Source organism: Rhizobium sp. M10 (assembly GCF_002531955.1).
GTDB lineage: Bacteria > Pseudomonadota > Alphaproteobacteria > Rhizobiales > Rhizobiaceae > Rhizobium > Rhizobium etli_C.
Genome location: NZ_NWTA01000009.1, coordinates 110,204 through 166,613 on the forward strand (window position 1 = coordinate 110,204; position 56,410 = coordinate 166,613).

General features: G+C 62.9%; 55 protein-coding genes and 1 pseudogene (2 of these 56 cut by a window edge). 21 read left to right on the forward strand and 35 right to left on the reverse strand.

Features of this window, described 5'->3' with window-relative positions:
• Positions 1-376: the start of a nucleoside hydrolase gene (locus tag CO671_RS16615; RefSeq protein ID WP_097606963.1), read on the reverse strand. 569 nt of this gene lie to the left of the window's left edge; only the first 376 of its 945 coding nucleotides appear in the window; its start codon is at positions 374-376; the stop codon falls past the left edge of the window.
• A gap of 295 nt (positions 377-671) precedes the next feature.
• Here CO671_RS16615 and CO671_RS16620 point away from each other — a divergent pair, with 295 nt between their 5' ends.
• From CO671_RS16620 to CO671_RS33370, 3 genes are all read left to right on the forward strand, one after another.
• Complete coding sequence (locus tag CO671_RS16620; RefSeq protein ID WP_010032703.1) at positions 672-1,097, forward strand: Hsp20 family protein; 426 nt, start codon at positions 672-674, stop codon at positions 1,095-1,097.
• A 47-nt stretch (positions 1,098-1,144) separates the two neighbouring features.
• Positions 1,145-1,402: a DUF1150 family protein gene (locus tag CO671_RS16625; RefSeq protein ID WP_008524631.1), complete on the forward strand. Its 258-nt coding sequence runs from the start codon at positions 1,145-1,147 to the stop codon at positions 1,400-1,402.
• 265 nt (positions 1,403-1,667) lie between these two features.
• The gene (locus tag CO671_RS33370) at positions 1,668-2,042 is read left to right on the forward strand and encodes a hypothetical protein (protein WP_138985582.1); all 375 of its coding nucleotides are present in this window, start codon (positions 1,668-1,670) and stop codon (positions 2,040-2,042) included.
• Between the two features lie 145 nt (positions 2,043-2,187).
• Here the strand turns inward: CO671_RS33370 and CO671_RS16635 are convergent, their stop codons facing one another.
• The 16 genes from CO671_RS16635 to CO671_RS16710 form a co-directional block, all read right to left on the reverse strand.
• The gene (locus tag CO671_RS16635; RefSeq protein ID WP_097606840.1) at positions 2,188-2,889 is read right to left on the reverse strand and encodes a tRNA (guanosine(46)-N(7))-methyltransferase TrmB; all 702 of its coding nucleotides are present in this window, start codon (positions 2,887-2,889) and stop codon (positions 2,188-2,190) included.
• Entirely contained in the window at positions 2,886-4,139 is a 1,254-nt protein-coding gene (gene metK / locus CO671_RS16640; protein WP_097606841.1) for a methionine adenosyltransferase, read from the reverse strand. The genes CO671_RS16635 and metK overlap by 4 nt, the downstream gene beginning before the upstream one ends.
• Positions 4,140-4,316: 177 nt before the next feature.
• Positions 4,317-4,736 (reverse strand): helix-turn-helix domain-containing protein, encoded by a 420-nt coding sequence (locus CO671_RS16645; protein WP_004679846.1) that lies wholly within the window; start codon positions 4,734-4,736, stop codon positions 4,317-4,319.
• A 151-nt stretch (positions 4,737-4,887) separates the two neighbouring features.
• Positions 4,888-6,492, reverse strand: a complete 1,605-nt coding sequence (gene lnt, locus CO671_RS16650; protein WP_097606842.1) for an apolipoprotein N-acyltransferase — start codon at positions 6,490-6,492, stop codon at positions 4,888-4,890.
• 131 nt (positions 6,493-6,623) lie between these two features.
• Positions 6,624-7,769 (reverse strand): hemolysin family protein, encoded by a 1,146-nt coding sequence (locus tag CO671_RS16655; protein ID WP_097606843.1) that lies wholly within the window; start codon positions 7,767-7,769, stop codon positions 6,624-6,626.
• On the reverse strand, positions 7,766-8,281 hold the full coding sequence (gene ybeY, locus CO671_RS16660) for an rRNA maturation RNase YbeY (protein ID WP_097606844.1): 516 nt from the start codon (positions 8,279-8,281) through the stop codon (positions 7,766-7,768). The genes CO671_RS16655 and ybeY overlap by 4 nt, the downstream gene beginning before the upstream one ends.
• On the reverse strand, positions 8,281-9,333 hold the full coding sequence (locus tag CO671_RS16665) for a PhoH family protein (RefSeq protein WP_097606845.1): 1,053 nt from the start codon (positions 9,331-9,333) through the stop codon (positions 8,281-8,283). The genes ybeY and CO671_RS16665 overlap by 1 nt, the downstream gene beginning before the upstream one ends.
• Before the next feature lie 18 nt (positions 9,334-9,351).
• Positions 9,352-10,761, reverse strand: coding sequence for a tRNA (N6-isopentenyl adenosine(37)-C2)-methylthiotransferase MiaB (miaB, locus tag CO671_RS16670; protein ID WP_097606846.1), 1,410 nt, complete (start codon positions 10,759-10,761; stop codon positions 9,352-9,354).
• Between the two features lie 149 nt (positions 10,762-10,910).
• Entirely contained in the window at positions 10,911-11,708 is a 798-nt protein-coding gene (locus CO671_RS16675; protein WP_097606847.1) for a lysophospholipid acyltransferase family protein, read from the reverse strand.
• A gap of 27 nt (positions 11,709-11,735) precedes the next feature.
• The gene (locus CO671_RS16680) at positions 11,736-12,164 is read right to left on the reverse strand and encodes a Fur family transcriptional regulator (RefSeq protein WP_010028198.1); all 429 of its coding nucleotides are present in this window, start codon (positions 12,162-12,164) and stop codon (positions 11,736-11,738) included.
• 83 nt (positions 12,165-12,247) lie between these two features.
• Entirely contained in the window at positions 12,248-12,742 is a 495-nt protein-coding gene (locus tag CO671_RS16685) for an N-acetyltransferase (RefSeq protein WP_010028199.1), read from the reverse strand.
• 1 nt (position 12,743) lies between these two features.
• The gene (gene tsaB / locus CO671_RS16690; RefSeq protein ID WP_097606964.1) at positions 12,744-13,403 is read right to left on the reverse strand and encodes a tRNA (adenosine(37)-N6)-threonylcarbamoyltransferase complex dimerization subunit type 1 TsaB; all 660 of its coding nucleotides are present in this window, start codon (positions 13,401-13,403) and stop codon (positions 12,744-12,746) included.
• Positions 13,404-13,491: 88 nt separating this feature from the next.
• A complete protein-coding gene (locus CO671_RS16695; RefSeq protein ID WP_064707761.1) occupies positions 13,492-14,058 on the reverse strand; it encodes a NifU family protein in 567 nt (188 codons plus the stop codon).
• A gap of 110 nt (positions 14,059-14,168) precedes the next feature.
• Entirely contained in the window at positions 14,169-14,660 is a 492-nt protein-coding gene (locus CO671_RS16700) for a universal stress protein (RefSeq protein ID WP_010027937.1), read from the reverse strand.
• 86 nt (positions 14,661-14,746) lie between these two features.
• Positions 14,747-15,811: a tryptophan--tRNA ligase gene (gene trpS / locus CO671_RS16705; RefSeq protein ID WP_097606848.1), complete on the reverse strand. Its 1,065-nt coding sequence runs from the start codon at positions 15,809-15,811 to the stop codon at positions 14,747-14,749.
• Between the two features lie 192 nt (positions 15,812-16,003).
• Positions 16,004-16,402 (reverse strand): VOC family protein, encoded by a 399-nt coding sequence (locus CO671_RS16710; RefSeq protein ID WP_097606849.1) that lies wholly within the window; start codon positions 16,400-16,402, stop codon positions 16,004-16,006.
• A 188-nt stretch (positions 16,403-16,590) separates the two neighbouring features.
• On the opposite strand from CO671_RS16710, the gene CO671_RS16715 reads away from it, so the two are divergent.
• A complete protein-coding gene (locus tag CO671_RS16715) occupies positions 16,591-17,019 on the forward strand; it encodes a D-Ala-D-Ala carboxypeptidase family metallohydrolase (protein WP_097606850.1) in 429 nt (142 codons plus the stop codon).
• A 3-nt stretch (positions 17,020-17,022) separates the two neighbouring features.
• On the opposite strand, the gene murJ is transcribed toward CO671_RS16715, so the two are convergent.
• The 4 genes from murJ to mutS form a co-directional block, all read right to left on the reverse strand.
• Entirely contained in the window at positions 17,023-18,603 is a 1,581-nt protein-coding gene (murJ, locus tag CO671_RS16720; protein WP_097606851.1) for a murein biosynthesis integral membrane protein MurJ, read from the reverse strand.
• Complete coding sequence (locus CO671_RS16725; protein WP_097606852.1) at positions 18,600-21,503, reverse strand: [protein-PII] uridylyltransferase; 2,904 nt, start codon at positions 21,501-21,503, stop codon at positions 18,600-18,602. Before CO671_RS16725 ends, murJ begins: the two co-directional genes overlap by 4 nt.
• Before the next feature lie 133 nt (positions 21,504-21,636).
• Entirely contained in the window at positions 21,637-21,912 is a 276-nt protein-coding gene (locus tag CO671_RS16730) for a hypothetical protein (RefSeq protein WP_010031717.1), read from the reverse strand.
• An 11-nt stretch (positions 21,913-21,923) separates the two neighbouring features.
• A complete protein-coding gene (mutS, locus tag CO671_RS16735) occupies positions 21,924-24,650 on the reverse strand; it encodes a DNA mismatch repair protein MutS (protein ID WP_097606853.1) in 2,727 nt (908 codons plus the stop codon).
• Positions 24,651-24,763: 113 nt separating this feature from the next.
• Here mutS and CO671_RS16740 point away from each other — a divergent pair, with 113 nt between their 5' ends.
• Together CO671_RS16740 and CO671_RS16745 are read left to right on the forward strand one after the other, a co-directional pair.
• Entirely contained in the window at positions 24,764-27,049 is a 2,286-nt protein-coding gene (locus CO671_RS16740) for an NADP-dependent malic enzyme (RefSeq protein WP_097606854.1), read from the forward strand.
• A gap of 180 nt (positions 27,050-27,229) precedes the next feature.
• Positions 27,230-28,219 carry a helix-turn-helix transcriptional regulator gene (locus CO671_RS16745; protein WP_097606855.1) on the forward strand — a complete coding sequence of 330 codons (990 nt, stop codon included), beginning with the start codon at positions 27,230-27,232 and terminating at the stop codon, positions 28,217-28,219.
• A 67-nt stretch (positions 28,220-28,286) separates the two neighbouring features.
• Here CO671_RS16745 and CO671_RS16750 read toward each other — a convergent pair whose 3' ends face one another.
• The 5 genes from CO671_RS16750 to CO671_RS16770 all read right to left on the reverse strand — a co-directional run bounded on the left by CO671_RS16750 (position 28,287) and on the right by CO671_RS16770 (position 34,064).
• On the reverse strand, positions 28,287-29,165 hold the full coding sequence (locus CO671_RS16750; protein ID WP_097606856.1) for a GNAT family N-acetyltransferase: 879 nt from the start codon (positions 29,163-29,165) through the stop codon (positions 28,287-28,289).
• A 109-nt stretch (positions 29,166-29,274) separates the two neighbouring features.
• Positions 29,275-31,554 (reverse strand): ATP-binding protein, encoded by a 2,280-nt coding sequence (locus tag CO671_RS16755; RefSeq protein ID WP_097606857.1) that lies wholly within the window; start codon positions 31,552-31,554, stop codon positions 29,275-29,277.
• A 55-nt stretch (positions 31,555-31,609) separates the two neighbouring features.
• Entirely contained in the window at positions 31,610-32,113 is a 504-nt protein-coding gene (lspA, locus tag CO671_RS16760; protein WP_097579524.1) for a signal peptidase II, read from the reverse strand.
• Complete coding sequence (locus CO671_RS16765) at positions 32,110-32,970, reverse strand: RNA methyltransferase (RefSeq protein WP_097606858.1); 861 nt, start codon at positions 32,968-32,970, stop codon at positions 32,110-32,112. The genes lspA and CO671_RS16765 overlap by 4 nt, the downstream gene beginning before the upstream one ends.
• Complete coding sequence (locus CO671_RS16770; protein WP_097606859.1) at positions 32,967-34,064, reverse strand: class I SAM-dependent methyltransferase; 1,098 nt, start codon at positions 34,062-34,064, stop codon at positions 32,967-32,969. Before CO671_RS16770 ends, CO671_RS16765 begins: the two co-directional genes overlap by 4 nt.
• A gap of 426 nt (positions 34,065-34,490) precedes the next feature.
• Here CO671_RS16770 and CO671_RS16775 point away from each other — a divergent pair, with 426 nt between their 5' ends.
• Both CO671_RS16775 and CO671_RS16780 read left to right on the forward strand, forming a co-directional pair.
• Positions 34,491-34,946: a carbon monoxide dehydrogenase subunit G gene (locus CO671_RS16775; protein ID WP_097606860.1), complete on the forward strand. Its 456-nt coding sequence runs from the start codon at positions 34,491-34,493 to the stop codon at positions 34,944-34,946.
• Positions 34,947-35,005: 59 nt separating this feature from the next.
• A complete protein-coding gene (locus CO671_RS16780; RefSeq protein ID WP_097606861.1) occupies positions 35,006-35,440 on the forward strand; it encodes a GNAT family N-acetyltransferase in 435 nt (144 codons plus the stop codon).
• Between the two features lie 16 nt (positions 35,441-35,456).
• On the opposite strand, the gene CO671_RS16785 is transcribed toward CO671_RS16780, so the two are convergent.
• From CO671_RS16785 to sppA, 3 genes are all read right to left on the reverse strand, one after another.
• Positions 35,457-35,789, reverse strand: a complete 333-nt coding sequence (locus tag CO671_RS16785) for a LapA family protein (RefSeq protein ID WP_097606862.1) — start codon at positions 35,787-35,789, stop codon at positions 35,457-35,459.
• 161 nt (positions 35,790-35,950) lie between these two features.
• Positions 35,951-36,250: an integration host factor subunit beta gene (locus tag CO671_RS16790; protein ID WP_003544934.1), complete on the reverse strand. Its 300-nt coding sequence runs from the start codon at positions 36,248-36,250 to the stop codon at positions 35,951-35,953.
• 29 nt (positions 36,251-36,279) lie between these two features.
• Positions 36,280-37,230, reverse strand: coding sequence for a signal peptide peptidase SppA (gene sppA / locus CO671_RS16795; protein WP_097606965.1), 951 nt, complete (start codon positions 37,228-37,230; stop codon positions 36,280-36,282).
• A gap of 224 nt (positions 37,231-37,454) precedes the next feature.
• Between sppA and lptC the strand changes: the two genes are divergently transcribed.
• The 6 genes and pseudogenes from lptC (at position 37,455) to ptsN (ending at position 43,064) form a co-directional block, all read left to right on the forward strand.
• A complete protein-coding gene (gene lptC, locus CO671_RS16800) occupies positions 37,455-38,120 on the forward strand; it encodes an LPS export ABC transporter periplasmic protein LptC (RefSeq protein WP_097606863.1) in 666 nt (221 codons plus the stop codon).
• 15 nt (positions 38,121-38,135) lie between these two features.
• Entirely contained in the window at positions 38,136-38,777 is a 642-nt protein-coding gene (locus CO671_RS16805) for an LptA/OstA family protein (protein ID WP_097606864.1), read from the forward strand.
• Between the two features lie 85 nt (positions 38,778-38,862).
• Positions 38,863-39,594: pseudogene (gene lptB / locus CO671_RS16810) on the forward strand (LPS export ABC transporter ATP-binding protein); the annotation flags it as partial.
• Positions 39,595-39,788: 194 nt separating this feature from the next.
• Positions 39,789-41,348: an RNA polymerase factor sigma-54 gene (gene rpoN, locus CO671_RS16815; RefSeq protein WP_097606866.1), complete on the forward strand. Its 1,560-nt coding sequence runs from the start codon at positions 39,789-39,791 to the stop codon at positions 41,346-41,348.
• A gap of 601 nt (positions 41,349-41,949) precedes the next feature.
• Entirely contained in the window at positions 41,950-42,525 is a 576-nt protein-coding gene (gene raiA / locus CO671_RS16825) for a ribosome-associated translation inhibitor RaiA (RefSeq protein WP_003570772.1), read from the forward strand.
• Positions 42,526-42,599: 74 nt separating this feature from the next.
• Positions 42,600-43,064: a PTS IIA-like nitrogen regulatory protein PtsN gene (gene ptsN, locus CO671_RS16830; RefSeq protein ID WP_003570770.1), complete on the forward strand. Its 465-nt coding sequence runs from the start codon at positions 42,600-42,602 to the stop codon at positions 43,062-43,064.
• 75 nt (positions 43,065-43,139) lie between these two features.
• Here the strand turns inward: ptsN and CO671_RS16835 are convergent, their stop codons facing one another.
• The 3 genes from CO671_RS16835 to CO671_RS16845 form a co-directional block, all read right to left on the reverse strand.
• Positions 43,140-45,479 (reverse strand): methyl-accepting chemotaxis protein, encoded by a 2,340-nt coding sequence (locus CO671_RS16835; RefSeq protein WP_097606868.1) that lies wholly within the window; start codon positions 45,477-45,479, stop codon positions 43,140-43,142.
• 242 nt (positions 45,480-45,721) lie between these two features.
• Positions 45,722-46,621, reverse strand: a complete 900-nt coding sequence (locus CO671_RS16840; protein WP_097606869.1) for a ribokinase — start codon at positions 46,619-46,621, stop codon at positions 45,722-45,724.
• Positions 46,622-46,706: 85 nt separating this feature from the next.
• Positions 46,707-47,933, reverse strand: coding sequence for a DNA recombination protein RmuC (locus tag CO671_RS16845; RefSeq protein ID WP_097606870.1), 1,227 nt, complete (start codon positions 47,931-47,933; stop codon positions 46,707-46,709).
• Between the two features lie 203 nt (positions 47,934-48,136).
• Here CO671_RS16845 and CO671_RS16850 point away from each other — a divergent pair, with 203 nt between their 5' ends.
• From CO671_RS16850 to truA, 6 genes are all read left to right on the forward strand, one after another.
• Positions 48,137-49,633 carry a globin-coupled sensor protein gene (locus tag CO671_RS16850; protein WP_097606871.1) on the forward strand — a complete coding sequence of 499 codons (1,497 nt, stop codon included), beginning with the start codon at positions 48,137-48,139 and terminating at the stop codon, positions 49,631-49,633.
• A gap of 98 nt (positions 49,634-49,731) precedes the next feature.
• Positions 49,732-50,247, forward strand: coding sequence for a peptide deformylase (gene def / locus CO671_RS16855; RefSeq protein ID WP_097606966.1), 516 nt, complete (start codon positions 49,732-49,734; stop codon positions 50,245-50,247).
• 60 nt (positions 50,248-50,307) lie between these two features.
• The gene (locus tag CO671_RS16860) at positions 50,308-50,568 is read left to right on the forward strand and encodes a plasmid stabilization protein (protein WP_009991317.1); all 261 of its coding nucleotides are present in this window, start codon (positions 50,308-50,310) and stop codon (positions 50,566-50,568) included.
• Positions 50,565-50,984 carry a type II toxin-antitoxin system VapC family toxin gene (locus tag CO671_RS16865; RefSeq protein ID WP_097606872.1) on the forward strand — a complete coding sequence of 140 codons (420 nt, stop codon included), beginning with the start codon at positions 50,565-50,567 and terminating at the stop codon, positions 50,982-50,984. Before CO671_RS16860 ends, CO671_RS16865 begins: the two co-directional genes overlap by 4 nt.
• A 20-nt stretch (positions 50,985-51,004) precedes the next feature.
• Positions 51,005-51,940 carry a methionyl-tRNA formyltransferase gene (gene fmt, locus CO671_RS16870; protein ID WP_097606873.1) on the forward strand — a complete coding sequence of 312 codons (936 nt, stop codon included), beginning with the start codon at positions 51,005-51,007 and terminating at the stop codon, positions 51,938-51,940.
• A complete protein-coding gene (gene truA, locus CO671_RS16875) occupies positions 51,940-52,740 on the forward strand; it encodes a tRNA pseudouridine(38-40) synthase TruA (protein WP_097606874.1) in 801 nt (266 codons plus the stop codon). Before fmt ends, truA begins: the two co-directional genes overlap by 1 nt.
• Before the next feature lie 26 nt (positions 52,741-52,766).
• On the opposite strand, the gene CO671_RS16880 is transcribed toward truA, so the two are convergent.
• The 3 genes from CO671_RS16880 to dapD all read right to left on the reverse strand — a co-directional run bounded on the left by CO671_RS16880 (position 52,767) and on the right by dapD (position 55,504).
• Positions 52,767-53,363, reverse strand: a complete 597-nt coding sequence (locus tag CO671_RS16880) for a hypothetical protein (RefSeq protein ID WP_097606875.1) — start codon at positions 53,361-53,363, stop codon at positions 52,767-52,769.
• Complete coding sequence (dapE, locus tag CO671_RS16885; protein WP_097606876.1) at positions 53,350-54,543, reverse strand: succinyl-diaminopimelate desuccinylase; 1,194 nt, start codon at positions 54,541-54,543, stop codon at positions 53,350-53,352. Before dapE ends, CO671_RS16880 begins: the two co-directional genes overlap by 14 nt.
• A 100-nt stretch (positions 54,544-54,643) precedes the next feature.
• The gene (gene dapD / locus CO671_RS16890) at positions 54,644-55,504 is read right to left on the reverse strand and encodes a 2,3,4,5-tetrahydropyridine-2,6-dicarboxylate N-succinyltransferase (protein ID WP_097606877.1); all 861 of its coding nucleotides are present in this window, start codon (positions 55,502-55,504) and stop codon (positions 54,644-54,646) included.
• Between the two features lie 193 nt (positions 55,505-55,697).
• On the opposite strand from dapD, the gene CO671_RS16895 reads away from it, so the two are divergent.
• Positions 55,698-56,410: the 5' portion of an LOG family protein gene (locus tag CO671_RS16895; protein WP_010031366.1), read on the forward strand. The gene runs 148 nt beyond the window's last position; the window shows 713 of its 861 coding nt (coding positions 1-713); its start codon is at positions 55,698-55,700; the stop codon falls past the right edge of the window.

Here is a 56,410-nt window from a genome sequence, read left to right on the forward strand (position 1 = left end):
AGAGCGTCACCGTGCCTTCCCCCTCGCGGCGCAGCGTCTCGATGATGAAGTCGACGGAATGGGTCGACTGCAGCGCCATCGTCGGTTCGGCGAGCTCGGGGCCGTCGAGGCCGGTCTTGCCGTGCACGTGCTCCGCCGTCACCAGCTTGCGGGCGATCGGCCTGTCGGCGCCGGCGAAAACCTTCGTCTCCGGCCGGCCGCAGAGCTCGCAGACGATGCGCGCATTGCGGCTGGTCAGCGAAAGCGGCACGTTGCCGGCGACCGTGGTGATCCCCAGCACCTCCAGCTCGTCGGGGCTGCCAAAGGCCAGCATGATGGCGGCCGCGTCGTCCTGGCCGGGATCCGTGTCGATGATGATTTTTCTGACGTTTGCCATTCCGATCGTTCCATCCCTCGCCATGCCCGCTGTTTCGGCATGCAGCATTTCTTCATTTCCCGTCACAAATCAGCACAGTTCGCGCGGGCATGTTTTGATGCGAGGCAGCCGTTGCTTTGTCAAGCAAGGAGGACGGCGTCGACCGTTTTAAGTCGAGCGGATCCTAAAATCGGCGAGGCGGCGCCGAGCGCTCGCGCGCGCCTTGCAGCGCTGGGCTTCTCTCCCCATATTAGCGGCATCCGGATGCTGCGCTTGAGGTCCGGGATGGTCGCTTGCATCAAGGACTTGAAAAGAGATGAGCCGCATTACCCCTTTCGCCAGCCCGCTGCTTCTGGGCTTCGATGCCATGGAAAAGACGCTGGAGCGCATTTCCAAGGCGAGCGACGGATATCCGCCCTACAATATCGAACGCATCGCCGCCGACAGCGGCGCGCCGGAACGTCTGCGCATCACCCTTGCGGTGGCCGGCTTCAGCGAGGAGGAACTCGACGTCTCCACCGAGGAGAACCAGCTTGTGATCCGCGGCCGGCAGGTGGAGCAGGGCGAGCGGGATTATCTCTATCGCGGCATTGCCGCCCGCCAGTTCCAGCGCACCTTCGTTCTTGCCGACGGCATGCAGGTGCTCGGCGCCGGCCTGAAGAACGGCCTGCTCTCCGTCGATCTAATTCGTCCGGAACCCGCGCGCATGGTCAAGAAAATTAACATTTCGGTTTCACAGTAGCACAACGGTTTGTCGAACCGTTGGTCCCTTCTTCCGGAGGAACAGGAATGTTGATGAAAGAAGCCACGTCTCACTTGACCAAATCCGAGCTTGCCCACATCGGCAACGGCGAGGTCGCCTACATCAGAAAAATGCGCACCGAAGAGGTCGCCAAGTGTTTCCCCGAGGCGCCGGATATCGATCCGAACGTCGATCTCTGGGCACTCTTCGGCGCCGACGGCACGCCGATCCTCTTGACGGACAACCGCTCCAGCACCTTCTTCAAGGCCGCCGAGGACGAACTGAAGACGGTCAGCCTGCACTGACCGTCAAGACGGCGCCTCTCGGCGTTTCGCCGCCCTTGCGGTACGCTGCGGCTTATTCGATTTCGCGGCGGTCGGGGCTGATGTCGCGACATATGTGCGTAGCGTTCTTTCGACGCTAGTATGCGCCAACAGCGGACATTGTGTCAGTGCGGCTTTCTGTTGTTTCGCGGTCAGCTGACTAGCACTAGCTCCGAAGCGATATTGATCGCGATACCATACTCGCTGGAGCATCCCGCTTAGAAGCGGCTGTCCCGTGGAGATTGAATTGTCCCACACAAATGATTTTTCTGAAGAAGAAATCGCCGCCGTCCGAGAACAAGCAGATCGTGAACATCTGCACGGACGAGAAGAACGCGTGGCTAATTTGGCGCGGCTCGGTCTTTGGGATGCTTCGCGTCTGACTTTTAACGAACGCGGAATGAAGATCAAAGCAATTCTGATTGGTGATCCAAACTCTTCAGAAGCGGAATTGGCAGTGATGTTCCCATACCTTTTCGGTGAACATAATTCAGAGCAAAAGGCCAAGCTCGAACAGCGCTTGTTAGAACTGAGCCTTGCTTGGGTAACCGAGCGAGGCTTCGTGTTCTTGAACGCACGAGGCCACAAGGTGATGCGCGACGTTTATTGGCTGAGGCATTGAACGCCTGTAATTATGAATGGTCAACGGCAGAGCGTTAGACAACAACTTGTCGTGAGCGAACGCGCACTGTTCGTCTATTGAATCCACCAGGACAGGGTCCCAAGAGATTGTTCGTCATGCCGCGTTCGCCGAACTTCCCGGAGCCTCAGATTTTCCGGAATGTCAGATAGGCCGAAGACCGGCCTTCACGCCGCGCCTTGGCCTCGTAGCGGGTGCTCGGCCAGCCCTCGTAGGGCGTCAGCCAGTCGGCCGCATTGTCGGCGAGCCAGTCGAAGCCGCCATGGTCGCGGCATTTGAGCAGCGTCCAGTTCACATAGGTGTCGATGTCGGAGGCGAAGCAGAACAGGCCGCCGGGCTTCAGCACGCGATGGAAGCGGTCGAGATTGGTCTTCGAGACGAAACGGCGTTTCCAGTGTTTCCGCTTCGGCCAGGGATCGGGATAGAGCAGGTCGATCTGGTCGAGCGACGCGTCCGGCAGCCAGTCGAGCAGCTGCGTCGCATCGTCGTTGTAGACGCGGATATTGCGCGCCCCCGTCTCGCCGATGCGCGACAACAGCTTCTGCATGGAATTGACGAAGGGCTCGACGCCGATGAAGCCGGTCGAAGGCCTTTCCAAGGCGCGGTGGATCAGATGCTCGCCGCCGCCGAAACCGATTTCCAGCCGCACTGTTTTGACGGCAACCGGGAAGAGGGAGGTCAGCGGCTCCGGAGGAGCCGCCGAGAGGTCGACGAGGAATGCCGGGAGCAGGCTGTTTAACGTCTCGGCCTGCTGTTCGCGCAGGGCCTTGCCCTTGCGGCGACCGAAAAAGGCTTCGGTCGCCCGGCCCCGGCGCTCCATATCGGTCATGCAGCGGCCTTGGTCTTGACGGCTTCCTTCAGCGCCTTGACGAGGTCGGTGCGCTCCCAGGAGAACGAGCCGTCACGGCCGGCCTTTCGGCCGAAATGGCCGTAAGCCGAGGTCTTGGCGTAGATCGGCTTGTTGAGGTCGAGGTGACGGCGGATGCCCGACGGCGACAGATCCATATTCTCGCGGATCGCCGCTTCGACCTGGTCCTCGGAAACGCCCTTGCCGGTGCCGTGCAGGTCGACATAGATCGACAGCGGCTGGGCGACGCCGATCGCGTAGGAGAGCTGGATCGTGCAGCGGTCGGCAAGGCCGGCGGCCACGACGTTCTTGGCGAGATAGCGGGCGGCATAGGCAGCCGAACGGTCGACCTTGGTGGTGTCCTTGCCGGAGAATGCGCCGCCGCCATGCGGCGCCGCACCGCCATAGGTGTCGACGATGATCTTGCGGCCGGTGAGGCCGGCATCACCGTCCGGGCCGCCGATGACGAACTTGCCGGTCGGGTTGATGTACCACTTGCAATCATCCGCAATCTTCAGCTCGCCGAGCGCTTCGCGGATATAGGGTTCGACGACGGCGCGGACCTTGTTGGAATCCCAGCTGTCATCGAGATGCTGGGTGGAAAGCACGATCGAGGTCGCTTCCGACGGCTTGCCGTCGACATAACGCACGGTCACCTGGCTCTTGGCGTCCGGGCCGAGCTTGGCGACCTCGCCATCACCCTTCTTGCGGGCGGTTGCGAGCAGCTGCAGGATCTTGTGGGAATAATAGATCGGCGCCGGCATCAGGTCCGGCGTCTCGCGGCAGGCATAACCGAACATGATGCCCTGGTCGCCGGCGCCCTCGTCGCCCTGCTGGTCGGCGGCGCTGTCGACGCCCTGGGCGATGTCGGCCGACTGCGAGTGCAGGAGCACGTCGATCTTTGCCTTCTTCCAGTGGAAGCCGTCCTGCTCGTAGCCGATATCCTTGATCGCGCGGCGGGCAGCGGCCTTGAACTTCGACGGATTGATGACGTCGTTGCCGTCCTTGTCCTTCTTCATCAGGCTCGGCGGCAGGCGGACCTCGCCGGCGATGACGACGCGGTTGGTCGTCGCCAGCGTTTCACAGGCAATGCGCACGCCCCACGGATTGACGCCGGTCTTGGCCGCTTCGCGGTAGACCAGATCGACGATCTCGTCGGAGATGCGGTCACACACTTTGTCCGGGTGACCTTCGGCAACAGATTCGCTGGTAAAGAGATAATTCGCGCGCATTCCGGGATTCCCCTCAAAGAATAAAAGCCTGCTAGTAGGTACTCAGTTCGAGCGCCGATGACAAGCGCAGAAGGACATAAATATATCTTTATATCTGCGGCAAAGTGACAAATTTTGCCCCAAAAACGCAAAAAAGCGGCCTTTCGGCCGCCTTCCATTCTGCGAAGGGAGCTGTGATCAGTCGGCGTCGGCTTCGGCCGCGAGCGCCTTGACCAGTTCCACGACCTTGCGGCGAACCTTGGGATCGGAAATCTTCACGAAGGCGCGGTTGAGTTGCAGGCCTTCGGAGGAGGAGAGGAAGTCGACGACATAATTCGAGCTGGAGGCTTCGGCCATGCCGCCGATGGCGCCGGAATGTTCGCCGGGTGCATCCTCGAAGAAGAAGGAGACCGGGACGTTCAAAATGCTCGAGATGTTCTGCAGACGGCTTGCACCGACGCGGTTGGTGCCCTTTTCATATTTCTGGATCTGCTGAAAGGTGATGCCGAGGCTTTCACCAAGCTTTTCCTGACTCATGCCGAGCATCGTTCGGCGGAGGCGAATGCGGCTGCCAACATGGATGTCGATGGGATTCGGCTTTTTCTTGTTTTCTATCATGGTCGTGCCCTAGCTACGAATTTCAACCTGTGTCCAACCGGCATGCCCCTGATCCATCCCAAAACGCCACGTTGCAGTCGGTGGGAACCCACCTTCCAACATACGTTAGGAACGCCGATTGTCATCACTATGCAATTTTAGGGGTTTTTGGTCAATTCAACCCTAAAATAAAACCTCCGCGCGAGATCAGCGCAATCAAAATCAGCAGAGCCTCGGTCAACCAGAAGTATGTCTGGTGGGGGTATGTGGTTCCGAACCCTTCACTGAGGCTATCGACAGTTGCATCAATAAAGCCGGTTTCTCCAAGATCGAGGCCGGCGATTATTTCTCCGTGCGCGTTCACCAGCGCCGAAATGCCGCTATTGGCGTCGCGAATCAGCGGCAGGCCGGTCTCGACCGCCCGCACCCGCGCCTGCAGGAAATGCTGGTAGGGGCCGGGCGTCATGCCGAACCAGGCATCATTGGTGAGGTTGAGGAGTGCGTTGGCGTCTTTTATGTCGCCGGTCATTTCATCAGGAAAAATGATCTCGTAGCAGATCAGCGGATAAAGATTGAGGCCGCCGGGCAGCGTCAGCAGGTGCCGGCTTGCGGCAGCCGAAAACCCGCCCGGGATCTCGACGACGTTCTGCATGCCGAATTCGGTGAGCAGGTCTTCGAAGGGCAGATATTCGCCGAAGGGCACCAGATGCACCTTGTCGGAAGCGGCAATGATCTGGCCGCGGCCGTCGATCACATAGATGGAATTATAGTAGCGCACCGGCGTGCCCGGTCCCATCTCCTCGGCGCGCACCGCGCCGGCGATCAGGATCTGGTCGTCGTCGAGCGTATCGGCGATCCGCGTCAGCGCATCCTGGTTGTCGGTCAGGATAAAGGGGATCGAGGTTTCCGGCCAGACGATGATATTGGGCTTGCGCCCGCCATTCCTCGGCGCCTCGGCCGAAAGCTTCAGATGCGTCTCGAAGATCGCATTGCGATCGGCGTCGTTGTCCATCTTCGCCGCTTGATCGATATCAGGCTGCACCAGCCGCACCACCGGCCGCTTGTCCTCGGGCAACGGCACGGGCCGCGGCGCCAGATAGAGAACATAGGTGCCGTAGCCGAGATGGGCGGCAAACAGCAGGACGGCAAGCGCAATGCCGGTGCGTGCGCCCTGCCGGGTCCCGACAAGGGCGGGGGCGGAAAAGACGAAGACGGCAAGGGCGGTCACGCCCATCGCCCCGATCACATGCGCCGACTGCATCATCAGCGGAACCGGCATCAGGCCGTAGCCGATGGCGTTCCAGGGAAAACCGGTGAGGATGACGCTGCGAAGCCATTCCATCAGCCCGAAGCCGGCCGCAAGCGCGGCGATCCGCCCCATGCCGTCGGACCAGAAGATGCGGGCCAGCGCAACAGCCAGCCCATAGAAGATCGCCAGACAGGCCGGCAGACCGAGGATGGCGAGCGGCAGCGCCCAGGCGAATTCCTCCGAATCGACCAGCAGCGCGTGGCCGAGCCACCAGAGGCCGGCGACGAAATAGCCGAAGCCGAACAGCCAGCCGACCGCAAAAGCCGGCCACAGCCTGCCGATCAGGCCGCTTTCAGGCGAAGCCGCCGCTCCGTCGATCAGCCAGACGAGCAGCGTGAAGGACAGGAACATCGCCGCGAAAAAGCCGAAGGGCGGCAGCGCCAGCACGGCGAATGCCCCTGCAGCAACGGCCAGCAACGACCGTTTGACCCCCCAGACGAGGATAACCCTGTCCGCAAGCCGCTCCATGCGCACTCCCATCAAACCGCGAATCAACCCATCCGCAGTCTTTCAAAAAAGCGGCTCTTTGTCCTGTTAATGCACGTCGTCAGGAACCGCGCAGCGGTTCCGGAATGACGACACGCTGCAAAAGCAAGGAACTAGTTGGCGGTCGATTCGGCCGGCCGGTCGTCACCGGTCTCGGAGCCGGGCGTGATGTCGCCGGCCTCTTTGGCGCGGCGGCGAATTGCGTGGCGCTTACGGGTGATGCGCAGCCGTTTGATGCGGCGCGGATCGGCGTCGAGGATGTGGAACTCGAAATTCGGCAGCGCCTGAACGACTTCGCCGCGCACCGGAATGCGGCCGAGGGCCGAGAAGATCAGCCCGCCCAGCGTATCGACTTCGTCGACCTGCTCGCTGATGTCGAAATCCGGCCCGATCGCTTCGGCGATCTCTTCCAGCTCGACGCGGGCGTCGGCGACGAAGACGTCTTCGGCGACGCGCTTGAACATCACCTCTTCGTCGTCATGTTCGTCGTCGATGTCGCCGACCACCATTTCGACGATGTCCTCATGCGAGGCGAGCCCGTCGGTGCCGCCATATTCGTCGATGACCAGCGCCATCTGCGTGCGGTTCACCTGCATCCGGCGCAGCAGGTCGGAGGCCAGCATCGACGGCGGCACGAACAGGATCTTGCGGATGATGCCGGCCTCGGCCAGCGTCTTCTGCAGGTCGACGCGGGCGAGATCGAAATTCGGCTTGGCCGAACGCGTCGGCTTCTGGATATTCTCAGGCGCAACGTCGATCGCCGGCAGGGTAACGGCCGGTTTTGTCGGGCCGCGGCGCTTGTTGCGCGCCTGCTTGGCGACATAGGAGAGCAGGTCGCGGATATGCACCATGCCGCGCGGATCGTCGAGCGTATCGGCATAGACGGGCATGCGCGAGCGGCCGGATTCCTCGAACAGGATCATCAGCTCGCCGATGGTGATGTTCTGGTCCACCGCCTCGATATCGGCGCGCGGCACCATCACGTCGGCGACCCGCACCTCGCGGAAGCGCAGGATATTGTGCAGCATCGCCCGCTCGTCGGGCGAAAAGGCATCGTCGCCGGCCGCGTCGGTCATCAGCGCGTCGGCCAGATCCTCGCGCAGCCGCGAGCCTTGCTGCGGGCGGAGAATGCGCGCGGCGCGCGACCAGAAGGATTGGGATCGGCCGGATGGCCGACTACTACTGCCCGCCTCGTCCGAAGAGGAGGATGACTCGGAGTCCTTGGCGTCTGCCGCCGGCTTCGTCGTAAAGTCGCTCATGGTTCCATTTTAAGGTCTTGACCCTCGTAAGGATCAGATAGGCCGAGCTGCGCCAAAATGCGAGTCTCCAGCCCCTCCATAATTTCGGCTTCGGTACTATTCATATGGTCGTAGCCGAGAAGATGCAAGAAACCGTGCACCAGAAGATGGGTCAGGTGGTCGTCGAAACTCTTTTCGAGCTCATGGGCCTCCCGCTCCACCGTCTCCCGGGCAATGATGATGTCGCCGAGCATCGGGCCGGGCATTTTGCCAGGCTGAACCGGAAAGGCCGGAAAGGAGAGCACGTTGGTCGCCTTGTCCTTGCCGCGCCACTCGGCGTTGATGTCCTGGATCGAGGCGTCGTCGGTAAACACCAGCGAAACCTCGGGCGGCATCGTCGGGAAGGGCTGCCTTTCGCTGTCGCGGAGATAGACCGCCGCTGCCCCGAGCACGCGGCCGCAAAAAGCCAGCAGCGTCTCTTCCTCGGGCCAGCCGATGTTCTCGATGCTGATCTGGATGTCGAGCTCGGCCATCAGTCCTGCCGGCTGACGTCTTCGGGTTCGACGGCATAGGTCGAATCATAGGCCCTGACGATGCGCCCGACCAGCGGATGACGCACGACGTCGGTATCCTTGAAGCGCACGATCGAGATGCCCTCGACGCCGTTCAGCAGCTGCAGGGCCTCGACCAGGCCGGATTTGACGCCGCGCGGCAGGTCGATCTGGCTCGGGTCGCCGGTGACGATCATCCGCGCATTCTCGCCGAGGCGCGTCAGGAACATCTTCATCTGCATCGACGTGGTGTTCTGCGCTTCGTCGAGGATGATCGCGGCATTGGCGAGCGTGCGGCCGCGCATGAAGGCGAGCGGCGCGATTTCGATGACGCCGGCGGTGATCGCCCGGTCGACCTTGTCGGCCGGGATCATGTCATAGAGCGCGTCATAGAGCGGGCGAAGATAGGGATCGACCTTTTCCTTCATGTCGCCGGGCAGGAAGCCCAGACGCTCACCGGCCTCAACGGCCGGACGCGACAGGATGATTTTTTCGACCGCGCCGCGCTCCAGCAGCTGGGCGGCATGGGCGACGGCGAGATAGGTCTTGCCGGTGCCGGCCGGGCCGACGCCGAAGACCAGTTCGGAGCGTTCCAGCGCCCTGATATAGGCGTCCTGGGTCGGCGTGCGGGCGATGATCGTCTTCTTGCGGGTGGAGACCTGCGCCATCGTCAGCTTGGCCTTGCGCTCCATCGTCGGCAGGCTGAGCTGATCGTCGGCGGCGACCGCCATGCGGATTGCGCCCTCGACGTCGGATCGTTCCACGCTGCCGCCTTTCTGAAGTTTTTCATAGAGATAGTCGAGCGTGCGCCGTGCCTGGTTGGTGGTCACGACATCGCCCGATATGACGACGGAATTGCCGCGCGCCCGCGCATCGATGTTGAGCCGCTCCTCGAGCAGCTTGAGGTTCTGGTCGAATTGACCGAAGAGCTCGCTGGCGAACCGATTGTTCTCGAACGTCAGGACGAAGTGATTGGTGTCGCTCGGCGTGCGGGGGTGGCGCGGTGAAGAAGAAACCAATTCTTGTCCGTTCAAGCGGTCGGGCTCCTTGGGTTAGACCGCAGCCTCTGCGCGTTCGGCAAACAGGCTGTTCGTTCCGGTTCCGGTGATTCGCACTTTAATAATGTCACCGATTTGCGATGCTTTTGCATCAACATTCACGGATTGAAGCCAGGGAGAACGTCCGATTAGCTGGCCGGGCATGCGGCCGGGCTTTTCGAGCAGCAGATCGATCTCCTTGCCGATGCAGGATTCGGCAAATTCCTGCTGCTGCTTCAAAAGAAGCGCTTGCAGGCGTTCCAGCCGTTCTGCCTTGATTTCTTCCGGCACCTGGTCCTTCAGTTCCGCACCGGGTGTGCCCGGCCGTGTCGAGTATTTGAACGAGAAGGCCTGCGCGTAGCGCACCTCCTCTACAAGTCTCAGTGTATCCTCAAAATCCGCATCTGTCTCCCCCGGAAAGCCGGTGATGAAATCGCCCGACAGCGCGATGTCGGGCCGCACCGTGCGGATGCGTTCGATCAGCGTCAGATATTCGGCTGCGGTATGGCGCCGGTTCATCGCTTTCAGGATGCGGTCCGAGCCCGATTGCACCGGCAGGTGCAGATAGGGCATCAGCGCCCGCAAGTCGCGGTGCGCCTCGATCAGCCGGTCGTCCATGTCGCGCGGATGGCTGGTGGTATAACGCAGCCGCGCGAGGCCGGGGATCTCGGCCAGGCGGTAGAGCAGGTCGCCGAGGCTCCATGCCTCGCCCCGAGGCCCGGCGCCGTGCCAGGCATTGACGTTCTGGCCGAGCAGGGTGATCTCGCGTACGCCGGCTTCGACGAGCTTTTCGGCTTCCTCGACGATCTGGGAAACCGGCCGCGACACTTCCGAGCCGCGCGTATAGGGCACGACGCAGAAGGTGCAGAACTTGTCGCAGCCCTCCTGCACCGTCAGGAAGGCGGTGACGCCGCGGGCGCGGATCTTCCGGCTCTCGGCGATCGGCAGATGCTCGAACTTGTCCTCGATCGCATATTCGGTATCGACGACGCGCTGGCCCTGTTTGGCCCGCCGCAGCGCTTCCGGCAGGCGATGATAAGTCTGCGGACCGATGACGACGTCGACGGCCGGCGCGCGACGCAGGATCTCCTCGCCTTCGGCCTGGGCGACGCAGCCGGCAACGCCGATCATCATCTCCCTTCCGTCCGCCGCCTTCTTCTTCTTCATCTCGCGCAGCCGGCCGAGCGCGGAATAGACCTTCTCGGCCGCCTTTTCGCGGATATGGCAGGTGTTGAGAAGGACAAGGTCGGCCTCTTCCATGTCCTCGGTCGGCTCGTAACCGTCGCGGGCGAGCGCATCGCTCATGCGCGTGGAATCATAGACGTTCATCTGGCAGCCATAGGTCTTGATGAAGACCTTGCGGCTGTTGGAGCCGTCGCGGAGTGTCTGCTCCGGGGCCTGAAGAAGGGCGCTGTCCTGTGTCATGGCGGCTATGTAGTGGTTTTTGCCGCCCGAGAAAATCAAAATCTTGTTTTAGCAGCCGCGCAAAACTGTGCAGCGACCTTGCGACAACGGCATGCGAGAAAACCGGGAGCTAAAGCGCAAGGAGCGCATCTGAAAGATCGCGACGCGCTTTAGGAAATTTCCCGCCCGCGCAGGCGGCTGTTCAGGAGGTTGCGGATGCGCGAGGCGATCGTCGCGCTCACCTCCTTGCGGTTGGTGTCGGCGCGGTATTCCACCGCTTCGCCGAAGCAAACCTCCGCGTCGAGGGCGCCGCATCTGACGATGTCGATCAGGTGCGGCAAGAGCTCGATATCACCCGGCCAGGCGGCGAGCGGCCTGTGATAGCGCCCCATGGCGATGCCGTGCACGCGGGTATAGGCGATCGCCACCGGCTGCACCACGACTGTCCCCGTCGGCGAGGCGGGCACGGCCATCGCGGCGGCGCCGAAAAGCGAGGATTTCACCTCCAGCAGCCGGTTGCCGTCCGAGGTCGTGCCCTCCGGGAAGAGCACGATGATTTCGCCGTCGGCCATGCGCCCGGCGATCTCATTGGCCTGATGACCGGTTTTGCGCCTCTCCTCGCGCACGACGAAGACGCTTTTCTGCAGCTTGGCAAGCGTGCCGAAGATCGGCCAGTCGGCCACCTCGATCTTGGCGATGAAGGCGACGTCGGCCACGGCCGACATCACCATGATATCCATCCAGGACGAATGGTTGGAGCAAAGCATCAGCGGCCGGCGATCTTCCAGCCTGCCGGTGACGCGCACGCGGATGCCGAGGCAATAGCAGATGATGCGGTGCCAGACGCGCGGCAGCCGGCGGCGCAGCCGCCAGTCGAAACGCAGCGCCAGCAGCTGCAGCGGTATGAGCACGATGCTGACGGCAAGGATGACGGCCGCAGCCAAGGCGATGCGCAGCCAGGCGATCAAAGGTGCTGCTCCCGGGCGGCCATTGCTTCAGAGATCGTCCTTCTTCAACGGAATGCCGTAGAGCTCCAGGCGATGATCGACCAGCTGGAAGCCGTGTTCGCGGGCGATGCGCTCCTGCAGCGCCTCGATCTCCGGCGAGCGAAATTCGATGACCGTGCCGGTTTTCAGGTCGATGAGGTGGTCATGGTGCTCTTCCGGCACTGTTTCGTAGCGCGAGCGCCCGTCGCGGAAGTCGTGGCGGGCGATGATGCCGGCATCCTCGAACAGTTTGACGGTGCGATAGACGGTCGAGATCGAGATTTTCGCATCGACTTTCACCGAGCGGCGGTAGAGCTCTTCGACGTCGGGATGGTCTGCCGAATCTTCCAGGATGCGCGCGATCACGCGGCGCTGCTCGGTCATGCGCATGCCGCGTTCGGCGCAAAGCTCCTCAAGGGTCTTGGCTACATCAGGCATGGCCCGCCTTCAAAAATATTCGCGTTTCGACAACGCCCGCACGGTCGTCGCGCCGGCCGGCCTGTCATCTCTCTGCCACGGAACTACCGAAGAACGCGCTTCATGACAAGCGCCGTGGAAAGGGCGCCGTTTTCCTGCTTGTAGTAGCCTTGGCGCTCGCCGACCTTCTCGAAGCCGAGCTTGCGGTAGAGGCCGAGGGCGGCCGTATTGCCGTTGTCGACCTCGAGAAACATGCTCTCGCCGCCGCGCGCCCGCGCCTCCCGCATCGCCGCCTGCATCAGCCGCCAGCCGAGCCCGGAACGGGCGACCTTGGCCTGCACGGCGACCGTCAGGATTTCCGCCTCGCCGGCGACCTGGCGGGCAAGAATGAAGCCGGGCAGCGGCTTCTTCAGGATGGCATTGGTCTGGCGCGCGACGAAGCCGAACACGGTCTCCTGCGACAGCAGGCTGTGGAACTCGCCGTCGCCCCAGGGCCTTGCGAAACGCTCGCCATGCAGGACGGCGACGTCGCGGCAATCCTCGCGCTCCATGGCGATGATCTCGAATTCCGGCTTCAGCGTCAGATAGGCTTCCAGCATGTCACACTCGTCGCGCAATCGCATATCCGGCCTGCGGTTTGGCATCCGGTCCGCGCAGATAAAGGGGCTTTGGCTTTCCGGCATCGGCGGCGGCGGCACCGAGGCGCGCCACCACTGAAATCGGAAACACGTTGGCATGGTCGCCGCCGGCGTCCGCCTTCAGGAGCGGCGTTGCCGAACCGGTGATCTCGCCGTCGAAGCCGGCGGCGAAAGCCTGGGCATCGGCGACGCTTGCCGCCCGCGGCGCATCGAGCGGAGAACCATCCGCCGCAAAGGACTGGAGATAGATTTCGTCCCGCTTGGCGTCCATGGCCGCAAGCACCGCGCGGCCGGGCGTCCTCTCACGCTCTGCGGCCGCCATCACTTCGAGTGTGGTGACGCCGACGACGGGGATTTGCAGGGAGAGCGCAAAACCGCGGGCTGCGGCAACGCCGACGCGGATACCGGTAAAGGAGCCGGGGCCAATGGTGACGGCGAGGCGGTCGACCTCAGAAAGCGTCATATCGGCCTGAGCCAGTGCACGGTCGACGATATCGATCAGATGTTCAGCATGCCCCTTGCCGATCATGTCCGATGCCTCCCCCAGCACCGTATTCCTGCCGCTGTCATAAACGGCGGCAGAGCAATCTACACCTGCCGTGTCGAGCGCCAGAACGATCATGCCATCAATTTCCGAATAAACTCTTGTCGCTAACCATAAACCCGTCCGGCCGAACGAGAGATGAACGGCCGGAACGAATTCGAGATTTTCAAGCGGCAATCACTTCCTGCACTTCGGGTACGAAATGGCGCAGCAGGTTCTGGACGCCGTGCTTCAGCGTCGCCGTCGAAGACGGGCAGCCGGAGCAGGAACCCTTCATGTTCAGATAGACCTTGCCGTCCTTGAAGCCGCGGAAGGTGATGTCGCCGCCGTCCTGGGCAACGGCCGGGCGCACCCGGGTCTCCAGAAGCTCCTTGATGGTCAGCACGATCGACTCGTCGCTTTCATCGAAGAATTCGTCGCCGGCATCGGCGTCTTCGGACAGGATGGAGGCATCGCCCATGACCGGCTTGCCGGACATGAAATGCTCCATGATCGAGCCAAGGATAGCCGGCTTAAGATGCTGCCATTCGGCATCGTCCTTGGAGACAGAAATGAAATCATAGCCGAAATAGACGCCGGTGACGCCAGGGATTTCGAACAGCCGGGCAGCGAGCGGCGAAGCCTCGGCCTCTTCGGCGCTGCGGAATTCGGCGGTGCCGTTTTCCATGACGACCTTGCCCGGCAGGAACTTCTGCGTGGCGGGATTCGGCGTGGCTTCGGTCTGAATGAACATCTGGCTCTCCATGCGGCGGGCCCAAGACCTCGACCGTCTTTTAGAATTCTTCAAAAGAAAATAGGCCCATTGCCTGATCTAATCAAGAGACTTGTACTCAAGAAATAGGCTCAGCAGAGGGCGTCGATTTCCTCGTTCGTCAGCGTATCCGGCAGCACGGTCACCGGAATCGGAAACGCCGCCGCGCGTCCGGCGATCGACGAGACCAGCGGTCCCGGACCTTCCTTCGCCGAACCGGCGGCCAGAACGAGGATCGCCACATCGCGGTCGTCCTCGATCACCGCGTTGATCTGTTCGGCCGCACCGCCTTCGCGGATAACGATTTCCGGCTCGATGCCGATCGTCTCGCGCACGATCTGGGCGATCTTGGCGACGGTCGCCTCGGCCTCTTCACGGGCTTCCGCCCGCATGATCGCCTCGACACCCAGCCATTGCTGAAAATCCCCGTCGGGAATGACGTAGAGCAGCACCAGCCCGCCATTGGAATTCTTCGCGCGCCGGCCGGCATAATGAACGGCGCGTTGGCATTCGGGTGTACCGTCGATCACCGCCATGAATTTGCGGCGATGACCTTCGAGCCGTGAGAGTCGCTTCGATACCATGCGGCGGACTCTGACACCCGAAGCGGAAAAATTGCAAGCGCAGTTTTTGCTCCTCTTCCCCCAACCGGGAGAAGAGGAGATGTGCCTTAATACAGGAAACCGATGACGTCCCGCAGCTGGTTCATCGTCACCTCGGCGCGAGCCCGGGCACGTTCGCTGCCCCTGCGCAGGATCGCATCGATGTGGCTGGTATCGTCCATCAGCCGGCGCATTTCGCCGGTGATCGGCGCCAGCACCTGGATGGCGAGATCGACCAGCGCCGGCTTGAAGACCGAGAACTGCTGGCCGCCGAATTCGGCAAGCACTTCCGGCTTCGATTTGTCGGCAAGCGCGGCATAGATCGCCACCAGATTGTCGGCTTCCGGCCGGCCCTGCAGCCCGTCGACCTCGCTCGGCAAACCGTCCGGATCGGTCTTTGCCTTGCGGATCTTCTTCGAGATTGCATCCTCGTCATCCATCAGATTGATGCGCGACAGGTCCGAAGGATCCGATTTCGACATTTTCTTGGTGCCGTCGCGCAGCGACATGACGCGCGGTGCCGGTCCGCCGATCAGCGGCTCGACCATCGGGAAATAGGCATGCACCGGCTCGTCGCCGACGGTGATGTCGATGCCGTAGCCGGTCCTGCCGATATGCTCGGCATAATCGAGGTTGAACTTCATGGCGATGTCGCGGGCAAGCTCGAGATGCTGCTTCTGGTCCTCACCGACCGGCACATGGGTGGCGCGGTAGACGAGAATGTCGGCGGCCATCAGGCTCGGATAGGCGTAGAGGCCGAGCGAGGCCTGCTCGCGGTCCTTGCCGGCCTTGTCCTTGAACTGCGTCATGCGGTTCATCCAGCCGATGCGGGCGACGCAGTTGAAGATCCAGGCGAGTTCGGCATGCTGCGGCACGGCCGACTGATTGAAGACGATGTGTTTTTCCGGATCGATGCCGGCGGCGATGAAGGCGGCGGCGATCGAGCGCGTCTGGCCCGGCATGTCCTCGTGCACCAGCTGGGCAGTCAGCGCATGCATGTCGACGACGCAGTAGATGCAGTCATTGCCTTCCTGCAGTGCCACGAAGCGGCGGATCGCGCCGAGATAATTGCCGAGATGCAGATTGCCGGTCGGCTGCACGCCGGAGAATACGAGTTTCTTGAATTCGCTCATGTCGTCCTCAATAGGCTGGTGGAGGGCCTACAGCGCCGCGCGTCTTTCAGACGCGCAAAGGACGCTGTAACATTCGAAATTGCTGCTTTATTCCTCAAGTCGATTCCGACCTGAGGAATAAAGCAGTGGGCTGTTCGCCCATGTTGCTAACGCCGCGGCTTATGCACGGGCAGCCGGTCGCAATCAAGAGGTTCAGCCTGCGGCATGCTGGATCAGATCGAAGCTGTTGCCGTAGGGATCGGCAAAGACCGCCACGGTGCCGTAAACCTCATGCCTGGGCTGCTCCAGAAAGCGGACGCCGGCTGCAAGCATGGCGGTATGATCGCGGGCGAAATCGTCGGTCTTCAGGAAGAAGCCGACACGACCACCCGTCTGGTTGCCGATTGCTGCGTGCTGCGCATCGTTCGCCGCCTGCGCCAGCAGAAAGGCGGCGCCATCCCCGCCTCGCGGCTTCACCACCACCCAGCGTTTGCCCTCCGGCTGCGGCTTGTCCTCAAGGCAGTCGAAACCGAGCACATCGCAATAAAAGGCCTTGGCGCGGTCGTAATCGTCGACGACCAGAGTGACGAGGAAAAGCGACTGGATCGTCATGTGATCTCCTGTGTTTGGATGTTTTTTCCATTTTGAGGCAGGCATTGCCCCGGTTTTAAGCCGAATTGATCAGGCTGTTTAGTTATAATTGAGTATAAAATTTCACAGAAAAGCTTTTATTGAACTGAAAATCCTCGACCGCGCAGGGGTGGCGGGATGGCCGCCGTTCCAACCGCCCGGAGGGACCCATGCAGAACCCCGCTTTGCTCGCCATGGCAGGCCTTTTCGCTCTACAATCAGTAACCAGCGCCGTCGGTCAAGACAGCAAAAGGCCGGCTATTCACCTGCCGAAACATGAGGCGCGCCTCGCCTATACGGTGCAGACCGTCAGCGTCCGTGCCGGCTGTTTTCCCGCGCGTCTTCGGGCCGTGTTGTCGCATATCGCCGCGAAAACCGGACGCCGTCCGATGATCACCTCCGGCCTGAGGCCGCATCCCCGCCGTCATGGCTCCCTGCACGGCAAATGCCTGGCGGCCGATATCAGGATGCCGGGCCTGTCGGAGCGCACCATCATCGCCGCCGCAAGCAGCGCACCGGGTATCGGCGGCATCGGCACCTATTGCAACGGCATCGTCCATGTCGATGTCGGGCCGCGGAGGCGGTGGGTCGATTGTTAGGGCTTATGCATCCTCTGCCGCCACCGGTTTGCGGTTCAGATTGCGCCGGATCATGCCGAGATTCGCTCCGCCGATCAGGAAGGCGGCGGCGAAATAGACCAGCATGGAGATCGCAATCAAAAGCCCCAGCGTGCCGATCTTGGTGAGAAGCGGCGCGCCCGAGGCAAGCCAGGGCGCAAAATACTGCTTGAGGAAGACGATCGCCGCCCCCATGACGGCGGCAGCGACGATCAACAGGGCGGCGCGTTTTGCCAGCGCCCATTCCCATGTCAGATGCCCGCGGCGCAACAGCGTGGTGAACAGCAGCACGGTACTGATCCAGCCGGCGGTGGCTTCGGCGACGGCGATGCCGGGCGCGCCCATATAGGGGAAGAGTGTCAGCGCCGTGGCGCAGTTGGTCGCGACGGCGATCGCCGAGAAGCGCATCGGCGTCTTGGTGTCCTCGCGGGCATAGAAGCCGGGTTGCAGCGCCTTGATCAGCACGAAGGCGGGCAGGCCGATGCCGTAAATCGCCAGGATCGAGCCGACGACGAGGGTGTTTTCCTGATGGAAAGCGCCGCGTTCGTAGAGCACGCGGATTATCTCGTCGGACAGGATCCACAGCGCGAAGGCGGCCGGAATGGTCAGGAACAGCACGAATTCGATCGAGCGGTTCTGCAGGTTGCCGGCCTCGCGCAAGTGGCCGGCCTTCAAGGCGCGCGCCAGCTCCGGCAGCAGCACCACGCCGACGGCGACGCCGACGACGCCGAGCGGCAGCTGGTAGATGCGGTCGGCATATTGCAGTGCCGCGATCGCGCCGTCGCGGGAGGAGGCGATCGCCTGGCCGATCAGCTGGTTGATCTGGGTGATGCCGCCGGTGACGGCGGCCGGCACGGCCAGAATCAGCAGCCGCTTGACGTTCGGCGTCATCTTCGGGAAGCGCAGGCCGATGCTCATGCCGGCCGCAAGCACGCCGACATAGACGACGGCAAGCTGCAGCACGCCGGCCACAAGCACGCCCCAGGAAAGATACCAGGCGGTCGCCAGCGGATCGGCACCGGTATAGAGCGCATAGAACAGCGCCCCGATCATCACCACGTTCAAGAAGACGGGAGCGATGGCGGCGGCGAAGAAATGATGCAGCGAATTCAGCATGCCGCTCATCATTGCCGTTAGCGACATGCACATGAGATAGGGAAACATCACGGCCGCCATGCGGATCGTGATCGAGAATTTCTCGGGGTCGTCGGCGAAACCCGGCGCGATGATAAAACGCACCAGCAGCGGCATGGAGAGCTCCATCACGATGGTGATGAGGAGCAGCACCGAAAACAACACGCCGAAGACTTCCTCGGAAAAGCGCTTGGCGCCATCCGTGCCGTTCGCCTCGATCTCCTTGGCAAAGAGGGGCACGAAGGCGGCGTTGAAGGCGCCCTCGGCAAACAGCCGGCGAAACAGGTTCGGGAAGCGGAAGGCGGCGTAGAAGACGTCGGCCATCGGGCCGGTGCCGAGTGCGGCCGCCATCAGCGTTTCGCGGGCGAAGCCGAAGATTCGGCTGCCGAGGGTGGCGCCGCCGACGGTCGCGAATTTCTTGACGAGGCTCATGCTGGGGAATCGGCTTTCTTTTCGGCTGGGGGCGATGTCCGGGTGGCGGCGGGCGCGATGATGCCGGAAGGCATGCGCTCGCGCAGCTCGTCCTCCTCCTCGGCCATCACCGCCTTCATCCGGGCGGTGATGTTGGCGCGCTTGCTGTCGCCCGAGATTTTCTGGCCGACCAGATCGGTGACGTAGAAGGTGTCGATCACCTTCTCGCCGAAGGTGGTGATGCGGGCCGACTGGATGTCGAGCGACAGATCGGAGAGCACAGCGGTGATCTCCGACAAGAGGCCGGGCCGGTCGAGGCATTCGACCTCGATGACGGTGAATTTGTTCGACAGGCTGTTGGTGATGTTGACCGACGGCGGAATGACGAAGGCCTTGCTTTTCTTGCGGTTGCGCGCGCGCGTGGCGATGACTTCGGGCAGGCGCTTGCGCCCCGACAGCACGTCTTCGATCATCCGTCCGATCGTGCCGGCGCGGCGCAGTTCGTCGGCATCGTCGGCAAACTCGCGGCTGACATGGATCGTATCGAGCGCCCGTCCATCCGACGTCGTGAAGATCTGCGCGTCGACGATGTTGGCGCCGGCGGCCGCACACGCCCCGGCAATGACGGCGAGCAGGCGCGGATGGTCGGGCGACAGCACGGTGATCTCGGTGATGGCGTGGAAACTGTCGGTCCGCACCATGGTGGCGAGCGCCTGGCCCGCCTTGTCGGCCTGGCGGATGAACTGGGCGTGGCGGAGCTGGTCTTCCAGCGGCACGGAGAGCAGATAGGGCTGGTAATGCAGTTTGGTATAGGTGTTGCGGTCCTTCTGGCTCCAGTCGGAGAGCGCAGCCCGCAGCGCATCGGCGGCGGCGTTCGCCCGCTCCTTGCGGGAGACCTCCGAGAAACCACCGGCCAAAAGCAGCTCGGTTTCATAATAGAGCGTGCGCAGAAGCTGGCCCTTCCAGCCGTTCCAGACGCCGGGGCCGACGGCGCGGATATCGCAGATCGTCAGGATCAACAGCATCTTCAGCCGGTCGAGCGACTGCACCCGGTCGGCGAAATCGGTGATGGTCTTGCGGTCGGTGAGGTCGCGGGTCTGCGCCACCATCGACATGGTCAGATGTTCCTCGATCAGCCAGACAACGATTTCCGTCTGCTTCTGCGACAGGCCGAACCGGGCGCAGAGCTTGCGGGCGACGCGGGCGCCGGCGATCGAATGATCCTCCAGCCGGCCCTTGGCGATATCGTGGAGAAGAACGGCGACGTAGAGCGCCTCGCGGTCCTCGATATTCGCGATCAGCTTGTTGGCGAGCGGGTGCAGATCCTCCGAACGCGACTTGTCGATCTCGGAGAGAACGTCGACGGTGCGGATCAGATGTTCGTCGACCGTATAGTGGTGATACATGTTGAACTGCATCATCGCGACGATCTTGCCGAAATCGGGAATGAAACGGCCGAGCACGCCGGCCTCGTTCATCCGCCGCAGGATCAGCGCCGGGTCGCGTTTCGATGTCAGGATCGACATGAACAGGCGGTTCGCCTCGTCGTTTTCCCGTAAGCTGTTGTCGATCAGGGCAAGCGAACGGGTGACGCGTTTCAGCGCATCGGGATGAAATTCCAGCCCATTGATGTCGGCGACATGGAAGAGCCGCAGGATGCTGACCGGATCGCGCTTGAACACCTCCGCGTCGGCGAGTGCGATGCGGCCGCGGTCTTCGACGAATTCGACGCTGCCGGCGATCTTGCGGGTGCGATGGGTGAAACGGCTGATGACGCCGGTGAGGCCGGGAATCGATTTGGCCTGCTGGTCTTCGAGCGCGGCGCACAGGATGCGGGTCAAATCGCCGACATCCTTGGCGACGAGGAAATAATGTTTCATGAAGCGCTCGACGGCCGAAAGGCCGGGGCGGGTGTGATAGCCGAAGGCTTCGGCGATCTCGCGCTGGATGTCGAAGGACAGCCGTTCCTCGGCCTTGCCGGTCAGGAAGTGCATATGGCAGCGCACCGCCCAGAGGAAATCGTCGGCCTTCTCAAGCAGGCGGTATTCGTGTTTTGACAGGACGCCGAGCTTGACCAGTTCCGCCTGGTCGCGCACGTGATAATAATATTTCGAGATCCAGAACAGCGTGTGCAGGTCGCGAAGCCCGCCCTTGCCTTCCTTGACGTTCGGTTCGACGAGATAACGCGTGTCGCCGGCCTTGCGGTGGCGTTCGTCGCGCTCGGCAAGCTTGGCGGCGATGAACTCAGGGCCGGTGCCGGTGACGATTTCCTTGTCGAAGCGGGTCTCGAGCTCCGTTTCCAGCCGTTGCAACCCGCAAATAAAGCGCATCTCCAGAATGGCGGTGCGGATCGTCATGTCGGACTTGGAAAGCGCGATGCATTCCTCCACCGTGCGGGTGGCGTGGCCGACCTTGAATCCCATGTCCCAGAGCACGTAGAGCATGAATTCGACCGCCTTGTGCGTCTCTTCCGCCGGCCGCGGCAGGAAGAGGAAGAGCAGGTCGATATCGGAGCCGGGCGCCAGCGTGTCGCGGCCATAGCCGCCGACGGCGGTGACGGCGAACTTGTCCTTCTGCTGCGGAAAGATATGGGCGGTGGCGAAATTATAGAGGACCGTGATGATCTGGTCCTGCAGCCAGGAAATCCGGTAGGCGCAGTTGAGCCCGCTGCCGTCGGCGGCTAGGGCTGCGCGCGCCTTCTGCCGGCCCTCCGTGCTCGCCTTTTTCAGCACGGCGAGGAGATCGGTACGCATGACATCGGGCCGGTTCCGGTTGGCTTCGGCAACGGCGTCGCACTGCTTCTGCAGCAGTTCGGCATCGAGAATGTCTATAAAATGAAGATCGCGCATCGCTGTTGCCGGGGCGGTTTCCTGTTCGTGCCGGGCGGCCGGTTCGCGGCCTGCCGCTTGTTTCGTCTGCATGCGCTATAGCCTCTTTGCCAGGCGATTGACACAGGTCCTCATACTGCAAGACCCTTTAAATTTGGCGAAATGGTGTTGGCCGGGTCAGGGGTGCCGGACGCTTTGACGCAAGCAGCGGCTTTCGGCAAAAGCCTCAGTCGGCCGCCTGCGCTCTCAGCGCGTAGAGCACCTGCCGTGTCTCGCCCAGGATCTCTTCGAGCGTCTGCCTGTCGCATTCGCGATAACCTGCCTTGGCGATCGCGGTTGCGAGCTCCGAGATCATAGCGCAACTGCGGGTGATTTTCAGCAAGCCGATCGGCGAGGTCCAGCCGCGCGCATTACGATCCTGGTCGGCGCGCCGCATCGTGTCGAACATGGAGCAGATCAGTGAGAGGCGCTCGGTTTCGCGAACCAGCTTTTCCATGAACATCGGCCGCGCTCCTATTTCAGCTTCTTCTTGAGATCGTAAAGCGCGTCCATCGCCTCGCGCGGCGTCATGTCGTCGAGGCTCATCGCCTTCAACGCCTCCTCGACCTTGGACGGCCCGCGAGCCGCGTCCTCGCGGCGCACCGCCACCTGGAAGAGCGGCAGGTCGTCGATCAACTGGCTTGCCGGATTCTTGCGGTCGGCATCCTCGAGGCGGGTGAGCACGTCGCGGGCGCGCGCCACGACCGAGGCCGGAAGCCCGGCGAGGCGGGCGACCTGGATGCCGTAGGAGCGGTCGGCCGCACCAGGCCCGACCTCATGCAGGAAGATGACGTCGCCGTCCCATTCCTTGACGCGCATCGTGGCGTTCGATAGCCGGCCAAGTTTCTCCGACAGCACGGTCAGCTCATGGAAATGCGTGGCGAAGAGGCCGCGGCAGCGATTGGCCTCGTGCAGGTGCTCGACGGCCGCCCAGGCGATCGACAGGCCGTCGAATGTCGCGGTGCCGCGGCCGATCTCGTCGAGGATGACGAGCGAACGGTCGCTCGCCTGATTGAGGATGACGGCGGTCTCCACCATCTCGACCATGAAGGTCGAGCGCCCGCGCGCCAGGTCGTCGGAGGCGCCGACGCGCGAGAACAGCCGGTCGACGATGCCGATATGGGCTGATGTCGCCGGCACGAAGGAGCCCATCTGCGCCAGGATCGCGATCAGCGCGTTCTGGCGCAGGAAGGTCGATTTACCGCCCATGTTCGGGCCGGTCAGCAGCCAGATGGCGCCGTCCTTGGCGCCGTCCGTCGGCGAAAGATCGCAATGGTTGGCGACGAAGGGGCCGCCCGCCTGCCGCCGCAGCGCCTGCTCGACGACGGGATGACGGCCGCCCTCGATGGCAAACATCTTCGAGCCGTCGACCTGCGGCCGGCAATAGGCCTGTTCTTCGGCGAGCAGTGCCAGGCCGGCGGCGACGTCGATCACCGCCAGCGCCCGGGCGCCCGATTTGATCGCCTCGGCTTCAGCCACGACGGCCGCCGTCATCCTGTCGAAGGCTTCGAGTTCGATCGAAAGCGCCCGGTCGGCAGCGTTGGCGATGCGGCTTTCAAGATCGGCAAGTTCGGTCGTGGTGAAGCGCATCGCGCTCGCCATCGTCTGGCGGTGGATGAAGCGGGCCTTGGCTTCGGCCGTATCGGTCATCGGGCCGGCATTGCCGGCGGTGACCTCGATGAAATAGCCGAGAATATTGTTGTGTTTGATCTTCAGCGACCGGATGCCGGTTTCTTCGGCATATTGCAGCTGCAGCCCGGCGATGACGCGGCGCGACTGGTCGCGCAGCGCCCGGACCTCGTCGAGCTCGGCGCTGGCGCCGTCGCGCAGGAAACCGCCGTCACGCTTCAGCAGCGGCAGTTCGTCGGCAAGCGTCTCGGCAAGCAGCGTTTCCAGGTTTGCGGGAAGGGCTTTCAGCCCGGACAGCGCCTCGCCGAGTTCTTCCGGCAGCATGGCGTCTGCGAGCATGACCGCAACGCCGCCCGCCGCCTGCAGGCCTTGGCGGATGGCGGCAAGATCGCGCGGGCCGCCGCGGTCGAGCGCCAGGCGGGAGAGCGCCCGCGGCATGTCGGGCACATGTTTCAGCGTGTCGCGCAGCTTGCCGCAAAGCGACGGCTCGTCGATCAAGAAGCCGATCGAATCGAGCCGGGCATTGATGCGGGCGGGGTCGGTGAGCGGCGACATCAGCCGCTCGGCCAGAAGCCTGGCGCCGCCGCCGGTGACGGTGCGGTCGATCGCCTTCAGCAGCGAACCGTTGCGATCGCCCGACAGCGTGCGGGCAAGTTCGAGATTGGCGCGGGTGGCCGGATCGATGAAAAGCGTCGAGGCGGCACTTTCCCGCTCGGGCTGCCCAAGCGGCGGACGCTCGGCGATCTGCGTCTTCTCGACATAGGCGACGGCGGCTGCGGCCGCCGCAAGCTCGGCGCGCGAGAAGCTGCCGAAGCCATCCAGCGTCGAAACCCCGAAATAGCGAGCGATCCGGCCTTCGGCGCTGGCGCTGTCGAAGAGAACCGCCGGCTGCGGCACCGCCGTGCGGCCGAGCACGTCAAAGACGGGTTTCAGCTCGGCATCATGGAAGATCGTATCGGGCAGGATCAGCTCGCGCGGATCGATGCGCAGGATGTCGGCGAGCAGCCGCGAACTTTCCGTCTCCGCCAGCCGGAAGACGCCGGTGGAAATATCGATCCAGGCAAGCGCCAGCGCCGGTTCGGCCCCGCCGCGAATGCGGGCGAGCGCCATCAGATAGTTGGATTCGGAAGGCGATAGCAGCTTTTCCTCGGTGATCGTGCCCGGCGTGACCAAGCGCACGACATCGCGCTTGACGACGGATTTGCCGCCGCGTTTCTTTGCTTCGGCCGGATCCTCGATCTGCTCGCAGACGGCGACGCGGAAGCCGAGCGAAATCAGCTTCTGCAGATAATCGTCGGCGGCATGCACGGGAACGCCGCACATCGGGATATCCTGGCCCATATGCTGGCCGCGCTTCGTCAGCGTGATGCCGAGCGCGCGCGAAGCCTCCAGCGCATCCTCGAAGAACAGCTCGTAGAAGTCGCCCATGCGATAGAAGAGCAGCGAACCCGGATTGTTCGCCTTGATCTCGATATATTGCTCCATCATCGGCGTCGCCGAGGCACGGCTTTCCGCCGTGGCAAGCTCGGCAGCCGAAAAGGCTTCATTTCCTGTGTCTATTCGTGCGTTCACGGAGGTGCAGTTTTTCCCAAAAAAACAGGTGCCAACCCTATCCGCGCGCCGCTATAGATGACAACAGCATTTGAGGAAGAGCAAAGCGTCGCCCACAGGACGTTGGAGGATTTATGCCCGATATCGATAAGAAGGACCGGCCGACGACATCAGTGACCGACCAGGAGGCGCTCGATTTTCATGCCATGGGCCGGCCCGGCAAGCTGGAGATCAACCCGACCAAGCCGATGGCAACGCAGCGCGACCTGTCGCTCGCCTATTCGCCCGGTGTCGCCGTCCCCGTCAAGGCGATCGCCGCCGATCCGCAGACGGCCTATGATTACACGGCGCGCGGCAACATGGTCGCCGTCATTTCCAACGGCACGGCCATCCTCGGTCTCGGCAATCTCGGCGCGCTCGCCTCGAAGCCGGTCATGGAAGGCAAGTCGGTGCTGTTCAAGCGCTTCGCCGACGTCGATTCCATCGACCTCGAGATCGATACGGAAAATGTCGACGAGTTCATCAACTGCGTGCGCTTCCTCGGCCCCTCCTTCGGCGGCATCAACCTCGAGGATATTAAGGCGCCGGATTGCTTCGTCATCGAAAGCCGGCTGCGCGAGCTGATGGACATTCCGGTCTTCCATGACGACCAGCACGGCACGGCGATCATCGCCGCCGCCGGCCTGATCAATGCGCTGGAACTGACTGGCCGCGACCTGAAGACGACGAAGCTCGTCTGCAACGGTGCGGGCGCGGCGGCGATCGCCTGCGTCGAACTGGTCAAGGCCATGGGGTTTGCCCCCGAAAACATCATCCTCTGCGACACCAAGGGCGTCATCTATCAGGGCCGCACCGAGGGCATGAACCAGTGGAAATCGGCGCATGCGGCAAAGACCGACGCCCGCACGCTGGAAGAGGCGATGAAGGGTGCCGACGTCATTTTCGGCCTGTCTCAGAAGGGCGCCTTCTCGGCCAAGATGATCCGCTCGATGGCGGATCGGCCGATCATCTTCGCCATGGCCAATCCCGATCCCGAAATCACCCCGGAAGAGGTGGCCCGTATCCGCGACGACGCCATCATGGCGACCGGCCGCTCGGACTATCCGAACCAGGTCAACAACGTCCTCGGCTTTCCCTATATCTTCCGCGGCGCCCTCGACGTGCGCGCCTCGACGATCAACGACGCGATGAAGATCGCCGCCGTCAAGGCGCTGGCCAATCTGGCCCGCGAGGACGTGCCCGATGATGTCGTCGCCGCCTACCAGGGCAACCGGCCGCGTTTCGGCGCGCAATACATCATCCCGGTTCCGTTCGATCCGCGGCTGATCTCGGCCATCCCGGTCGCCGTCGCCCAGGCCGCGATGGAGACCGGCGTCGCCCGCAAGGTCATCACCGACATGGCCGGTTATGCCCGCGAGCTTTCGGCCCGCCGCGATCCGATCGCCTCGACGCTCGCCAGCCTCTATGAGCGTGTGCGCCGCCGGCCGAAGCGCATCGTCTTTGCCGAAGCCGAGGAAGAGCAGGTCCTGCGTGCCGCACTGTCCTATGCCAACCAGCAGCTCGGCACCGCTCTGCTGCTCGGCCGCGAGGACCTGATCCGGGCGACGGCGGAGCGCGCCGGCATCGATCTCAACCGCCCCGGCCTCGAGATCGTCAATGCCCGCATCTCCACCCGCGTCGAGGCCTATATCGATTATCTCTATGCCAGGCTGCAGCGGAAGGGTTATCTCCACCGCGATGCGCAGCGGCTGATTCACAACGACCGCAACCATTTCGCCGCCACCATGGTGGCGCTCGGTGATGCCGACGGCATGGTGACGGGCATCACCCGCAACTATTCGACCGCACTCGAGGATGTGCGCCGCTGCATCGACGAGAAGCCCGGCCACCGCGTCATCGGCGTGTCGCTGGCGCTGTGCCGCGGCCGCACCGTCTTCGTTGCCGATACCGCGGTGCACGACATGCCGAGCGCCGAAGAGCTTGCCGATATCGCCGAAGAGGCCGCCGGCCTCGCACGGCGCATGGGCTATCCGCCGCGTGTTGCGTTGCTCGCCTATTCCACCTTCGGCCATCCCTCCGGCGAACGTTCCGAGCGGGTGCGCGAGGCGGTGAAGATCCTCGACAAGCGCCGCGTCGATTTCGAATATGACGGCGAGATGGCCGCCGATGTCGCGCTGAACCGCAAGGTGATGGAGCAATATCCGTTCTGCCGCCTTTCCGGCCCTGCCAACGTGCTGGTCATGCCCGCCTTCCACTCGGCCTCGATCTCAACCAAGATGCTGCAGGAACTCGGCGGCTCGACGGTGATCGGCCCGATCCTCGTCGGCCTCGACAAGGCCGTGCAGATCACCTCGATGGGCGCCAAGGACAGCGATATCGTCAACATGGCGGCGATCGCTGCCTACGGGGCGGGTTCGTAACCGGCCTCTGCCTCCCATTCGAGACGGCATTTAGCGCCCGGCCGACAGGACGTCGGCCGGGCGCGCCTTTTTGTGGCTTACGCGCCGAGGATATGGTTGAAAGGGTCCATCCGATAAGTCATACTTTTGAAACAATGCGCACGGCATAAATTTGATATTTCATCAGCCATTTGGATTCCCATGCCGGAAAACGCATCCCCGAATTTTACCGCCCGATTTCAGGGGACAACGTTCGACGATATGGTCGAGGCTCTGACCAAGGGGTTCGGTTCGTTCGACGCATGGCGAAATGGTCGAGACAAACCACTCGACTGGAAAGTCGGGTTTTGGGGTGATGAAAGGTTGTCGCTGGTCAGCAACCAGGATTCCGGCGGCTGGGGTGCGAGAACGGCAGGTGGAACGCCGGAAACCCTGGCAATCATCGTTCCGCGCACGGGAGCTCTCGATGTCGCCTTTGGTCGGACCGTGGCCGAAGCAACACCCGGGCGGCTGTTGTTGACGAACAATCTTGAGCCGGAACGGGTTTCCGTACGGGCAGGACTTCACCGGTCAGACACACTCAGTCTGAGCTGGGCGATCATCGCTCAAACCGTCGCCGCCGTATTGGAGACGCCGCTGACCGGGGCATTGGACCTGGCGCCGGTCGTTGATCGTTCCACGGCGGCGGGACAGCTGATCGTCGGTCTCGCTCAAACGATGATCATCGGCATGCGCAACGATGGCCCACTGCTCCACTCGCCGATTGCCTTATCGAACCTGACCCAGGCATTTGCCGATCTGGTGGTGCGCTTGGTTCCTCATCGGCTCTCGCATCTTCTGGACAAGAAAATCCATCTGATCGCCCCACGGCATGTCCGTCGCGCAATTGAATTCATGCATGCGAACATTGCCCAGCCGTTGACGATGCAGAATGTCGCGGACGCCGCGGGCGTTTCCATTCGCGCTCTTGAGATCGGTTTTCGGGCCTTCAAGGCAACCACACCGTCGGCCTACCTCAGGACGATCCGTTTGCAGGCGGTCAGGGAGGATCTGCGCGATCCTTCAAACCGGCAGCCGCTGCGGGACATCTGTTTGAAGTGGGGGTTCTTCCACTTTGGCCGTTTTGCCGCAATCTATCGGGCGGCCTATGGAGAGAACCCGTCGGACACCAGAAGGCGATCCGGTCTATGAGGGCGCTGATCGGAGAGCCCGGCGGGTTTGCGCCAGGGCTGCATGTTGCAAGCCGGCCAGAGAAGGTCTAGCTCGCAAAGCGGCCGGCGTCGGCGCCGTAATAGTTCAGGTAGCGGTCGGAAATGCTGGAGATCGGCAGCACGATCAGCACGTCGGTCGTGTTGAAGGCATGATCGATGACGGCGCTGGAGCCGACCATCGCGCCGAGGCGCAGATAACCCTTGATGAGCGGCGGCAGGGCCATCAGCGCCCGCTTCGGGTTGACCGCCTCGACCGGCATCAGGTCCATGTTGCGAGCGAGATGCGGCAGCGCTCCGACGGCCCATTCGTCCTTCGCCAGCACATTATGGTAGAGGAAGGACAGGGCGAGCGCATGGCTTTCGAGATAGACGCCGGGGAACGAGGCGCAGCCGAACATGGCGCTCATGCCGTGCTTCAGCGCATAGGCCCAGTTGCCCTGCCATAGAAGCTCGACGGTGCGCTTGGTGCGGTATTCCGGCAGCACGCAGGAGCGGCCGAGCTCCATGAAGCGCTTGTCCGGATGCTTGGCGAGAAGCCCCTCGATCTCGAATTCGGAAGCCGAGTAAAAACCGCCGTTGGCCATGGCGACATCCTGGCGCAACAGCCGATAGGTGCCGACGATCTGGTCTTCAGAATCGCCCTCGATCGCACGGTCGAGCACAAGAAGATGATCGCAGAAGGCATCATAGGCGTCGACATCACGCTGGCGGCGCATGGCGTCCAGCGGCAGCTGCGCTTTCATTTCGTCGACGAAGACGCGGTAGCGCACCGCCTGCGCGGCGTCGATCTCGCGCGCCGTGCGGGCAAGGCGCGTTTCCAGATTGCCGATGCGGCCAAGGATATCGCCGTCCTTCTGGACAGCAGCCGTCGACGGCCGTGCAGCCTCGGCTGTGACGTCACGATTGAGAATGTCGATGGAGGACATGGCGATTCTCCGGTTGCCGGCTTATCGACGCCATAAAACACTTCTGTACGACAGGAAAGTGACATATTGCATTTCCCGAGGCAAGACGCGTGCCGGTCCCCACGGGGCTCTATCGCGCCTCTGCGCGGCGGGCGGAAAGTGCGGCGACCGCCTGAACTTCGGTCAGCAGCCGCAGCGGGTCGACCGGCTTCACCATGACCCGGTTGGCGCCGTTGAGCAGTACCTGGCGGCGTGATTCGTCGCTCTTGTCGGCGGTCAGCACGATCACCGGCACGGGCGCAAGATCGAGCCGCCGTTCGTGGCCGCGCAGCCGTCCCAGCATGTCGATGCCATTGCCGCCCGGCATCGACAGATCGCTGATGATGATGTCGGGGCGGGCATCGGCCTCGCCGAGGGCGCAATCGAGCAGCGTCTCGAAATCTTCGACGTGGCGCACCTTGTGCCCGCCTTTTTCCAGGACGACGCGCACCAGCATGGCGTTGATCGGATCGTCCTCACCGAGCAGGATGCTGAGCCCGCTCGCCGCCACCCTCGCCTCCGCCACCGAAAGCCCGAAGCCCGGCTGGTTGTCGTTCAGCGCGTCGCGCTTTTCCATGCCGCGCATGCGCCCGCGCAGCACATCGATCAGCGACTGTTCGCGCAGCGGCCGGATGAGCCAGGCGTCGAACAGGTCGAGCGGATGGGCGCTGCGCTCTTCCGGGTTGACGAGCAGAACCTTGCGCAGGCCGAGCGCGGCGATTTCGGCGCGATCGGCAAGGTGAGTGGAAAATTCCGCCGACATGCGGTGGTCGACGATGATATCGGTCGGCCGGCCGCCGCCATTGGCCATGCCGAGCAGCTTTTCCCGCGCCGTCTCGCCGTCACCGACGAGATGGCAGATGCCGCCGAGCGCGGTGATGGTCTCGGCGATGGCGGTGCGCGCCGCCCCTGCCGGCGCCAAGAGCACGACGCTGTTGCCGGCAAGCAGCGTGTTTCGCCGGTCGGGCCGCTCGCTGCCGATATCGACGGGAAAGCGGATGGTGAATTCGCTGCCGAGGCCCTTTTCGCTGGCAACCGTCAATGCACCGCCGAATTCGCGCATGATGCGCGCCGAGATCGCAAGGCCGAGCCCGGTGCCGGCGCTCTTGTCGGCGACGGTGCCGCCCTGCTCGAACTCGCCGAAGACGCGCGCCTGCTCCTCCGCCGTCATGCCGGGGCCGCTATCGGCCACGGTGATCAACAGGTTGCCGGCGTCAAGCGAGACGCGGATGAAGACGCCGCCGACCTGAGTGAACTTCACGGCGTTGCCGATGACGTTGAACAGAACCTGGCGCAGCCGCGCCGGATCGAAGCTCATTTGCTCCGGCACGTCGGATGACACGGTGGCGCCGATCTCGATACCCTTTTCATGCGCCCGGTGGGCGAGCATCTCGACGACGCTCTCGAGCAGCTTGCGCAGGGATTCGGAGCGTGGGTGCAGTTCGAAACGGCCGACCTCGATGGTGGAGAAATCGAGCAGGTCTTCGACGAGCTGCGTCAGCGCGTGGCCGGATTGGCGGATATTCGCCAGATAATTCTGCTGTTCCTGCGTCAGCCGCGTCTCGGCGAGCAGATGCGTCATGCCGAGGATGCCGGAAAGCGGCGTGCGCACTTCGTGGCTGACGGTGGCGAGCAGCCTGGATTTGGCGGCGCTGTTATATTCGGCCTTCTGGCGGGCCTCCTCGCGGCTCTGCGCGATCAGCCGCTCTTCGGTGACGTCGCGGGCAACGCTCTGCAGCAACAGGCGGCCGTTCGCAGGATCGCGGGTGACGACGTCGCGCCAGACGAAAATGCGCTGGCCTTCCGGTGTCGAGATTTCGACATCGTAGCAATGCGGGATCGGACCGGGGCGGAAGGCGAGGCCGATCTCCTCGCAGCTGCGTCCTTCCGGATGCAGCCGTCCGGTCAGACGGCGAAACGTATCATTGGCGGAGATGATGCGCCGGTCCATGGTGCGGCCGACAGTGATGTCGCCGAGCACGTCGTGCACGTCGGCGAACAGCTTTGCGCCGTCGTTGCGCTCCGGCAGGGATTGGCGGCCGGGCGTGTTTGCCCCGCGCCGGCGGATCGTCAGGACGAGGTAACCGGCAAGCACCGCAAGGCCGAGAACGACAAGCCCGCCTGGCAGCAGCAGCGGATGGCCGGCATGGGCAAGCAGCATGAGGATCGTTGCGGCAAGGAGGCCGACGCCACTCAGCCAGTAGAACAGCAGGCGCCGTGTCGGGGCGGGCGCCTGGCGCCGATTGGCTTCCGCGGGTGCCCCCGCATGTGGTCGCGGGGAGGGTTGCCCCATCCGCTCCTGATGCGGCTTGGCGGCGGGTCCGCCGAAGGCGGCGGACAATCTTTCCTGCAACTGTCCCAGGTTGTGCATGCTATATGGCTAACATGAGGCCCCTTCCGAATGCCTTCAGGAATTCGATAAGATTTTAGCGGCCGGCCTTTTTCGGCAGCAGCAGCTCGTCGAGAATGACGCAGGCCGCGCCGATGGTGATGAAACTGTCGGCGAGATTGAAGACCGCGAAGGACCAGCTTTCGGTGTAAAAAAGGATGTAGTCGATCACATGCCCGTAGGCGAAGCGGTCGACCAGATTGCCGATCGCGCCGGCGATGATCAGCGCGTAACCGAGATGGGCGAGCCAGCGATCCTTGGCGGTGCGGTACCACAGCCAGATGACGAAGGCGACGATGATGAGCCGCATGCCGACGATGAACCAGCCGTCCATGCCCGACAGCATCGAAAAGGCGACGCCGAGATTATAGGTGCGGTAGAGCGCCAGCATCGGAAGAACAGGCACGGCTTCTTGCAGCGGCAGGTAATGGTCGACGGCGATCTTGACGATCTGGTCGATGAGAACGGCGGCGACGATGAAGAAGAGGATCGGCGCTGGGCGCGCAAAGAGCGCGGGACGTGCATGCGTCTGTTCGGTCATTTGCCCTCGGCAAGTGAGAGGAGATGGCGGCGCGCCTCGAAAAGCATGACGGCGGTGGCGACGGCGAGGTTCAAGGAATCGGCGCGACCCTGCTGCGGAATGCGGGCAAGCGCGTCGGCCTCTTTGGCGAGTTGCTCGGGCAGGCCGGATTGCTCATTGCCCATCAAGAGCACGATGGGCTTCTTCCGGTAGTCGATCGTGCGGTAATCGACCGCGCCGGCAAGATGGGTGGCGACAATGGAAACGCCGGCCGATTTCCGCCAGGCGAGGAATTCCTCCGGCGTTGCGCGTGCGACCGGCACGGCAAAGACCGAGCCCATGGTGGCGCGCACGGTCTCGAGCGAAAAGGGATCGGTTGCCTCTCCGACCAGAATGACGCCGGAAGCCCCGGCCGCATCCGCTGTGCGGATGATGGTGCCGAGATTGCCGGGGTCGCGCACGCGATCGAGCGCCACCCAGGTCTCGCCCTCCCTGGGCCGGATGTCTTTGAGCGGTTTCCAGCGCTGGTCGAAGATGCCGACGACCATCTGCGGGTTGTCGCGGCGGGTGATCGAGCCGATCACCTTTTCGCTGACTTCGAGCACCAGCCCGCCGGAGGCGACGGTCTTGGCCGCCATCTGCTCGACCAGCGGCTTGCCCTTGGCAGCCTTGGCGTAGACCAGCGTGCGGATCGTCCAGCCGAGTTCGATCGCATCGATGACGAGCTTCAGCCCTTCGGCGAGGAAAGTCCCGCTTTCCTCCCGCGACTTCTTGTTCGTCAGCGCCTTGATGTCCTTGATGATCGGATTGGCGAGCGAGGTGACTTCCTTCACCTGGCCGACCCGGCGCGGTCCCTGATCGTGGAAGTCCTTGCTCATTTGGGCACCCAGCGGGAAAAGAGGGAGGTGGAAAGGGCGCGGCCCGGCGTTTTGCCGTCGAGGCCGGCCTCGCGGATCACCAGTTCGCCGGATTCGACCGCGCCGCCGGCACCCCGCATCGTCTCGCGCATCAGCTCGTGGATCGAATAGAAGCTGGCGCGGATCGAATAGGCCGTCAGCACTAGGCCGGCCGCCTGCGGCGACAGGATCTCGCGGCAGACATCCAGCATCAACGGCAGGTGCTCGAAGAGATGCCAGACTTCGCCATTGGGGCCGCGGCCGAACTTCGGCGGATCGGTGAGGATGATGTCGTACTGGCTGCCGCGGCGCTCCTCGCGCAGGATGAATTTCATCGCATCTTCGCAGATCCAGCGGATCGGCAGCTTCTCCATGCGCCCAAGCGCCTGGTTTTCGCGCGCCCAGCCGATCGCCTTCTTCGACGCGTCGACATGGGTGACCTCGGCGCCGGCTGCTGCGGCGACCAGCGAGGCGACGCCGGTATAGCCGAAGAGGTTCAAGACTTTCAGCGGCCGGCCGGCCTTTTCGACCTGATCCTTCATCCAGCTCCAGTGGACGATCTGCTCGGGGAAGACGCCGACATGGCGGAAGGAGGTGAAGCGGCCGAGAAAATCGACGCCGAGCAGATTGAGCGGCCAGGTCTCGCCGAGTGCGGCCTTCGGGAAGCGCCAGCGGCCGGTGCCTTCTTCATCGGTATCGCCGGTGAAGACGGCGTCGACCTTCTCCCAGATTTGCGGCGCCAGTGAAGGTCGCCACAGCGCTTGGGCCTCCGGGCGAATGATGCGATAGGGGCCGTATTGCTCCAGCTTTTGGCCGTCGCCGCTGTCGATCAGGTGGAAATCGCCGGCGCCGAGCGATTCGAGAATGATAGGCACGCGTTCCGCCGGCCGCTCGCCGCTGCGCGTCGTCAGCGGACGTGCGGCTGCGACCGGCGCTGCGCTCTCTCGCGCCGCCTCGCGGGCCGCCACAGACTGCGCAACCGGCTTCGCCGGCCGGCCGGCCCGATCGTCCCTGCGGCTTTCACCGGAGGGACCTGACGTTTTCTTCTGGCCCGGCCGGCGTTCTCTTTGTTTCAACGTGCTCTTCCGCGTCTCTGTCGGGCACAGCGCCCTTTGAATTATGCAGTAGCCCAGAAAAGCGTGCCGGATCAACTGCGCGCCGGCGGGGGCGTCTATTTCAAGTCGTCGGAGGCGAGCATGAAGGCATAGAAGCGCAGCGGACACGGGCCGCGGCTCAAGAGAGAGCCTCATCCTGAGGTACCCCGCAGGGGCCTCGAAGGACGAGGCGGGTGCGCTGACCTTGGATGAATGCAAGGAGCAGCGTTGCGGCGTGTCCTTCGAGGCTCCGCCCAATGGGCTGCGCGCCTCAGGATGAGGGATGTGGGAGCATGCCGTACGGTCAATTTCTCGCTGCGGCGCCAGCCCGCAGATAAACATTCCTCCGCCTTGGCAAAGCGCTTTGCCGTTGGGATAAGGTGAGCGAATCGGAGATGGGGCTATCGAATGGATTTCACCGGCGAAGAACGCATCGCCGCGCCGCGGGACTTGGTCTGGGCGGCGCTCAACGATCCGGACATTATGCGCGGCTGCATTCCCGGCTGCCAGAGCATCGAGCGGCTGTCGCCCGACACCTTCGAGGCGACGATCAGGGTCAAGTTCAGCCTGCTGTCGGCCACCTTTCATGGACTGCTGACGCTTGCCAATGTCGATGCGCCCAAAAGCTATACGCTGTCGGCCGAAGGCAAGGGCGGCCTTGCCGGCTTTGCCAGGGGAGCCGCCGATGTCGTGCTCGAAGAGCGGGGCGGTGAGACGATCCTGCATTACCGGGCGAGGGCCGAACTCGGCGGCAAGCTCGCCCAGCTCGGCGCCCGCCTGCTCGATTCGACCTCGCAGAGGCTGGCCGAAGGCTTCTTTTCGGATTTCAACGCTGCCGTCGTCGCAAAAATGGCCGCCGATTGAGCGCCGGAGGCGTTGGCGCTGGGCTTGGCGCGGGCAGGAGCTTGGTTTAAGCCCTCATCATGACATGGACCATCAGGCCGCCGCGGGCGGAAGACCAGGACATGCTTGCGGAAATCTATCTTTCCGTGCGCCGCCAGACATTCGTCTGGGTCGATCCCGGCAAATTCCATCACGAGGATTTTGCCGCCCATACCAATGGCGAGACGATCCTCGTCTGCGAGCATGCCGATGGCGGGCTTGCCGGCTTCCTGTCACTCTGGCCGGAAGACGATTTCATTCACATGCTTTACATCAGACCGGAATTCCAGGGCCTCGGCGCCGGCACGGCGCTGCTGCAGGCGCTGCCGGAATGGCCGCAGCATAAATACCGGCTGAAATGCCTGGTGAACAATCGGCGGGCGAAGGCCTTCTACCTTTCCCACGGTTTTGCAGTGACCGGCAACGGCGCCTCGCCGGAGGGCGATTATGAGGAGCTGAGCTTCTGTCCGGTTTGACGCGCCGGCAACGCTCTTACCGCGACGGCAGCTGGCCGGCGATATCCTCGGCGCGCGTCCTGTGGCGGTCGGCCTCACCCTGCCAGCGAATGGCTTCCTTGGCCTCGGTGCGTGCCCGCTTGCGGTGTTTGCCCTGGCTGAACCAGGTGGCGGCCGAGCCGATCAGCATGCCTGAAATCAGCGTGATGAAGAGGAAGACGAAGAAGGGGGCGGAGACCGCAAGCACCTGATCGTCAGGCCGGAACGGATTGAAGGCGAGCGTAACGCTCTGCCGGTTGGCAACGCAGAAGACGATGAGAATGACGCCGAGCGGCAGCAGAATCAAGAGGTTGACGATCTTCTTGGCCATTGGTGTCTCCATGCGTCGGACGGCGCCGCTCTCTTCGAATGGCGCGTTGTATCTACGCATCGGCCCGAAAATCGATTCCGATTTTCGGGCCGATGCGCTAGCAGAATAGGAAAACCGAGTTCAAGTTCAAGTGCGGTTTCGCCGCAGGCCGGTTGCGCCGCTCAATCCTCTTCGTCGGCCTGGCCGGGATTGAGCCGCTCGCGCAGTTCCTTGCCGGTCTTGAAGAAGGGAACCCACTTCTCCTCGACGAAGACGGTATCGCCGGTGCGCGGATTGCGGCCGGAGCGGGAAGGGCGGTTCTTGACCGAAAACGCGCCGAAACCGCGCAATTCGACGCGGTTGCCCGCAGCCAGTGCATCGGTGATCTCGTCGAGAACCGCGTTGACGATATTTTCGACGTCGCGATGATAGAGATGCGGGTTGCGTGCCGCAACAATCTGCACCAATTCGGACTTGATCACAGTCGCCCCCTTAAATTATTGATTTCTTATCAATCGCGGCCAACCTGCCAAACTGAAAGCAGCCCGTCAAGAAGCAACTTTGGGGGCAGGATTCCATTGATATCCTGGCCTTTGACGAGATCATCATAACCGAGGATCGTAATCAACCGCGTAACAGCCCCAGCGAGCAGAAACGGCGTGTTGCTCTTCTTGTCCCAGTCCACCATCGGCAGATCGGCGTCCACCCCGCGCGATTTAAGATAGGCACGGATTTCGGGCTCGCCGCCGATCGTATCGACGAGTTTCGCCTTGAGCGCCTGCCGGCCGGTATAGATCGTGCCGTCGGCGAGCTTCAGCACCTCCTCGCGCGGAAGCTTGCGCCGGTCGGCCACAAGGTCGACGAACCAGTTGTAGCTGTCGAGCACCATGTTGCGGATCATCGCCTTGGCTTCCTCACTCGCCTCGTGGAAGGGCGAGGGCTCGGCCTTCAGCGGTGAGGATTTGATCTCCTGCAGCGACACGCCGATCTTGTCGAGCAGCGGCTGGATCTGCGGATACTGAAAGATGACGCCGATCGAGCCGGTGATCGAGCTGTCGCCGGCAATGATCGTATCGCCGGCAGTGGCAATCATGTAGCCGGCCGAGGCGGCAAGCGTGCGCACGTCCGAGACGACGGGCTTCTTGGCCGATATGGCCCGGATCGCCTTGAAGATTTTTTCGCCGCCATAGGTCGTGCCGCCGGGCGAGGAGATCGAAATCACCGCGGCCTTCACCTGATCGCTGGTCTCGACCTTCTTCAGCCGCTCCAGAAGCTCGTCGTCGTCGACGATCAGCCCGGATATCGTCACATGGGCGATATGCGGGCGCTCGGTTCCGGCACCGCCGAAGGCGAAGCCGTAGAAGGCCAGACCAAGCGCCACGACGAGGGCCACCGCGACGATGCGCCAGAAGCCGAGCTTGCGGCGCAGCCGCCGGCGATCGGCGATGATCGAACTGTCCATGAGATACCTCCAGCGCTGGCCCGGCGTCGGCACGGCGCCGATCGATCCGGTGAAATAGGTGGCAGCGGCGCGTACGAATGCCACTTTTTGATGTTTTTCCGTTTTGTTGCTTGTTGCAGAAAAAATTCCATATTGGCAAGCCAATGTAATAATGCGAAACGAACTGTGATTGGCGGCCGGCTTTGTTATAAGGCGCGGCAATCACCGCAGATGGAACGAGACCAATGCTCGACACCCTGAAGAACAACGGAAATGCCGCTTACGCGGGCTCCGGCAGGAGCGCCTATGGCGATGCGTTGTTCCATTCCGCCCGCGTGCGGCGGCTGAAGATCCTGCTGCCGGTGGCCGCTCTCGTCGTCGCCGCTGGCCTCGCGGCGGTGGCGCTGGTCAGCATCTACCTGCCCGAAAACGTCAAATTCGAAGGTGCCAAGATCGAGAACGGCAAGGTCGTGATGGAAAAGCCGGCGATCGCGGGCCGCAATTCCGACGGCATCAACTATTCGATGCTCGCTGAACGAGCGTTGCAGGATATCCGCAATCCCGATCTCATCACGCTCGAGACCATCAAGGCCGCCGTGCCGATGAATGACGGCCTGATCGCCCGCGTCGTCGCCTCGACCGCCGATTACAACCGCGCCACCGACAATCTGCATATGACGGCCCCCTTCACCCTGGTGCTGAGCAGTGGCCTCAACGCGAAATTCCAGTCCGCCCGGCTCGACATCAAGGGCGGCAACATGCGCAGCGACGACCCCGTCACGATCACCAAGGACAATGCCTCCATTGTTGCGAAGACGCTTGAGATAACAGATAAGGGGCGGGTGATCACATTCGAGGGGAATGTTCGCATGAATGTCGATCCATCCACCATCCATAAACAGGGCACCTAACCAGCCGGGTCATCCATGACAAAAGATTGTCGCATTTCAGCTTGCAAGACGGGCGTAGCATTCATTGCCGGCGCGTTTGCCCTTATCCTGACGGCCTCGGGCGCCGGCGCGCAGCAGGCGACGGCCTCGATGTCGGGCATGAAGCTTTCCAACGACCAGCCGATCCAGATCGAAAGCGACAAGCTCGAGATCCATGACCAGGAGCACACCGCCCTCTTCACCGGCAACGTCAAGGTCGTCCAGGGGACGACGACGATGCAGTCCGGCAAGATGACCGTCTATTATAAGGACAAGGCGGCAAAGCCGGGCGCCGATGGGGCTCAGCCCGCCGCCCAGCCGGAAAAGTCTGCCTCGCTCGCATCTGGGAGTGCCGATATCGACAAGATCCTGGTGACCGACAAGGTCCTGCTGACCTCGGGCACGCAGACGGCGACCGCTGATGACGGCAATTTCGACATGGCCTCGCAGACATTCACCCTGACGGCGGATCAGGGCAATAAGGTTATTCTGTCGGACGGGCCGAACGTCTTTACCGGCTGCAAACTGACCGTTCACATGCAAACCGGCCAGGCGGAGCTTGAAAGCTGCGGCGGGCGTGTCCAGATTCAGCTCGATCCGAAATCGCAGCCGAATGCGCAGCAGCAGAAGCAGAACTGAGAAGCCGGCCTCCCACGTGAAATTAACATCGCTATCCACCATGTTCGGCCAGCCCGAGCCACAAGCTGCGGGTGCCGCCGACAAGAGTCGCTATCAGGGAACGCTGATCGCCCGTGGTCTGACGAAGACCTATGCGACGCGTCGCGTTGTCAACGGCGTTTCGCTGGTGGTGCGCCGTGGCGAGGCCGTCGGCCTGCTCGGTCCGAACGGTGCGGGCAAGACGACCTGTTTTTACATGATCACCGGCCTTGTGCCGGTGGATGAAGGCACCATCGAAATCGACGGCAACGACGTCACGGCCATGCCGATGTACCGCCGCTCCCGCCTCGGCGTCGGTTACCTGCCGCAGGAAGCCTCGATCTTTCGCGGGCTGACGGTGGAAGAAAATATCCGCGCCGTCCTCGAAGTGCATGTCAAGGACAAGGCCGAGCGCGAGCAGAAGCTGAACGAGCTGCTGGAGGAATTTCATATCCAGAAGCTCAGAAAGAGTGCCGCCGTCGCTCTTTCCGGCGGCGAGCGCCGCCGTCTCGAAATCGCCCGTGCGCTGGCGACCGACCCGACCTTCATGCTGCTCGACGAGCCCTTTGCCGGTGTCGACCCGATCTCGGTCGCCGACATCCAGAACCTCGTCCACCATCTGACCGCGCGCGGCATCGGTGTTCTCATCACCGACCATAATGTGCGCGAGACGCTCGGTCTCATCGACCGCGCCTACATCATTCATGCCGGCGAAGTGCTGACCCATGGCCGGGCGAACGATATCGTCAACAATCCGGAAGTGCGCCGGCTCTATCTCGGCGACAATTTCAGCCTCTGACGCCGGATCAGGCTGATTTTCGACCAAATCGGAATCCGTCATGCTCCCGTCGGCGCGGAAATTCACCTTGCCGCTTAGTTCCGCTTGACCAAATGAGATAAAAAAGCAATTTTTGGGCCAACTTGGTTTCCGTGGCCTGAGGCGTTAACTGGACGCGGTTTCCCGGAGGAATTGAGGGGAGTTTCGCGTCCGTCATGGCACTGTCCGCCAATCTTTTCCTGCGCCAGAGCCAGTCCCTGGTGATGACACCGCAACTGATGCAATCCATCCAGTTGCTGCAGATGACGCATTTCGAGCTCAGCCAGTTCATCGCCCAGGAAGTGGAAAAGAACCCGCTGCTCGAATTCCCATCGAATGACGGCGAGGGCGGCGACGACCGTGGTGCCGGTGAGGACGAGCAGTTTGGCCAGCCGCCGGAGGATGCCGGCTCGGACGACGGCGCCGACAATCGCGCCGAGGCGCTCTCCAGCGACTGGTACGACAATGGCGGCAGCGAAAGCACCGGCCGGCTGAACGACGAGCTCGACGCCAATTATACCAATGTCTTTCCCGACGACGGCGCCCCGCAGCGCCTCGATGCGCCGGAACTTGTCGGCCAGTGGAAGTCGATGCCGGGCAGCGCCGAGGGCGCCGATTATGATCTCGACGATTTCGTCGCCGGCCAGCTGTCGCTGCGCGACCACCTCGCGCAGCAGATCCCCTTCATCCTGCCCGATATGACCGACCGGCTGATCGCGCAGAATTTCGTCGATCAGCTCGATGATGCCGGTTATCTGCAGACCGATCTCGTCGAGACTGGCGAGCGGCTCGGCACGAGCCTCGAACAGGTCGAACACGTGCTTGCCGCCCTGCAGACGCTCGATCCGCCGGGCGTTTTCGCCCGCAGCCTCGCCGAATGCCTGGCGATCCAGCTCAGGCAGAAGGACCGCTACGACCCTGCCATGCAGGCGCTGGTCGACAATCTCGAACTGCTGGCGCGGCGCGATTTCGCCACGCTGAAGCGGCTCTGCGGCGTCGACGAGGAAGACCTTCTCGACATGCTCGGTGAGATCCGCCAGCTCAATCCGAAACCCGGCAGCGGTTTCGAGGTGGGTGTTTCCGAAGCGATCATGCCCGATGTCGTCGTCAGGCCGTCGGCAGACGGCGGCTGGCTGGTCGAGCTCAATCCGGATACGCTGCCGCGCGTGCTCGTCAACCAGTCCTATTTTTCGCGCGTGACCAGGAACGGTGAGGATCATGCCTTCCTGTCCGAGTGCCTGCAGAGCGCCAACTGGCTGACGCGCAGCTTGGACCAGCGGGCGAAAACCATCATGAAGGTGGCAAGCGAGATCGTCCGCCAGCAGGATGCCTTCCTGCTCAACGGCGTCGACCACCTGCGGCCGTTGAACCTGAAGACGGTCGCCGAGGCGATCAAGATGCACGAATCCACCGTCAGCCGCGTCACCTCGAACAAATATATGCTGACGCCGCGCGGCCTCTTCGAGCTCAAATATTTCTTCACCGTGTCGATCAGTGCCGTCGAGGGCGGCGACAGCCATTCGGCCGAGGCCGTGCGTCACAAGATCCGCGCCCTCATCATGCAGGAGAGCCCGGACGCGGTGCTCTCCGATGACGATATCGTCGATATGCTGAAGAAGGGCGGCATCGATCTCGCCCGCCGCACGGTGGCGAAATACCGGGAAGCGATGAACATCGCCTCCTCGGTCCAGCGCCGCCGCGAGAAGCGGGCGCTCGCCAAGGTCGCGGGCTTCTGACGGGGTCACACCCAGGCGCCGGGTTCGACCGCATCGCCAGCCATATCAGGTGTCACGACACCGCTGTCCGGCTAAATTTGGTGGACTTGCTGCACGGTGTTGATTCTATTGCGTATCAGACGTTCTCCGCGCTTTAGACAATTCAATTGTCGCTCTAAGAGGTCGCCGCCCGCCACCGGCTGGGTCGAGCCGCGGGCCTCGACCAGGTAGGTTAGGGTGAGGGGCAGCCGTCGACGCCAACCGGACAGCAGTGATGTCACCGCAATAATGATACCCGTAGGGCGGCACAGCTTAAGCGCGAAGCGTTGAAAGCCATCGAGGCGGGGATCGTCGGGAGCGCCTGTCGGCAAGGAATCCTCCGCACGTTTCCCGCGCATCGCCGCAGGCCATTTTCCGCCCTATTGACTTTTTGGTAAGCTCTGGCTAGAAGCCCGCCGCAATCGACGCCGTGAGCGCCTTTTGAAGTTATCCCCATCATCCCAAGGGCACCGAGGACCCGCAGGCCCACGCCGATCTTGCTTGAGATTGCGCGAAGTGCTTGGATGAACCTGAGGCTTGGCGTAAACTGATACCCGCAAACGACCATAAGAAGGGAAACTCCATGAGTGTGCGTGTATCCGGGAAACATATGGAAATTGGTGAATCCTTCCGTCAAAAGATCGAGGACCAAATTGGTATGGCCATCACGAAATACTTCGACGGGGGGTATTCCGGCCAGGTGACCGTCGAAAAGGCGAGTTCTCGTTTCTCGGCAGATTGCAAGCTTCATCTCGACAGCGGAGTGGTGCTGCATGCCGCCGGCGAAGCAACCGATCCCCAGCTTGCCTTCGACGCCGCTTCCGAGCGCATCGAGAAGCGTCTGCGCCGCTACAAACGCAAGCTGAAGGACCATCATGCCGGAAACCACCTGAATGGTTTTGCAGAAGTCTCCTACACGGTCATGGACTCCGTTCCTGATCACGAGGATGAAATTCCCGACGATTTCGCCCCGGCGATCGTCGCTGAAAGCACGAAGCAGCTGAAGACCATGTCGGTCGCCACCGCCGTGATGGCGCTCGACATGACCGACGAGCCGCTTCTCCTGTTCCGCAGCCCCGGCAAGGAACATCTGAACATTGTTTACCGTCGCCATGACGGGAATATTGGCTGGATCGATTCGGCCAATATCAAAGGCTGAGATCAGGGCGGTGAGCGGCGGTATCGCCGCCGCTCCCCCGCATCATCTGATCCCGGCGACAGAAGGAAAAAGAAATGGCATTGGCAGATTTGCTCCATCAGGATGCGATCATTCCCGCCCTCAGAGTAAATTCCAAGAAACAGTTGCTTCAGGAATTGGCGGCACGAGCCGCAAGGATCACCGGGCTCTCCGAACGGGAGATCTTCGACGTCATCCTGCAGCGCGAACGCCTGGGCTCGACCGGCGTCGGCAACGGTATCGCCATTCCCCACGGCAAGCTGGTGAACATTCATTCGATCGTCGGCATCTTCGCCCGGCTGGAGCAGCCGGTCGATTTCGAAGCGCTGGACGACCAGCCGGTCGATCTCGTCTTCCTGCTTTTGGCGCCGGAAGGCGCGGGCGCCGATCATCTCAAGGCGCTGTCGCGCATCGCCCGCGTCCTGCGTGATCATGATCTGGTGGCAAAGCTGCGCGCCACCGATTCCGCCTCTGCGATCTACGCCTTCCTCAACGAAGAGCAGACCTCGAACGCGGCCTGAACCACTTCTATTCCTGATAAAAAAGGCGCCTGATTTCGCAGGCGCCTTTTTTCATCATAGAACGGAACGGAACGATCAGAACTCTTCCCAGCTGTCCTGCGCCACGGCGGCGGAACCGCGCGACGGCGCGGCCGGTCGGCGGGCTGCCGGGACGGCGGCCCGAGGCGAGGCGGCTGGGGCAGCCGGCGCCCGCATCTGCTGGGCGACGGCGGTGAGCTGAGCAGCGTTGCCCGAACCGGAGACCCGGAAGCGTGTGGCGAGCGCCTTCAGCGTCTGCGCCTCGTCGTTGAGCGCCACGCTGGCGGCGGTCGCTTCCTCGACCATCGCCGCGTTCTGCTGCGTCACCTGGTCCATCTGGTTCATGGCCTGGTTGATTTCCTTGAGCCCGACCGCCTGTTCGCTGGCCGAAGCCGAGATCTGCCGGATGAGGTCGTTGATGCCCATCACCTGTTCGGCGATCTTGTGCAGCGTGCCGCCGGCACGCCCGACGAGATCGACGCCTTCCTTGACCTGGACGGCCGAGGTGTTGATCAGCGTCTTAATCTCCTTGGCGGCGTTGGCCGAGCGCTGCGCGAGTTCGCGCACTTCCTGGGCGACGACGGCAAAACCCTTGCCGGCCTCGCCGGCGCGCGCCGCCTCGACGCCGGCATTCAGCGCCAGCAGATTGGTCTGGAAGGCGATCTCGTCGATGACGCCGATGATCCGCGAGACCTCCGTCGAAGACTGTTCGATCCCCTGCATCGAGGCGATCGCCTTCTGCACCACCTCGCCGGACCTTTCGGCATCCTGGCAGGCGAGGCTGACGTTGTCGGCCGCCGTGCGGGCATTATCGGCGCTGGAATCGACCTGCGCGGTGAGCTCGTTGAGCGCCGCCGCCGTCTCCTCCAGGCTGGCCGCCTGCTGTTCGGTGCGCTTGGCGAGATCGGAGGCGCTGTTGCTGATCTCGCCGGTGCCCGAGCCGATATTGGCAACGCTGAGGGTCATGGTGTTGATGGTCTCTTCGAGGCTTGCAAGCGCCGCGTTGAAATCCTGCTTCAGCTTGCCGTATTCGCCGGGGAAGTCGTCGCTGATGCGGTGGCCGAGATTGCCCCGCGACAGCTCGGAAAGGCCGGCGCCGACAATCGAGACGATACGGCGCTGCAGCGACACCGATTCCTGGCGTTCCGATTCCGAGCGGCCGCGCTCGGCCTCGGCCGCCTGCCGTTCTCTGGCAGCCTCGTCTTCGAGACGCTTGGTGTCGGCGAGTGTAAAGCGGAAACCTTCGAGCGCCTTGGCGACCGAACCGACCTCGTCGCTGCGATCCTGGGCTGCGACCGGCTCGCCATAGTGGCCATCGCTGAGCGTCTTGACGCTGGCGACGAGCCCCCCGAGCGGCCGCTGCACCAGCGAACGGACGGCGAAATAGAGCGCGAGCATGACGGCGCCGAGCACGATCAGGCCGTTGATGATCATCATATAGGTCTGGTCTTTGACCGGTGCGTTGATGGCGGCATGCGGGACGTCGACGAGCACGACCCAGGTGGCGTTGACGCCGGGAACGGCGAAGGGATAGACGACCCGGTCGAAGGGATCGAGGCCGTCATAGGTCAGGTTCCTGACGAGGCCGGGCTCTTTGCTCGACAGCGCCGCCTTCACGATGTCGGCGCCTTCGCCGTCATATTGCTTGGTCATCAGGTCGGGGATCGGCGCGACGATCCAGTTGCCGGCCTGCGACAGCAGCGTCACGCGGCCGGAGCCGAAAGGATGCAGTGCCTGCAGCTTGTCGGTCAGCGACTTCAGCGAGATGTCGACGCCGCCGACGCCGATCATCTTACCATCAGACATGACGGGATAGGCGATCGAGGTCAGCAGCGTCGGAACGTCGGTGCCTTCGGCCATGTAAGGCGTCGTGATCGCACCCTTGCCGCTATCGGCGGCAAGCTTCCACCATTCGGCAGTATAATCTTCGTCGAAAGTCGAATACTGGACGCCGCCATCCTTGGTCTTCGACCAATAGGGCGTGAAGACGCCGTTCTTGTTTCCGCCCTCGTCCTTGTTGTTGGCGAACTCGGTGCTCTTGCCGTCAAACGCGCCGAGCTTCTCGCAGAACCAGCTGCCGAAGGCGAAGGCATTCTGCTCGATATTGGCCTTCAGGACGTTGATGACGCCCTTGCGATCGAGCGACTTGCCTTCATGGGCGCGGCCGATGACACCGGTCATGCTGCGCGCGGCGCTGGCAAGTTCACCGACATTGGCGGCGATCTCATTGGCGATCGATTTCGCCTCGAGATTGGCCTGATCCATCGTCAGCGTCTGGACGCGGTCCCGGGTCTGGCCGATGAGGAAAAAGTTCGAGACGATCAGCACAAGCGCGATGGCGATGCCGGTGATGACGATGAGCTTCGCCGCAAGCGATTTCATTCGAAAAATGAACATGGAGTCCTCGGGCATGGGATGCGCCGAACGGGCATTCTCCGGCGCAGGAGCGAAGGCATCGCCCCGTCATGGAGCAGCCGAATGAGCCGCGGATCCGCAAGCGCGACGATCCGGCGATCACGAGGAAGATCGCCGGAAATACCTTAAATTTGAATGAAACTCGAATGGTCGAGGCAAGGAAAACCGCAGAAATTCCCTCAAAACTAACGGGTTTTCTCGGCGGCTTCGCAAAGAGACTGAAACTATATTCTGTCCGCGACGTCCTTGCTTGACGGGATCGATGGCTGCGCTCCCGCCTTGAGGCATGCGAGCGAGCCGGCGACGGCCGCGCGGCGCAGCGCGGTGGGAAAATCGAGGCCGTCATCGAGACTTGCGGCGAAATAACCGCAGAAGGTGTCTCCCGCCCCCACCGTATCGACCGGATCGATTTTCAGGCCTTGCGCCCTGGAAATGACCCCGTCGCGGATGGCGATGACGCCATCGCCGCCGAGTGTGACGATCAGCGTTTGGCCGGTCTCCTGGTGCAGGCGGTGAAGGGCTGCCTCGCGTGCTTCGGCGTCCATGCCATCCTGTCCGGCGAGCCGCTCGAACTCGGTTTCGTTGGCGATGACGATATCGGCCAGCCGCCCCAGACGCGGCGCGTCGGGGATCAGCGGCGCCAGGTTGAGGATGCTGGTGATGCCCTTGGCGCGGCCAGCCGACAGCGCGCGTTCGACGGCGTCAACAGGCACTTCGAGCTGCAGCATCAGGATATCGCCTTCGTTCATCCTGCCGACCGCCGTCTCGGCATCGCCAGCTGTCACCAGGCCGTTGGCGCCGGGAACCACGGCGATCATGTTCTCACCATCGCCGCCGACGAGGATCAGCGCCGTGCCTGTGGGACCGTCGACATGCTTGACCAGGGAGAGGTCGGTTCCGGCGTCATCGAGCAGGGCGAGTGCGTCGGCGGCAAAACCATCCTTGCCGACGGCGCCGGCCATATGCACATAGCGGCCGGCGCGGCGGGCTGCCAGCGCCTGATTGGCGCCCTTGCCGCCGGCGGCCGTGGCAAATCCGTTGCCGGCGACCGTCTCGCCGGGCTTCGGCAGGCGCGCGGTCGTGGCGATGAGATCCATGTTGATGGACCCGAAAACTGTGATCATGAGGATGTCCCGTCCTTTGGAACACGCGGGCGACGGCATGTTCCAACTCTTGTATGAAATGCGGGGCAGACACTGCCCGAAGCGGTCACTCCTCGTCAACCACCCGAAGCTTGAGAAGACCGGTGCGGCTTTCCACCGATTTGGCCGGGGTCTCGCCGTCGCGGGCCGGCCTGGCATCGCCGCCCGCCTCGAATTCCAGCGCTTCGATCCTGGCGCCGCGCCTGGTGAGCTTGTCGGCTGACGTGACGACCATGTCGACATCCTTCTGCGCCATGGCGAAATGGCCCTGCAGCTTGCGCACCCGCTCGTCGAGGCGGCCGAGATCGTCCATCAGCAGCGCCACCTCGCCCTGGATCAGATGCGCCTGCGCCCGCATGCGCTGGTCCTTCAGCACGGCCTGGATGACCTGGATCGACAGCATCAGCAGCGACGGCGAGACGATGACGATGCGCGCCCGGTGCGCCTTCTGCACCACCGGCTCGAAATTTTCGTGGAGCTCGGCAAAGATCGATTCGGACGGCACGAAGAGAAAGGCGGTATCCTGGGTCTCACCTTGAATCAGATATTTCTCGGCAATATCGCGGATATGGATCTCCATGTCGCGGCGGAACTGCTGGCCGGCGAGCTTGGCGGCCTCGGGGCTGCCGGCGGCGTCGCGGATGGCGTTCCAGGCTTCGAGCGGGAATTTCGCGTCGATGACGAGCGGCGGCGCGCCGTTCGGCATGCGGATCGTGCAGTCCGGCCGCGAGCCGTTGGACAGCGTCTGCTGGAAGGCATAGGCGCCCATCGGCAGGCCGTCGGCAACGATCGTCTCCATCCGCGACTGGCCGAAGGCGCCGCGCGTCTGCTTGTTGGAAAGTATCGCCTGCAGCCCGACGACGTCCTTGGCGAGCGTCTGGATATTGTTCTGCGCCGCATCGATGACCGCCAGCCGCTCCTGCAGCCGCTGCAGGTTCTCATGCGTCGATTTGGTCTGCTCGGTGATCGTCGAGCTCATGCGCTGCGACATGCCGTCGAGGCGTTGGTTGATCGACTGATTGAGTTCGCTTTGCCGCGCGCCGAAGACCTCGGCCATGGCCGTGATGCGGCCCTGCATCTCGGCCTGGATCTTCAAAAGCTCGGCCATGCGCATCGCACTTTCTCTGGCGCGCAGCTCCGCCTCCTCCGCCTGTTCGCGGCGAAGGCCGGCGGCGCGCAGAGAAAGGACGATCACCAGCAGGATGAGGGCTGCAAGAACGCCGCCGGCCAGCGCCAGCATGGCCGGGCTGATCGAGGCGACGGAAGCTGCGAGCGATTCGGAAGTGACGGTCATGGCGCAACCATAACAGAAGATGCGGCAAGATATAGATCAAAACGTGAACGAAATCGGCGATCCTCAATATCTCTAGAGGCCGCCGCGCCTTGCCGGCCAACGCGGAAAATCGCCGCCGGATTTAACGATTGCTCAACCATATTCGCCAAAAGCTGTGGCGCAGAATTCCCTCCCGCGCCGTCGCGCCAAATACAGAGATACCCATGACATCCCAGCAGACCGACAGCGCGCTCAAGCAGCGTCTCGATTTCATCGAACTGGACGAGGCGGCGCGCAAGTCGATGCGGGAGCTGCGCCCTGTGATTGCCGAGCTGATCGGCGGCGCCCTCGATAAATTCTACGCCAAGATCGCCAGGACTCCCGCTGTCTCGAGCTTCTTCACGGACAAGAGCCATGTCGGCCATGCCAAGAAGCGGCAGCAGGATCATTGGGCCAATCTTGCAAGCGGTACGTTTGACGAAAGCTATGTCGAAGGCGTGACTGCCGTCGGCCGCACGCATGCCCGCATCGGGCTGGAGCCGCGCTGGTATATCGGCGGCTATGCCATCGTCGTGTCCGAGCTCGTCAAGGGCATCATGGAGAAGCAGTGGCCGTCGGTCTTCGCGCGCCAGCAGGGCAGGCAGCTGGCCGAGAAGCTGTCCGCCGTCATCAAATCAGGCATGCTCGACATGGATTATTCCATCTCGGTCTATCTCGAGACGCTGGAAGCCAAGCGCCGTGCGCTGGAAGAGGAGCGCGCCAAGGCGCAATCCGACCAGGCCATCGCGCTGGAGCAGCTGCGCCGCGGCCTGGAAGCACTGTCGAACGGCGATCTCGAAGCTACTCTGCCCTCCGACCTGCCGGGTGATTTCAGGCAGATGGCCGAGGATTACAACCGCGCCGTCAGCGCCCTTCGCCAATCCTTCGCATCCGTGCGCGAGACGTCGGGCCAGATCATGAGCGGCGCCGACGTCATTTCCAATGCGACGAACGACCTGGCGCTGCGCACCGCCCAGCAGGCAGCCGGCGTCGAGGAAAGCTCGGCGGCCCTGCAGCAGCTTTCCGTCAGCGTCGGCCAGACCGCCGCCAATGCCGAAAAGGCTTCCGGCGCCGTGCGTGAGACACAGCAGAAGGCGAAGAATTCAGGTGAACTCGTCACCAGCGCCGTCTCGGCGATGGCCGGCATCGAAAAATCCTCGACCGAAATCTCCAAGATCATCGGCGTCATCGACGAGATCGCCTTCCAGACCAATCTTCTGGCGCTGAATGCCGGCGTCGAAGCGGCGCGCGCCGGTGATGCCGGCAAGGGTTTTGCCGTCGTCGCCCAGGAAGTCCGCCAGCTCGCCCAGCGTACGGCTGAAGCCGCCAAGGAGATCAAGAACCTGATCTCGCAGAGCTCGACCCAGGTCAATCAGGGTGTGGGCATCGTCTCCAGCACCGGCGAGGCGCTGAACGACATGATCAGCCGCATCGATATCATCAACCGCTTCGTCGCCGATATTGCCGCCGCCGCCCGCGATCAGGCAACCGGCGTCAACGAGGTCAGCGTGGCGATCCGCAGCATGGGCGAAATCACCCAGCAGAATTCCGGCATGGTCGAGCGCACCTCGGCGGAAACCCGCCGCCTCACCGATGAGGTGGGCAAGCTGATCGAGCTGCTGCAGCATTTCCGCGCCCGGCCGGAAGGCCGCGCCGTCACCGCTGCCCGCCGTGCGGCTTGACGCGAATATGGCAAAATTCCGGGCGGGGATGCAAAAAAGCGTCTTCCCCGCCCGCCGGATAATTCCATAGTGAGAAAAGATGGGTTATGGGAACGCCCATGACCATCAAGCCACTCATCATTCTTCCCGATCCCATTCTCCGCCAGCTGTCCCAGCCGATCGAGCGGGTGGACGCCGACCTGCAGCGCCTTGCCGACGACATGCTGGAAACCATGTATGACGCGCCGGGCATCGGCCTTGCCGCCATCCAGATCGGCGTGCCGCGCCGCATGCTCGTCATCGATGTGTCGCGCGAGGGCGAGGAAAAGCAGCCGCAGGTCTTCATCAACCCCGAGATCGTCAAATCCTCCGACGAACGCTCGGTCTATGAGGAAGGCTGCCTGTCGATTCCCGATTATTATGCCGAGGTCGAGCGCCCGGCTGTCGTCTCGGTCAAATATCTCGACCGCAACGGCAAGGAACAGATGGTGGAAGCCGACGGCCTGCTCGCCACCTGCCTGCAGCACGAGATCGACCATCTGAACGGCGTGCTGTTCATCGATTATATCTCGCGGCTGAAGCGGGAGATGGTGATCAAGAAGTTCACCAAGGCGGCGAAATCCAAGGCGCTCTGAGCGTTGAAAATGATTCGACAAAGCATTATGATATCGTTGATATCATAATGGAGGTGCCGAATGGGTGACCTGCTTATTCGCGATGTTCCGGACGCAATGAAGCGGCAGCTTCAGGAAAGTGCGCAGCGTAATGGCCGCAGCCTTTCGGAAGAGGCGATCGAAATCATCCGCCGGCAGATTGCGGTCGGGCGTTCGGGGGCTTCCGCCGGGCAGCGCCTGCGCTCGCTGATGAGCGATGAAAAGTTGAGCGATGAGGAGGTGGAAGCTATCGCCGCATCTCGTCACGAACACGACCGCGAACCGCCGCGCTTCGACACATGATCGTCCTCGATACGAATGTGATTTCCGAGTTGCAGGGGAGGACCCATAGCGAACGGATATTGAGCTGGCTTGATGGTTACGACGTCGAGATGCTTTTCCTGACGACGATCGCCGTCGCTGAAATGCGCTATGGTCTTGAACTTCTTGATGACGGCAGGCGGAAGGCAACATTGATATCCGACTTCAACAGGATCGAGTCGGAGTTTGCCGGCCGCGTGCTCGGTTTTTCCCTGAGCGCGGCCAATCGCTACGGCCTCCTGGCGGCGCAGCGCAGGAAGGCGGGACGGCCGATGGCGACCAAGGACGCGGTGATCGCCGCCATCTGCCTTGCAAACGGCGCCACGCTCGCCACCCGCAACACCCGAGATTTCGAGGGGCTTGATCTCAAGCTCGTAAACCCGTTTGAAGACGGCTGATCCTCAATTGGCGAGATAGAATGTCTCTTAGCATCATTTTCATGGGAACCCCGGAGTTCTCGGTTCCGACCCTGCGCCTGCTCGTCGATGCCGGCCACAGGATCGTCGCCGTCTATACGCAGCCGCCGCGGCCGGGTGGGCGGCGCGGGCTCGATCTGCAGAAATCGCCGGTGCATCAGGCAGCCGAGCTGCTCGGCCTTCCGGTCTTCACGCCGGTCAATTTTAGGGATGCGGAGGAGCGCGAGAGGTTTGCCGCGTTCAAGGCCGATGTCGCCGTCGTCGTCGCCTACGGGCTGCTGCTGCCCGAGGCGGTTTTGAACGGCACCCGCGACGGCTGCTATAACGGCCACGCCTCGCTGCTGCCGCGCTGGCGCGGTGCCGCGCCGATCCAGCGGGCGATCATGGCCGGCGATGAAAAGACCGGCATGATGGTGATGAAAATGGACAAGGGTCTCGATACAGGCGCCGTCGCCCTGACCCGCGAGGTCGAGATCGGCCCGAACATGACGGCTGGCGAACTGCACGACCGGCTGATGCAGGTCGGCGCCAAGGCGATGGCGGAGGCCATGGTGAAGCTGGAGATGAACGACCTGCCGCTGACGCCGCAGCGGCAAGACGGCGTGCTTTACGCCGCCAAGATCGACAAGGCCGAGTCGCGCATCGATTTCGCCAGGGAGGCGCCGGCTGTGCACAACCATATCCGCGGCCTCGCGCCGTTTCCGGGCGCCTGGTTCGAAGTCGAGATCGGCGGCAGGCCGGAGCGGGTGAAGGTGCTCGGCTCGGAACTGGGTGAGGGAGAGGGCGCTGCCGGGCAGTTGCTGACCGACGACCTTGTCGTCGCCTGTGCTTCCGGCGCGGTGCGGCTGACCAGGCTGCAGAAGGCGGGCGGCAAGCCGCTTGCCGCGGCCGATTTCCTCCGCGGTACGCCGCTCGCCGCCGGCACGAGGCTTTCCTGATGCCGCGTTTCCGCATGACCGTCGAATATGACGGCGGCCCCTATGTCGGCTGGCAGCGGCAGGAGAACGGTCCTTCGGTGCAGGGCGCCATCGAAGCGGCGGTGTTGTCGCTGACCGGCGAGACCGTTTCGGTCCGCGGCGCCGGCCGCACGGATTCCGGCGTGCACGCCATGGGACAGGTAATCCATGCCGATCTTTCGAAGGAATGGTCGCCCTATCAGCTGCAGAATGCGCTGAACGCGCATCTGAGGCTTGCCGGCGAGCGCGTCTCCATTCTCGACGTCGAGGCGGTTCCCGAATTCTTCGATGCCCGCTTCTCGGCGCTCAGGCGCCATTATCTCTACCGTATCGTCAGCCGCCGGGCGCCGCTGGCGCTCGACGCCGGCAAGGCCTGGTGGGTGCCGAAGACACTCGACCACGAGGTCATGCACGCCGCCGCCCAGCGGCTGGTCGGCCGGCACGATTTCTCCACCTTCCGCTCCGCCCATTGCCAGGCAAACAGCCCGGTGCGCACGCTCGACCGGCTCGACGTGACGCGCAGCGGCGCGCTGATCGAGATCCGCGCCACCGCGCAGAGCTTCCTCCACAACCAGATCCGTTCCTTCGCCGGCACGCTGAAGCTGGCCGGCGAGGGCAAGTGGACGCCCGACGATGTCGAGGCCGCACTCGAAGCGCGCAACCGCAAGGCCTGCGGCCCGGTGGCACCGCCCGACGGGCTCTATTTCCTGCAGGTGGATTATCCCGAGGTGATCACCGATCGCCGTAGGCCCGCCGACGAAAGCGACGACGATCTCTCATGATGTCCAATCTCATGCGATAGCGTGGGTCAGGCGGGATAGATGCCGAGGAAGTGCTGCAGATATTCCGAAAGGACCATCGACGGCACCAGCAGCACCAGCGTCAGCGCTCCGACCATCAGCGCGTGATCATGGCAGATCATCCTGAGGATGCGCGCCAGCGCGAAGACCTGCGCCAGCATGAAGGCGAGCAGCAGCAGCGAGACGAGGCCGACCGTGCCGGGCAGGAAGAACACCAGCGCCAGCAGCAGGCCGTTGATATAGGAGAGCGGCACGCCGAGCCAATTGACGCTGACGACGACGGGGGCGAAGCGCTCGCCCATGCGGAAGGCCAGCAGCAGCACCCCGGCAAAGACCAGCGGCACGAACCAGTTGGCGACCTCGACGAGGCCGAGCCTGACAAAAAAGGCAAAATTGACATCGGCTTCCGGCGGCATCGACCGCAGGAAGGCCTGTCGCCACCAGAGCCAGGAAATGCCCATCGGCGGCAGGCACCAGGCCATCGCCCAGAACGAGCGGTTGACGCCACGCTCCGACAGATCGAGGAAGCGGAAGCCGCGCGGATCCATCCGGATCAGCAGCCACAGGCCGGCCAGATAATACTGGACTTCCTTAAGACCCGGCATGGGCGAACCAGCGGTCGATGAAGGTCTCGTAGATCGCCGTCAGCGTCTCCAGATCGGCAACGGCGACACGTTCGTCGACCATGTGCATCGTCTGACCGACCAGGCCGAACTCGACGACCGGGCAATAGTCCTTGATGAAGCGGGCATCCGACGTGCCGCCGGTGGTCGAAAGCGTTGGCGACCGGCCGGTGACGCTTTCGACGGCCGAAGACAGCGAGGCGATCAAAGCATTGTTGCGGGTGAGGAAGACGTGGCTCGGCCGGTCGGCCCAGACGATATCGTATTTCACCGGCTCCCGGCCCGGACGCAGCTGGCCGTTGCCGGCGGCGGCATCGAGCCTTCGCAGGATTTCCGCACGCAGCGTATCGACGGTCCAGCTGTCGTTGAAGCGGATGTTGAAGCTTGCCGATGCCTTTGCCGGAATGACGTTCGTGGCAGGATTGCCGACATCGACCGTCGTCACTTCGAGGTTCGACGGCTGGAAATCATCGGTGCCGCCGTCGAAGGGCGGATCCATCAGCGCCTGCGTCAGCTGGACGATGCCGCGCACCGGATTGTCGGCAAGGTGCGGATAGGCGGCATGGCCCTGCACGCCGTGCACGGTGATCCTGCCCGATAGCGAGCCGCGACGGCCGATCTTGATCATGTCGCCGAGCCTGTCGGGATTGGTCGGTTCGCCGACCAGGCAGGCGTCCCAGCGCTCGCCGCGCTCCGTGGCCCATTGCAGCAGCTTGACGGTGCCGTTGATCGCCGGGCCTTCTTCGTCGCCGGTGATCAGCAAGGAAATCGAGCCGGCCGGCGCGCCGTTCTTCTCGATATGGCGGGCGACGGCGGCGACGAAACAGGCAATGCCGCCCTTCATGTCGACGGCGCCGCGGCCGAAGAGCTCGCCCTTTGATATCTCGGCGGCAAAGGGCGGATGTGTCCAGGCCGCTTCGTCGCCGACCGGCACGACATCGGTGTGGCCGGCAAACATCAGATGCGGGCCTTCGCCGCCGAGGCGGGCATAGAGGTTCTCGATATCGGCTGTGCCCTCTTCGCGTGCCGTCACCTTGTCGACCGTAAAGCCGAGCGGCGCGAGCATGGCGTCGAGCGCCGTGAGCGCGCCGCCTTCGGCGGGCGTCACGGACGGGCAGCGAATCAACGTCTGGAGATTGGCGACGGGGTCGGTAGCGGTCATGGCGTCGAACTATCCGGCGGGAATGGCAAAGACATGGCAAGGCGGAGCCGCCTCGCGTAAAAAGACGCCGTCTGTTTAACGGATCAATGTGCCGGTGTCATCAATCTCTGAGCAGCTCGTTGATGCCGGTCTTGGAGCGGGTCTGTTCGTCGACGCGCTTGACGATGACGGCGCAGTAGAGATGCGGCGCCGGCTGGCCGTTTGCCATCGTCGCATTGGCCGAGGCCATCGAACCGGCGACGACGACGGAATAGGGCGGCACTTCGCCGTACATCACCTCACCGGTGGCGCGGTCGACGATCTTGGTCGACTTGCCGATGTAGACGCCCATGCCGAGCACCGAGCCTTCACGGATGATGCAGCCCTCGACCACTTCGGAGCGGGCGCCGATGAAGCAATTGTCCTCGATGATCGTCGGGCCGGCCTGCATCGGCTCCAGCACGCCGCCGATGCCGACGCCGCCGGAGAGATGCACATGTTTGCCGATCTGTGCGCAGGAGCCGACCGTCGCCCAGGTATCGACCATCGTGCCTTCGCCGACATAGGCGCCGAGATTGACGAAGGAGGGCATCAGGATGGCGTTCGGCGCGATATAGGCCGAGCGGCGTACGACGCAGTTGGGCACGGCGCGGAAGCCCGCGGCGCGGAACTGGTTCTCGCCCCAGTTTTCGAATTTTGAGGGAACCTTGTCCCACCAGGTGGAATTGCCCGAGCCGCCCTTGACCACTTCCATGTCGTTGAGGCGGAAGGACAGGAGCACCGCCTTCTTCAGCCACTGATTGACCGTCCAGGCGCCGTCGGCGCCGCGCGTCGCCACGCGGACCTTGCCGGCATCCAGCAGATCGAGTGCTGCTTCGACCGCATCGCGGACCTCGCCCTTCGTCGACATGTTCACATTGTCACGATTGTCGAAGGCGGCTTCGATGGTCTTTTCGAGGGATGCGAGGTCGGTGGCGCTCATGGGAATTCCTTAAACTTCGATCTTTATCGTGGAGACGGCGCAGTCTCCGGAATTGCGGTTGGCGGGATTGTGTCCTGCTCTACAGCATGCGCCCGTAGAATGGAATTATTTTTCGGGCAGGATCAATCTGGTTTCAAGGCGTTATAGCGACATATCCGGCACTAAGGCCGGCAGTACTGAAAGGCATTTCGACATGGCGAAGGGACGAAACGGCGGTTCTAGGCGCAAGGATGGCGTATGGGACCCGCTGAAAAGCAGTTCGACCGACAGGCAGCGGGCCCAAGCCGTGCCGAAGACGCCGCAGACGATGTCGCCTGCCTATCGCCTTGCCTATGTCGACGAGGATTTCCTTTGCCGCGAGGAATTGCGGCCGATCCGCCTGCAGCTGGAGCTGCTGAAGACCGAGATGATGCTGACGGAACGCGGCATCCGCTCGACCGTCGTCATGTTCGGCGGCGCCCGCATTCCCGCCCCCGGCCAGAGCGCCTGGGCGGCGCGCAACGACATCCAGCGCGTCAATCTGGAGGCGGCGTCCGTCTATTATGACGAGGCCCGCAAATTCGCCCGGCTCTGCTCGAAATATTCGGCCAGCTTCGATTTCCAGGAATATGTCATTGTCACCGGCGGCGGTCCCGGCGTCATGGAGGCGGGCAATCGCGGCGCGGCCGACGAGGGCGCACCCTCGATCGGCCTCAACATCGTGCTGCCGCACGAGCAGGCGCCGAACGCCTATGTGACGCCGGAGCTCAGCTTCAACTTCCACTATTTCGCCATTCGCAAGATGCATTTCATGGTGCGCGCCAAGGCGATCGCGGTCTTTCCCGGTGGGTTCGGAACGCTCGACGAATTCTTCGAATGCCTGACGCTGATCCAGACCGGCCGCATGGAGCGGCTGCCGCTGATCCT

Coding starts and splice junctions, on each gene's coding strand:
- CO671_RS16725 (WP_097606852.1), bottom strand. CDS start 21,503: ATGCAGACGAAACAAGCGGCAGGCCGCGAACCGGCCGCCCGGCACGAA.
- CO671_RS16740 (WP_097606854.1), top strand. CDS start 24,764: ATGCCCGATATCGATAAGAAGGACCGGCCGACGACATCAGTGACCGAC.
- CO671_RS16715 (WP_097606850.1), top strand. CDS start 16,591: ATGCAGAACCCCGCTTTGCTCGCCATGGCAGGCCTTTTCGCTCTACAA.
- CO671_RS16745 (WP_097606855.1), top strand. CDS start 27,230: ATGCCGGAAAACGCATCCCCGAATTTTACCGCCCGATTTCAGGGGACA.
- dapD (WP_097606877.1), bottom strand. CDS start 55,504: ATGAGCGCCACCGACCTCGCATCCCTCGAAAAGACCATCGAAGCCGCC.
- lnt (WP_097606842.1), bottom strand. CDS start 6,492: ATGGAGCGGCTTGCGGACAGGGTTATCCTCGTCTGGGGGGTCAAACGG.
- CO671_RS16765 (WP_097606858.1), bottom strand. CDS start 32,970: ATGAGCAAGGACTTCCACGATCAGGGACCGCGCCGGGTCGGCCAGGTG.
- lspA (WP_097579524.1), bottom strand. CDS start 32,113: ATGACCGAACAGACGCATGCACGTCCCGCGCTCTTTGCGCGCCCAGCG.
- CO671_RS16655 (WP_097606843.1), bottom strand. CDS start 7,769: ATGAGCGACTTTACGACGAAGCCGGCGGCAGACGCCAAGGACTCCGAG.
- lptC (WP_097606863.1), top strand. CDS start 37,455: ATGCTCGACACCCTGAAGAACAACGGAAATGCCGCTTACGCGGGCTCC.
- CO671_RS16635 (WP_097606840.1), bottom strand. CDS start 2,889: ATGACCGATATGGAGCGCCGGGGCCGGGCGACCGAAGCCTTTTTCGGT.
- tsaB (WP_097606964.1), bottom strand. CDS start 13,403: ATGATCGTTCTGGCGCTCGACACGGCAGGTGTAGATTGCTCTGCCGCC.
- CO671_RS16695 (WP_064707761.1), bottom strand. CDS start 14,058: ATGTTCATTCAGACCGAAGCCACGCCGAATCCCGCCACGCAGAAGTTC.
- CO671_RS16775 (WP_097606860.1), top strand. CDS start 34,491: ATGGATTTCACCGGCGAAGAACGCATCGCCGCGCCGCGGGACTTGGTC.
- CO671_RS16865 (WP_097606872.1), top strand. CDS start 50,565: ATGATCGTCCTCGATACGAATGTGATTTCCGAGTTGCAGGGGAGGACC.
- CO671_RS16840 (WP_097606869.1), bottom strand. CDS start 46,621: ATGATCACAGTTTTCGGGTCCATCAACATGGATCTCATCGCCACGACC.
- CO671_RS16680 (WP_010028198.1), bottom strand. CDS start 12,164: ATGCCTGATGTAGCCAAGACCCTTGAGGAGCTTTGCGCCGAACGCGGC.
- sppA (WP_097606965.1), bottom strand. CDS start 37,230: ATGGACAGTTCGATCATCGCCGATCGCCGGCGGCTGCGCCGCAAGCTC.
- CO671_RS16625 (WP_008524631.1), top strand. CDS start 1,145: ATGTTGATGAAAGAAGCCACGTCTCACTTGACCAAATCCGAGCTTGCC.
- CO671_RS16620 (WP_010032703.1), top strand. CDS start 672: ATGAGCCGCATTACCCCTTTCGCCAGCCCGCTGCTTCTGGGCTTCGAT.
- def (WP_097606966.1), top strand. CDS start 49,732: ATGACCATCAAGCCACTCATCATTCTTCCCGATCCCATTCTCCGCCAG.
- CO671_RS16750 (WP_097606856.1), bottom strand. CDS start 29,165: ATGTCCTCCATCGACATTCTCAATCGTGACGTCACAGCCGAGGCTGCA.
- truA (WP_097606874.1), top strand. CDS start 51,940: ATGCCGCGTTTCCGCATGACCGTCGAATATGACGGCGGCCCCTATGTC.
- CO671_RS16755 (WP_097606857.1), bottom strand. CDS start 31,554: ATGCACAACCTGGGACAGTTGCAGGAAAGATTGTCCGCCGCCTTCGGC.
- CO671_RS16850 (WP_097606871.1), top strand. CDS start 48,137: ATGACATCCCAGCAGACCGACAGCGCGCTCAAGCAGCGTCTCGATTTC.
- CO671_RS16730 (WP_010031717.1), bottom strand. CDS start 21,912: ATGTTCATGGAAAAGCTGGTTCGCGAAACCGAGCGCCTCTCACTGATC.
- metK (WP_097606841.1), bottom strand. CDS start 4,139: ATGCGCGCGAATTATCTCTTTACCAGCGAATCTGTTGCCGAAGGTCAC.
- dapE (WP_097606876.1), bottom strand. CDS start 54,543: ATGACCGCTACCGACCCCGTCGCCAATCTCCAGACGTTGATTCGCTGC.
- CO671_RS16835 (WP_097606868.1), bottom strand. CDS start 45,479: ATGTTCATTTTTCGAATGAAATCGCTTGCGGCGAAGCTCATCGTCATC.
- fmt (WP_097606873.1), top strand. CDS start 51,005: ATGTCTCTTAGCATCATTTTCATGGGAACCCCGGAGTTCTCGGTTCCG.
- rpoN (WP_097606866.1), top strand. CDS start 39,789: ATGGCACTGTCCGCCAATCTTTTCCTGCGCCAGAGCCAGTCCCTGGTG.
- CO671_RS16860 (WP_009991317.1), top strand. CDS start 50,308: ATGGGTGACCTGCTTATTCGCGATGTTCCGGACGCAATGAAGCGGCAG.
- CO671_RS16710 (WP_097606849.1), bottom strand. CDS start 16,402: ATGACGATCCAGTCGCTTTTCCTCGTCACTCTGGTCGTCGACGATTAC.
- CO671_RS16785 (WP_097606862.1), bottom strand. CDS start 35,789: ATGGCCAAGAAGATCGTCAACCTCTTGATTCTGCTGCCGCTCGGCGTC.
- CO671_RS16805 (WP_097606864.1), top strand. CDS start 38,136: ATGACAAAAGATTGTCGCATTTCAGCTTGCAAGACGGGCGTAGCATTC.
- CO671_RS16845 (WP_097606870.1), bottom strand. CDS start 47,933: ATGACCGTCACTTCCGAATCGCTCGCAGCTTCCGTCGCCTCGATCAGC.
- miaB (WP_097606846.1), bottom strand. CDS start 10,761: ATGACACAGGACAGCGCCCTTCTTCAGGCCCCGGAGCAGACACTCCGC.
- CO671_RS16700 (WP_010027937.1), bottom strand. CDS start 14,660: ATGGTATCGAAGCGACTCTCACGGCTCGAAGGTCATCGCCGCAAATTC.
- trpS (WP_097606848.1), bottom strand. CDS start 15,811: ATGAGCGAATTCAAGAAACTCGTATTCTCCGGCGTGCAGCCGACCGGC.
- ybeY (WP_097606844.1), bottom strand. CDS start 8,281: ATGGCCGAGCTCGACATCCAGATCAGCATCGAGAACATCGGCTGGCCC.
- CO671_RS16880 (WP_097606875.1), bottom strand. CDS start 53,363: ATGCCGGGTCTTAAGGAAGTCCAGTATTATCTGGCCGGCCTGTGGCTG.
- CO671_RS16780 (WP_097606861.1), top strand. CDS start 35,006: ATGACATGGACCATCAGGCCGCCGCGGGCGGAAGACCAGGACATGCTT.
- CO671_RS16645 (WP_004679846.1), bottom strand. CDS start 4,736: ATGATAGAAAACAAGAAAAAGCCGAATCCCATCGACATCCATGTTGGC.
- CO671_RS16685 (WP_010028199.1), bottom strand. CDS start 12,742: ATGCTGGAAGCCTATCTGACGCTGAAGCCGGAATTCGAGATCATCGCC.
- murJ (WP_097606851.1), bottom strand. CDS start 18,603: ATGAGCCTCGTCAAGAAATTCGCGACCGTCGGCGGCGCCACCCTCGGC.
- raiA (WP_003570772.1), top strand. CDS start 41,950: ATGAGTGTGCGTGTATCCGGGAAACATATGGAAATTGGTGAATCCTTC.
- ptsN (WP_003570770.1), top strand. CDS start 42,600: ATGGCATTGGCAGATTTGCTCCATCAGGATGCGATCATTCCCGCCCTC.